Raw genomic sequence first — 56,202 nt, forward strand, 5'->3', positions numbered from 1 at the left:
CAATAATAAATGGTACAGCATCAGCGTGAGCTACATCTGTGAGGATGCGCTCAAGCTCTAGAACCATGTCTTTACCACTATCAACTGGAAGATCGATAATTTCAACATTGTTAATTACCGCAGCAACACGTCTTGCTTGATCATTTGTACCACCATAGCAATTTGGTGGAACAATAAATTTAATATCTTTACCAGCATGCTTCTTATTTGCGTAATGAACTTGGCCCATCATAATTGCATATTGTGCTGAAAGACCACAGTTACTAAAAGCGACTTTCGTCTTTGAACTTGTAATTTCTTGGATAGTTCTTGTGAGATCATTTGCATTCACAGTTTCAATTGCACGAGCACTCTTTTCTAATATCGCTTTGATCACAGTTAGACAATTTTGTGGTGTCATTGCGATCGACTCGCGACGTCTCACGTGTTGTATTTCTTTTATATACTCGGCACTATTATCATTAACACAGATAACACTTCCAAGTCCTGGATAGAGAGCGACGTTAATATCGCCCTTTTCTGTACCATCAATTACAATTGATGTGCCTTCGAAATTCTTATCAAGAGTTTCATTTTGTATAAAGTCATACTGATATACACTTTTAAACAATTCGGACAGTGGGGAAGCAGAGACAATTTGCGTTTGCTTACCATTTAACTTATTCGCTCTCAGGACAGCAAGTACTGGCATAATCTGTGACGAAAATGCAATGACACTTTCTGGATTAAGTCCTGATTCCTTCGCAATAACCCATTCAAGTACGCAAGATAGAGGATGACCTAGGCGAATATAGTCGTATGCTGTCGGAAGCTCATCGAGTTCAACTCCACTTTCTAATTTATTAAGAAACTCAACCTTGGCCAGTGACTCATTATAGATATCAAGCCTGTGAGTCGTTAAGCGCAACCAATCGGAAGGCATATTGTCGATGATTTTTGCGAGTGTTTGTTTAATGTTATTATCCATATAGAGGTCCATTATTTAGTAAATATTTCCCGTCATTTTACGCTAGAATTGGTAAAAAGTCCCAACCTAAGTGTGCCATTTCACTCAAGTGGTTTAAGAAAGGAGCTTTTTCACCGATAAGTAGTTGAATTATGCAGTGACTATTTTGGAAACTTTAATATGAAGCTTTGTAAATTCTTGTTCATTTCTATAATCGGCCTTGCTACTTTAGCCGAGAATATCGATTTAAATTCTCTTACAATACGAACTTCAGTGGATCAAAGTAAGACATATAAAATAAAGAAAATAACTATCTCTAGACCCGGTGCTAATGAATCAAAAGAAATTACCATTGAAACATATGGGAGTGAAAAGTGTGTTATTCCTATCGATCAAATTATTAAGACACCAAGACCAAGTTATCAGGGTTGTACTCACTGCTTAAAAGATGATGTTGAGGTTGAAGATTATTATGTGCAACTTTTCCTAAATAGTATAAATCCAAGTATCTCATGTGATGTTAAAGATGGCGTGACAACAGGATTTAATTTCGCGGGGGGAACGACAATTAACGGTAAATCGAGTTTTTCAATGGTTGGTCTTATCTTTAACATGGCCGTGTATACAGATGGAGAGTTCGAATCAAAACCGTATGAAAAGGATTCTGTTGATAAATTTCTCGATGATGCTGCAGATATCTTACTTCGAATGGCCTTTTAAGAAATTTTCTGCACTATAGATTCCTGTTAAACTAATTCCTGTGCTTGCTGATTTAATTTTTCCATTGTCGAGAAAAAGTACTGTTGGGGTGGCCTTGACTTCAACTTCAAAAGCGGTGTCAGGATCATTGATAAATGTGAAAGGAAAATTCTCTTTCTTAAGAAAAATTCTAGTCGTGTTCTCAGCTTCAAATGGATTTATTGCAAAAATTTGATCTTTAGAAATCTTGCCTGCCTTAACTGAATTTTTTAATCTCATCATCTCAAGCTTGCATGGGCCACAGGTTGTCGTCCAAAAAATTGCAATTGCCCGCGACTTAGGAGGGAAGCTCATCTTTTCCCTTGTCTCTATTACTTCAACAGTTTTATTTTGAATCACTTTGTCGGCTAACTTGAAGTTATTTGCGATGATAGGTGCTTTTGAAAACATAAAAAATAAAATGAGGAGAATAAAAACAATATTGCTTTTCAAGAACTAACCCTTAAAGTTTTTTCGAGTACTGAGATAGTGATCAAGTAGCTTCGATGATCTTTGATAATCAGACTCCATCAAAGTTGAATTAATGAAAAAATCAGCGCTCGTTTGATTACATGCCATTGGAATATTGTAGAGTGTTGCAATTCGAAGTAGTGCTTTAATATCTGGATCATGGGCCATCGATTCTAATGGGTCCCAGAAAAATATTAGCATGTCGATTTTACCTTCAACAACTGCTGTCCCGATCTGAAAGTCGCCACCAATAGGTCCACTTAAAAAACGTTGGACTTTAACTCCAAGCTTTTCCTCAAGCAGTCTTCCTGTTGTGCCTGTTGCACAGAGATTATGCTTAGCTAGCTTATCTTTATGGTCGATACACCATTGGATGAGGTCTGCTTTGCGATGGTCGTGGGCCACGAGGGCGATAGTTTTCTTTTTCATAAATTAATTTTAAACCTAAGATATAATGAAGTATAGGTTTTTTTAGGGGGATATTTTAATGAGTTGGAAAGTAGATCTCAATGGAAAATCAAAGCTTCTTTATTTCCTTCATTGATCACTCCTAGATTCTGTCGATTATCGTAGTACCTATTTTAAATAGTATATGAGGCTTCGGGAAGATTATGTGGCAAGGTTTGAAGAGAGGGAATAAAAAAAAGCCAGGTGTTGCCTGGCTTTATATTTACTTAATGATAAATTGATCAAAGGAATCACTCAAAACAGGAAAACACTTTTTTGAAATCATAATTAATTCATTTAAATTTCTAGCGACTTCTTCACTAATACTTTTCATCTCGCTGTGATCCGCATCACCAATCCATTGCATTTGATAATCGATTTTGTTTGTAAGTTTCATTAACTGATTTCTAAAATCTTCAAGATGCTCATTAAAACTTACTGCATATGATCCTGGGTAATTTTTCACTGGTAGTAAAAGTAATGTTGTTCTAAGCATTGCACTTCCTGTCGAAATTTTTGCAATTATCTCATCGTTATACTTCCACGTATCTCTTTCAAAGTTTAGATCAATTGAACTCTTCGCGTAGTAAAGGTTACTAATCGCATTTAGTATAATTGAGCTCATCTGAAATTCAAGTTGAGATGAAGTCATCATTGGTCTTGCATACACTTCATATGAGAAAGCATGGTATAAAGCTTCTGCTCTCTCGGCATCTTCCTCATTCATTCCTGCTAAGTGTGCTGTCTCATGAATTATCACACCCATAATATGATTTTTAAGATCGTATGGAGCTATAACGGTTAGCGCTTCAAATGAAATACAAATTCTACCTGTAATATCAAAACTAGTAACTCTTGCAACTCTTGTGGAGTGATTGTCATCTGCCCCTAGTGAAAGGCAAGGACTCTCATCGTGAAAGAGAAATCTATCATCAGCATAAAGTTTGTCTTTATTAATCGCTAGATCAACGTAATCTTTTATTACATTTGCGAGTCTAAGACTTTCTTCCATTAATTCCATCCACTCGCCTGAGTCGATATCTGTTTGATCGAGCAGAATATTGATTTCCTTAATTCTTTTGCTCGCATCTTCAGACTCTTGTGAGTAAGGCTTTAAGGCCTGAATAAAAAATTTTGAATCTTCATGGCGATTGTTTTCTTGTAATGCTATGTTGATAACTTCAAACGGGTGATTAGTACCTTTTTTTGTTCTTATGTCATTAAGAACGCTATCAAATGCAGCTCGTACTTCTTTCACTGTCGAAGTAGGTTGATCTGTTCCACCAACGTGACCAGCACCTTCGCCTGCCCAAATGTTCACATTTAATAAAATACTCGAAACTGCTAATAGTAATGTCTTTTTCATATCTCTCTCCTAACACAAAGTTATTTTGTTGCTAGAGAAAGTAGCCTTCAGTGAAAATTTTATCAATACTATATTAATTAATTATTAGGCATGTTATTAACTTTATAGTTAATAAAGGTGTGCTAAGTGAAAGTAATCTTTGAATTTGATGACTATAAACAATATGTTAGAGATCTTATACTTCTCATGCCCAAGAAGGGGAGAGGACAATATAAGCTTTTAGGAGAATATCTTAATATCGGAAGTGTAGTGACTTCTCAGGTGTTTAATGGAGATAAAGAATTAACTCCTGATCAGGCCTTTCTATGTGCTGAGTTCTTAGGTTTAAATGATCTTGAAAGAGAGTTCTTTATCCTTTTGGTTAATTATTCCAGAGCTTCTCATTACAAGTTAAAAGATTTTTATTCTGATCAAATAAAAGAACATCGAAAGAAAGCGTTATCTCTTTCTAGTCATATGAAAAAAAGCACGGTTATAAGTGATGAGGCAAAACAGATATTCTATTCAGATTGGTCTTATAGCGCTATTAGCTTGGCAACCTGTATTGATAAAATAAAGAGCGCTGATGATGTAGCCAGATATCTGAAGCTTGATCTAATTGAAGTAAAATCGAAACTCAATTTTCTCCTCCAGCATAATCTCGTCGTTGAGAAAGAGGATGGGTTAGCCCTCGGGACGGGAACAACATTTCTTGATAAGAAGTCACCTCTTCTTAATTCACATCGTAAGAACTGGAGAATAAAAGGAATGGAGGACTTGTCAAGAAAGGATAGCCTTTTCTTGGTTGCTCCACTTTGTCTATCTAAAAAATTACGAAAAAAACTACACGCTAATCTTCTCAAGGTAATTAATGAGACTTTAGAGGATATATCTAAAGAGGATGCGGAAGAGCTCGTTTGTCTAAATATCGATTTGTTTCCTGTTTAGCTTACTTTTTTACACGTTTTTAAGAAAAATTGAGATAGATGTGGTACAGATAACATCTATAAATAAAGGATAGTTTAATGATTCAAGACGTATATGATAAAATATTGGAAAATGTCGATGTTACAGCAATGGATAAGTTTAAAAACTTATTACAAAAATCGATTACCGTCGCAATCATTCCAGAAAATGATCCGAAACCATATATTGAAACTCTTTCATTTAAATTTGGGCCTATGCTTGAAGGACTTGAATCTTTAGCCGGATCGAAAGGAAAAGATAAGACTTTAATTGTCGGAACTCAAATGCTGGCCGCAATTTTTAATGGCCTAGAATTAAATGTTGATGATGCTGAATGTTTCCTTTTATTCCAACTACGCAAACTTGGACGTTTTAGAAAAAGAGAATCTGATCTATTGGCTGAACTAAAAAGGCTATGGAAGGATTATCCTGAATATGAACTAAGTGATATCGATTTTTCTAAGGCACTCAAGTCGCTAATGAGAGAAAAACTACTTCTATATCGCAAAGGAAATATTCAATTAAATACTTCCTTTGTGATTAGATACCGTATCGATTAGTAGAAGGCGAGAGTCGCAGCAAATTTGACGGCCCTTTCTTTCGTTTCAGTTCCATCGATAGCAGTGTTGTCGCCATGAATATATTCCGCCGCGAAATTAAAGCTCTTTATATCTATAGAGTATGAAGCATAGTAGTAATCAAGGTTGAATTTTCCTGACTCTGATCTTGTTTGATGATTGTATCCCAACATCAAACGCGAATCTTTATGTATATTATAACCTAAGATCGCCTCTGTTCCATCTGAGTGTACAAATTCGTTCTTTGAATTTAACTCTAAATCCTTCGCTCTCGTATAAACACCTGTTAAGAAAAAGTTCTGAATATTGATTCTTGCTCCATATGAAAGAGTGAGTTGCGATTCACTTTTTCCATTATTGTCGAACATGAGATTAATTGCTGAAATACCAAGAACTAGTGATGATGTTTCATACTGAATTGAACCAGCTTGAACTTGTTTATAAACTAAAGTTGAGTCAGCTGTTCCATCTTCATTAAAGTCATACTCAACAGTTTCTTTTCCCGTCAGCTTAGTTTGAATTCCAAATTTCCAATTTCCGTATTGGTAACGGGCCTGGGCTAACTCTGAGCCACGGTAGGTTCCATCGACTTCACCTGTTCTCGTGTAAACGGAAGATGCTCTTGCTCCGTCAGTGTAGAAAAGGTCAGTGTAAAATGGAATATCAGCAAAGACAGACCATTGCTTTCCAAATGATAATTCAAGGTTTCCTTTCTTAAACCAAAGGTAGCCAAGTCTATTTCCAAAGGGACCATTATTCGAAACAACGTCGTACCTTTTTCCTGCAAAGTTTGATGAACCAAAACCACTGTTGTTGCGATTAGAGTTGATTGACCATTCTCCTCTAAGTCCAATAGTCCATCCCTCGATAATATCATTTCGTTGATACTTAATTCCAAGGCGAGAAGAATTATCTCCAAGTCCTTGAGAGCCATTTGTGAGGTCAATAGTTGATACAAGTGCAACTTTTCCGTAAAGAGTTAGTTCTTTAGGAGTCTCTGCCATTACATTTAACGAAGTTAATAGTAATAGCAATGATAAAGAAAATTTTTTTGTCATTGAAATCTCGCCGTTTTTGTTTATGTTGTAAACAAATTTTAGCACGGCGTTTTGTCAGGTGCAAGGTATGCGCTATGAGTTAAATAGATTTTGAAATCTGCTCGTAGGCTTTTGGATCAAGTTTTTTAAAGAGATCAATCTCGGCCGGAGTATTACGAGTTGTATGCTTGAGAGATTTTTCTATAAGAATTTGTCCTTTGTTAATTGAGAATAAACTTGAATGCTTATCTAAAAATGCTAACCAGTTAACATCAAGTGTATATGGCCCTCGCTCAAGATTATTGAAAACTAAAACTTCAAGTTTTACTTTATTCTTAGCGACCTTATTTCCCACAAATAACATTCCATTGAAGATGAACTTGAACCCATCTTTTGTATCTTGTAATGTATGATAATTGTTTGTCGTAAAGAATTTTTTAATTGAGTCTTTTTCTTTTGACGTCATCGAATTAAATAAGTCAAAAAGTCCTGGTTCGTATTTTTGAAAATACTTTCCATTATAAATAAATCCTTTGTCGATATCTTCCCTAATTTTCTTGGATCTTTCACTTGGGTCAACTGACATCCATCCGCCAAAGTAGCTAATAACTTCAGCCTTAGCCGTTTCAAGTGAAAGGTCGTAAGATTTGTCTTGGACAGCTGTGGCAAGCCTCTTCTGCTCGTTTATAAGTTTTGTTATCGAAGAACAACTCGTGATAAACGATAGTAATATAAACAGTGAAAGAGTTTTCATCTTTTATTCCTCAACTTCTAGGTTGTGATAAACTTGTACTACATCGTCATCTTCCTCAAGGAGAGTGATAAGGCGGTCAAATTGTTTCATTGTATCTTCATCAGTGATTGCTTTGTAATTTAGTGGTAATCTCTCTAGCTGGGCTTCTTCTGGAGTGATACCTAGCTCTTCCAGTTTCTTTTGAATCGCGCCAAAATATTCGACTTCACTTGAAATTTCATAGAGATCATCTTCGAAACTAATATCTTCAGCACCTGCGTTGATCATTTCCATTTCAAACTCATCACCATCCGAAACACTACTTCCATTAACTAAGAAGATTGCTTTTCTTTCAAAAACAAACTCGAGTGAACCAGTTGTTCCAAGAGAGCCTTGGACTTTATTGAAGTAGCTTCTAACATTCGCTACAGTTCTGGTATTATTATCAGTCGATGTTTCAACAAAGATCGCCACTCCTCCTGGGCCATAACCTTCGTAGTTAATATCAGAGAAACCAACACCATCGCTACCTTGACCTTTTTTAATGGCCTTATCGATATTGTCTTTTGGAACGTTAAACTTCTTACAACGATCGATTGCTACTTTTAGCAAAAAGTTTGTCGAAGGATCAGGGCTCCCATTTTTTGATGCCATGAATACATCTTTAAGAGCACGAGTATAAATTTGGCCTTTCGCCTTGTCTGCGGCGCCTTTTTTAGCCGCAATTTTTGCAGATTTTCTTCCCATATATACACCATTGAATTTAATTGAATGAAGATGATTCTAAGGCAATTTCTTTTAGATGAAAATACAAGAATGATCTAATTTTACTGATCTAAATTATAGAAAGCTTGCAAATTAAATGTTATTGATGTTCTAGCAGCGAGTTAAGTGTTTATAAATATTTAGAGGTAATCGTGAAAGTACTTTTCTTTTCAACAATGGCTTTTGAGCGTGAACAGTTTAATAAATTTAATGAAAATAAATATGATATTCATTTTACTGATGCCGAGCTTAATGATCTCAATATTTCTCTCGCAGAAGGATTTGATGCTATCTGTATCTTCGTTAACGATAAGCTCACTGAATCAATCGCCAAAAAGCTTCATGACTATGGGATCAAAATCGTAGCCCTTCGTTGTGCAGGATTTAATAATGTAAATCTCCAAGCCTGCAAAGAAAATGGAATATGTGTAGTGCGAGTTCCAGAGTACTCGCCATATGCTGTAGCGGAACATACAGTTGCACTCCTTCTAGGACTTAATAGAAAGATTCATAAGGCCTATAATCGTGTGCGTGAGGGGAACTTTAGTCTTAATGGGCTCATCGGTTTTGATATCCATGGCAAAACAGTTGGTGTTATTGGTACGGGAAAAATTGGAAGAGCTTTCTGCCATATCATGAAAGGCTTTGGAGCACATGTAAATTGCTTTGACTTAAATCAAGATGAAGAGCTTAAAAAGCTTGGCGTGAACTATACGAGCTTAGAAGAGATTTGGAAGACTTCAGATATTATTTCTCTCCATGTTCCACTTAATAAATCAACGCATCACCTGATTAACGAAGATACAATTAATCAAATGAAAGAGAATGTGGTCGTTGTTAACACAAGTCGTGGTGGTCTTATTGATACAAAGGCCCTCATTACAGCACTAAAACTTAAGAAAATTAAAGGTGCAGCTCTTGATGTTTATGAAGAGGAAGACAAGCTCTTCTTCCATGATTTATCTGAATCAGTGATCCAAGATGATGATATTATGAGGTTAATGACTTTTCCAAATGTATTAATTACTGCTCACCAAGCATTCTTAACGAATGAAGCGCTAGAGGCGATTGTAAAAACAACATATTCAAACATACAAGCCTTCTTTACGGGCAGTGGAGAGTTACACAAAGTTAACTAGGGCTAAGTTTACACTTAGTCCTTCCTGAGATACGATAGAGCTAGATTTAAATCACATCATGCTATGGTCCCATGAAAATTTTTATTTCATTGGAGCCTCATGAACCTCATTTTAAAAATTCTAAGAAATCATCATTATAATCCTTCAACTTTCTCTCCAGCAGAGCTCGCAGATTTGTACACAAAGTCAGCATTGCTTGTCACTGTTATGGGATTTATCAAGGAACAACTTTGGCTGCAACAAAGAGATGATAAAGAGTGTGGTAGTGAAACTAGTTACCGTGATTTCATTACGCCACTTTTTAAAAATGAGCTGTCCTCAGTTCTTTTCTTAAAAGATTTCCTCATCGAAAGTGGGGAGGATTCTATTAAGGACATAACTAAGCACTCTCAACAAATTGAGCAGAGCATTCTTTTAGAGATTCCAAACTTATCGATTAACGATCAGAAGATTTTTTTAGTTGAATCACTCGATGAAATGAGTGCTTACTTCATTCAAGAAGAAGAAAAACAGCAAGGCCAACTGCAAAGTGATGGTCATGTTGGGCCTCGCTTATATCGTACATTTGATCGATTAGATGAAATTTTCGATTTAAATTATAATCTTGATTTCAATATGAAAATTGATCATCATGCGAAAGAAAGACTTTATCAAAACGCTGGAGTCGGTGTTCAGTCGGGTTATTCTACAATTCTCTTGGCCCTTCATAATACAAGCCCAAAAATTGGAGCTACGATGATAGATCTTGGTTCTGGCTACGGTAGGGTGGGGCTAGTTTGCTCTCTTATTCGTCCAGATGTTAACTTCATTGGATATGAGTATGTTCCACATCGAGTAGATGTCGCGACGAATGCATGTGAAGCCTTAGATTTACAAGAGAGTCTTGCCTTTGAAGTTCAAGATTTATCAGTTGAGTCATTTGATATACCTGAAGCAGATATTTACTATTTATATGATCCATTTACGGAAGATACATATCATTATGTTCTTGAGCAGATCGTTGAATTTAGTAAGCATAAGAAAATAACTGTTGTGACAAAAGGAAATGCAAATACTTGGCTTAGAAGCATTGCTGAAGAAAATAACTGGCCAGCTGCTCAAGTTATTGATGAAGGTAATCTTTGCATTTTTACTTCAGTCTAGGGAAGTAGAATTTGAGCAAGCTTTGTTTGGTTAGAGACAATATCGGCTAATGTATATTCTTGCAGAGTTTTATAAAAACTTTGTTCTGCTTGCATAAGTGCCTTTTTAAGTTTGCATGTCGGATTGATAATACAACTACCATCACTACCAAAACACTCAACAAGTTTAGAATCTCTTTCAAGTTTTCTGACTAAATCGCCAATATTAATCTTATCTGCGGGAACAAGTAGGGCGATTCCTCCACCTTTTCCTTTATATGACTTGATGATTTCCATCACAGATAAATTGTGTACAACTTTTACTAAATGATTGCGAGATATTTGATACTTATCTGCAATTTCGGCAACAGTAGACAGCTCTTCCTCTTTAATTGCAAGGTAGATAAGAACTCGTAGGCTATAATCAGTGAAACTAGCTAATCTCATAAATTTCCTCTTTACTTGAATACCATTTTCGATTAGCTTTGTAATATGTATTTAAAATATATATTAAAGGGGTGAGTATGTCGAGTTTATTCGAAAAAATTGGTGGTAGAGATGCAGTAAATGCAGCAGTAGACGTATTTTATAACAAGGTCTTAGCTGACAGTCGCATAAATAAGTTCTTTGAAGGTATTGATATGGCATCGCAGAGGAGAAAACAAATTATGTTTTTGACTTACGCTTTTGGTGGACCAAATAATTATGATGGCGAAAATATGCGTGTGGCCCATGAGAAACTTGTTTTGGAAGGTTTAAATGATGAGCACTTCAATGCAGTAGTGGAGAACCTAGGTGCAACATTAAAAGAACTTGGTGTGCCAGATGATCTTATCGCTGAAGCTGCTGCAATTGCCGAGTCAACACGTAGTGATGTATTAGGAAGATAGTTTAATGGAAAAGCTTCCTTCGAATATTAGTCGCTATAAGCAAACTGAAATTTTTGATGAGTGTAGTATCCCTAAGGGATTACTTCAAGATCATCAGACAAAGGCGGGGGTTTGGGGCGAAATTATAGTACTTGAAGGAAAGCTTTTGTATACAATACAATCGCAACCTCCAGAGGAAATTATCTTGTCCCCTGATTATTGCGGAGTTGTTGCTCCAGAGGTCTTACATAATGTAAAACCTCTCGGGCCAGTTCGCTTTTGTGTTTATTTTAATAAGTAGTTATTGCTATTTTTTTGAGAGCACTAGGGCCTTTGCCTTGACTTCATTACAGATATTAACAGATAGTGGAAAATAAAAATTCATCCTATTTGTAATTTCAACATTTCCAAGGGAATGAATATTTTCTTTTTTTACAATTTCTTCTATTGTTTCCGTCAGATTTGATACGGAATAATTTCCGACAGGAATAATTCCTAGAATCATATAGAGACATGTTTCTTCATTTATATCTCTATTGGTGTTAACGAGAATATCACCTGGCTTTACATCATTTGTTGAAATGATACCGTAGTTATTTGTTTTAGACATTATCGTACATGATGAAACAATCAAAGTAAAAAGAAGAGTGATGATTCTATTCATGGCATACTCCTGATATTGTGTGATCTTGAGTTATCCATAAAATTGGAAATGCTTTCGTTTTTAGGCTAGAACTGACGTTTGTCAGTATATCACTCTTTTCACATAAAGAATCTGGGATTCGATAGAGATCAGGATTAGAGTAGTCATTGCTTATGAATATGAGCGCCTGCCAACGATTCTTTGTAACACTTTCTATCTCGGTATTTTTAAGAGTTGGAATCGTGTGACTTTTTTCTATCGGTGAACGTTTTACATAATTTGCTTCTAATAGTTGATGTGTACTACAAGAAGAGAAGAGTAGTATTGGAATAATTAATTTTTTCATAACTAAATTTTATGATGATTTTTTTAAAAGAGTCCACATAAATATACATTTGTTTTTTGTGATGATAAACTTGATAAAAATGGAGAGATTATGAATGAAGATTTAATTGGTTCGTGGGTGACGATTGAGCTCACAAGTGGAAAAACTTGGACAGGAAGAATTGAAGAGTGGGATGAGGACGCTATCTTCATCAGTAATGGCTTTGAGTTTGGACACAAGAGCCACAAAGGTGCTGAATGTACAAATGATGAGGCATCAAAAGTAACACCAACTGATTCTCGAGAGTTTGCTGTCGAATAATTTAGTTAATAGTGAGGTGGCTTATCATCAGCAGGATTTCGATCTTGTCCTTCTTGAGAAGATTTCTTTTGCTGCTCTGACATTTGCTCGAGTATATATCTCATTTGATCGATGGTTTTCTGCTGATCAGCAATCACTAAACTAAGCTCGGCTAGCATATCATCTTGATATGAAAACTTTACTTCAAGGTCACTAAGTCTTTGTTCTAATTCATTCATATTAAAAAATCTTTCTAATTAAGAAGAACTGGTTTGCAGTCGTCTTTGATAACGGTTGAAGCTTAATCATATCGCTAAAAATTTCATTTGAAAACTGATAGGCCGAGAGTAGCTTTTCAATATCCGCATCACTAGCTTTAATGATATCTTTTTCCATAAAATCAATATTCTTAGGCTTAAGTCCACTTTTTTGTCCTGCGATTAAAAGTGATAACTTTCTTTTTTCTCGCATAAAGCGTAGAACATGACTTTCTGGAGACTGAAATTTACTCTTTTTATTAATCACAATATTTTCCTTTATTCTTTGTTATTTACTTATCTATCATCTTTTGGTGAATCCATCACTACATATGTTGAAATTGAGCTCACTTGAGGGAGAGTTCCTAGTACGTCTGTGTGAAAGAATTTATATGAAGCTAAGTCTTTGGTTTCAACCCTCAGAAGATATTCAAATGATCCTGTCACGTTATGACACTCTCGAACCTCTGGCGATTGTACGATTGCCTTTTCAAAATCACGCTGTGCTTTCTTCGTGTGAACAGAAAGACCAACGGTTATATAGGCCTTAAAACCAATACCCAATAGAGAGTAGTCAATAACTGCACGGTATCCTTTAATAACACCAATATTTTCAAGTTCTTGTACGCGGCGTAGGCAGGCAGAAGGGGAGAGACCAATTCTTGAAGATAACTCCGCATTACTGACTCGTCCATCAATTTCCAATTCTTGCAATATTCTTTCGTTAAATTCATCTAATTCGATCATATGTTGCAAATCTTAAGCTTTTTTTGCTGAGAATAGCAAGATAATAAAAATTAAAATCTGCTATCATCTCAGTATGATAAATGAAACAACATTGGCTTTAGCTACTTTCGCACTCGTCTCTTCCATTACTCCTGGACCAAATAATATTATGCTAATGAGCTCTGGTACTAATTATGGTTTTAGACGAACGATTCCACATATACTTGGGGTGTGTTTAGGATTTGTTTTAATGGTCGCAGTTGTTGGGCTTGGACTGATGCAGATTTTCACTGTGTATCCGATCATTCAAAAAGTTTTAAAAATTGTTTGTATGATTTATCTCGTTTATCTGTCTTATAAAATTGCGGTATCTTCTCCCGATTTGAAAGCCGATGAAACAAGTGAAGAAGCTAGGCCATTTACCTTCTTGCAGGCGGCTCTATTTCAGTGGGTGAATCCTAAGGCAATAGCAATGACACTTTCCGCGATTAGTATTTTTGCTCCATCAAATTCTATCCAGGAGGTTATGAGCGTGGCGATAATATTTGGCCTAGTAAATCTGCCTTCTGTAAGTCTTTGGGTGGTTATCGGCCAGCAGATTCGTAGGTTTCTTAACGAGCCGAAAAGACTACGTTTTTTTAATTATGTGATGGCATCTTTACTTTTTGCTACTCTGGGATTCATTCTAGGGTAGAATAGGGAAATGCTAATTTCTTTTCTACTTACATTATTAGCCTTTTCTCATCCTGGACGAACAATTGAGTCTGGCGAAAATGTTGGCTGTCATATGGATCGCAAGCGCAATATTATGCACTGCCATGGTTCGAGTTCAGGACCTACTAGCAAAAAGGAATCTTACTCCCGCGACCTTTTTGGCGGATGGATTGATAGCGACTCTGACTGTCAAGACACACGAGCAGAAATTCTAATTAGTCGCTCATTAGAAAAAGTATTTCTTGATAAGAAGGGTTGCAATGTGACTGAGGGGCTGTGGAATGATTTTTATTATGATGAAATTCTAACTAAAGCATCCGAAATTGATATCGATCATGTTGTTCCTTTGAAGGAAGCCCATGAGCGTGTAGATAAAAAATGGAGTCGTGAGCAAAGAGTAAAGTTTGCCAATGATCCTGAGAATCTGGTGATTACAAATCTAAGTTATAATCGGCAGAAAGGTTCGAAAAGCCCACTAGAGTGGCTACCAGTGAATAAAGCTTATGCTTGTAAGTATGTCACGCGCTGGATCTATATTAAAAATAAGTATGCTATTCCTCTGCACTACGAAGTTGCTAAACTTAAAATAGAACTTTGTAAATAAAAACTACTTGTTACTATAAAGAATTCTTGATTGATAGGCAGGAAGTATCCTCTTCTTTTCGCTGCAAACTTAATTATAATTTTAAAAATTATTGTTAAGGAAATAAAGTATTTGAGACCCGTATTCATTCCAATTTTATTCTTACTTACTTCATGTAGTATGAAGTATGGTGTTCTTGTTGGTGGGCAGCGAGAAACGCATAAGGAGACATATCGAAAAACATTGGATGGAAGCTCTGATGGAATCCGTGTTCCAGATTTTATCGGCAAAGGTGAGGGCTATCATTTTGGCATCTCTGAAGAGTCTGCTCACTTTGTAACTAAGATGTTCTACTATCACAATACTTATCCTGAGCAAGAGTACACAACGGCCGGGACGAAGTATAAAACAAATTTGAAAGAGAAGGGTTTTGCGACGACTCTTGCCCTCAAAATGTGGATCTTCCAGCCCTTTGTTGGATTTAAAACTTACAATACAATACTTACTATCGATAAAGATTCAGTAAAGGATAATTATAGTATCTTTACCTATGGTTTAAATGTTGAAATTCCTCTTTCTCGACACCTTCGAGTCTATGCTGGTTATTCACTTAATAAGAAAAAAACTAATACTTATGAAAATATGATGAAGCTTGATCTTGAAAAATCACATAAACAGCTTAGTGCTGGTCTTCGCTGGAACTTTGGGGCAGTAAAGGCAATTTCAGCTGATGCTACACCTAAAGAGTAATACTTCGACTTTTATCTAAACTATGCTAATCTTAGGAATCAGTACCACTCAAGAGGATTAGTTTATGAAAGCAAAGCTTTTAAGATATGACATGACAAAAACAAAGAACCGCAAACGTACGGACTTTGAAGTTTCAGAACAAACAGAGTCTGCCGTAATCGCGCGTCTTGAAAAAATTCACAAGGGCGAAAAATTTGTCGCATTTCATGAACTTGTTTGGAGTGAGGAAGAACCAGAAGAGAAAGTTGAACAGAAGATTGTTGAGGTGTTTACTGGAGAAGTGAAGTACTTTGATGCTACTAAAGGCTTTGGCTTTATTCGTCCAGATATTGAGGATGCGGAAGATTTATTTTTTCATGTCACAGCATTATCAACAAAAGAAATTTCTGACGGAGAAGCTGTTGAGTACGAAATTGGTTATGGCCCGAAAGGTCCTGTTGCGATCAAAATTAAACCACTAGAGTAAGTTAAGAAATCTTATCAGCCAGTTGGGCATTTAATAATATATATTATTTCATAATCTTTTATAATTAAATTTTAATTTTATAAAAGGTTAGGTTATGAAAAAAATAGTTTTGCTCTTTTTTATTATTATGTGCAGCTCTTGTAGTGTGAAGTATGGACTGTTACTTGGCGGTCAGAAAGAAGAGTACACGGAAACACTTGAAGCTAGAACTTTCTCATTTGGTTCACCACAAACAATAAACTATCCCCAATATCAAAACTCTACCAATGGCTATCATGTAGGAATCTCTGAGGAATCTGAATATCTTCTCACAAAAATAACTTATTTCAGTAATTCCTATGGTGACAAAAAATATGAAGTAGCTGGTAAGTCATATGATACGTCTTTAAAAGAGAGTGGGGTCAATGCGACGATTGCATGGAAAGTTTGGTGGTTTCAACCATTCATTGGAGTAAAAAAATTCTCTTCTAATTATGTTGTAAATGGTGAAACGACAAAGGATAGTTACAATACTTTAGATCTTGGAGTGGACTTTGAAGTTCCTCTAAAGGAAGATCTCTTTATTTATGCAGGTTATGCAACAAGTAAAAGAACTAACTTTGGATTTATTGGAGGGGCTTCTGTCACTCAAAGTATAAAGCATGATGCGCTTAAGTTTGGACTACGATGGAATTTTGTTTCTCTAAAGTAATCCACTAATTGTATCAATATCTAGTCCTTGATCTTCAAAGTGTTTAACATGATAGAGTTCGAGGACTTGAAAGTTAAATACTTTTACAAGAGCGCAAGTTTCCCCCTTTATCTTAACAAGTCGAAACTTACTCATATTCAAATTAGATAATTTTTCAACTTTCTTAGGTTTGCCAAAAGCTGAAGCGAGGATACTTGAAGCTATTTCTGGTTCGTCAGGTATATGTATAGTGAAAATCTCAAGGGCCTCTTGAAAATTTGAGTCATCAACAACTTCAAATTGAAGCCCTTCTTTTTTTACTGTGAATCCATATGGACAGTGAAGACAGCTGGTTTTACAGCAAGACCCGCGCTTACGTAAGAAGTGCGAGGTCTTAATATCACGTCCATCTTTTGAGTATGTCAGTTCCAAGTTATGCTTTCTTTACAACTGAACATTTAAGATACATTGATCCATGTCCGTCGATTTTACAAGAAATGTCGTGGTCATTAACTGGTTCATCAAGAAGTCTAATATTCTTTACTTTTGTTCCTGACTTAATTGTGCTCTTTCCTGCTTTAAGGTCTTTTATAACTGTTACTGAATCACCATTAACAAGTTGTACTCCATTTGCATCGAGAAATTTTGGTACATCAGATTCTTCTGCTACTGCTTCAAGACTCCATTCATGGAAACACTCTGGGCAAATCCATAGTGAACCGTCAGTGTATCCGTACGGTGATTGGCATTTTGGGCATGGTTTGTTGTCATCGCTCATTTTCTCTTCCTATTAGTTATTATATTATTTAAGTTCTCTTCTTAAAATTTTTCCTACATTATTCTTTGGTAATTCATTTCTAAATTCAACATACTTTGGTTTTTTGTAACCAGTTAGTTTCTCTCTTAGAAATGCTCTTATTTCTTCTTCTGTTAGAGACTGATCTTTTTTTACTACGAAAATCTTGATCGCCTCCCCTGAATGCTCGTCAGCAATACCAATCGCACCGGCCTCTGCAACTTTTGGGTGCATCATCGCTACATCTTCAAGTTCGTTTGGATAAACATTAAAACCTGAAACCACAATCATATCTTTTAGGCGATCAACGATTGAAACAAATCCTTCATCGTCAATAACTGCGATATCTCCAGTCTTAAGCCAGCCATCTTGAGTTAGAACTTTCTCAGTTTCCAAAGGATTTTTATAGTAACCTTGCATAACTTGAAATCCTTTAACACAAAGCTCTCCTCGAGTATTAAGCCCAAGATCATTTCCGTTTTCATCAACGACTTTAACTTCTGTTGAAGGTAGTGGAAGTCCAATCGTTCCAAGCTTGTCTCCGCCATCAACTGGATTACAAGAAACAACCGGAGACGCCTCAGTTAGACCATAGCCTTCGATTACTTTTGTTTTTGTTCTCTCTGTCCATTCGTTTGCAACACTTCTTTTAAGCGCCATTCCACCAGCAACTGAGAATTTTAATGTCGACCAATCAACAGTTTCAAAATCTTCGTTTGCAAGCATACCGGCGAGTAGTGTGCTTACAACTGTCATCACAGTAGGCTTTGACTCATTGATTGTTTTTAAAAATCCTTTGATGTCACGTGGGTTAGTGATGAGAACATTGTGCATACCTCTTTGGAAAAAACCAAAGCAATTCACTGTTAAGCAAAATACGTGATAGCAAGGTAGAGCGGCAATTGAAATCTCATTCCCTTTTTCAAGTGAGGGATTCATCCATGTTGACATTTGTGCTTGATTTGCAAGCATGTTTTGGTGAGTTAGTACTGCTGCCTTCATGATACCAGTTGTTCCACCAGTGTATTGAAGTAGAGCAACATCATTTCTTGTTACAGGAGCTTGTTGATATACATACTTTGAACCTTTTGAAAGAGCTTCGTTAAATGTATGAAGCGTCGCTTGATTCCTTTTTGCTGCTGATGCTAAATCAAATTCAGGAATCATCTTTTTTACGTAACGAATAACTGCGTTAGTAAGAGTTTTCTTTACGAACGGAAAGCAATCACCAACTTCAGTTCTAATGATATGTTTGATCTTTGTCTCTGGTAGAACTTCGCAAAGTTTGTCTGCTATATTCTCAAAAACAACTATTGCAGAAGCTTCAGAGTCAACGAGTGACTTCTTCATCTCTGTCAAAGTATATAGAGGGTTTAAGTTAACAGCAATTAAACCAGCTCGAAGAATACCGTATAAAGCTATTGGGTATTGAAGAAGGTTTGGCATTTGAATAACAACCTTTGAACCTTTTTGAAGCTTCAATTCATTTTGGAGGTAACTAGCAAATTTCTTTGATTCGTGATCAATGTCATTAAATGACATCTTAATTCCCATATTTGAATAGGCTGTTTTGTCACCATATATTTTGATTGTATCTTCAAGCATTTGATTGAGTGAATCGTACTGGTTAATATCTATTTCGTGATCCACACCTGTAGGGTAGCTCTTCAGCCAAGGTTTTGTACTCATAAATCCTGTCTCACTTTATTAAAGCTAAGTGTTTTTAAAAAATTATACTCAAGTGCTTCTTCATCTGAGAATGATCCATTCTCAAGAAAGAAGCTAAATCGTTTATCAAGAAGCAATAGGGTGAATCCGTGAATCAAGCTCCATGTTCGGAGTGCTGTAGCTTCGACTCTACGTTCACTATAATCTGGAAATACCTCTGCAATCATTTCTTCGAGTCGTCCAAAGCATTGCTTCAAGGCGCGATGAAATTCTGGGTTTTTACTGTCGACTTTTGAACCAAACATCAGTTGGTAAAGAGCTGGATTTCTTTTGGCGAATCCTATATATCCTTTTCCAATTAGCATCGCTTTTTTTGGGTCTGCCGGATCACAGTCTTTTGCCGAATTCTGAATTTCTTCAGAGAGTTGTTTATAACCTTCAGCTGCTACAGATGCTAGAAAGTTAGAAGCATTCTTAAAGTGATGTGAAGGTGCTGTTGCCGAAACTCCAGCACGGGCTGCACACTTTCTAAGTGTTAAGCCTTCATATCCTTGTTCATCAAGAATTTCTTGTGCAGCAATAAGGAGGGCCTGTCGTAGGTCCCCGTGGTGATAGTTCGTATTTGGCATAGGGATCAATTATACCAATCTATCTTTACAGTGTAAAGATGAGTTAATTGAATAAACTTTTTGTCACGCTTGTGGCCACCCTTTTTAATATTATATAAAGTGAATACACTTAGGAATATTGATGCAAGAGGTCTAGTCGGTAACTACGTACCTAAGTTAAGTTAACAATATGGACATTAAAAATATTTTAGAACGTAACAAGAGATGGGTGGAAGAGAAACTTGGTGAAGATGTTGATTTCTTCAAGAAGCTAGGTGAGGGACAGAACCCGAATATTTTATACATTGGTTGTTCAGATAGCCGTGTGACGGCGGAAGAGCTAATGGGTGTTGGACCAGGCGAAATCTTTGTTCACCGTAATATTGCCAATATGGTTATCAGTATTGATCTTAATGCAATGAGTGTAATCGAATATGCTGTTAACTATCTTAATGTTGATCATATCATCGTTTGTGGGCACTATGGTTGTGGTGGTATTAAGGCGGCAATGGAGAGTAAGGATCTTGGTGTTCTTAACCCATGGCTTAGAAATATTCGCGATGTTTATCGCCTTCACCGTCGTGAACTCAATGAAATCGAAAATGAAGATGCTCGCTACGAAAGGCTTGTTGAACTGAATGTTCAAGAGCAATGTATCAATGCGATTAAAACGGCAGCTGTTCAAAAAGCAAACCGTTCGCGCGGGTTAAAAGTTTACGGTTGGGTATTCGATGTTCACACTGGACAGCTGAAAGATCTTAATATCGACTTTGATCTTGTACTAAAAAACATCAGAGAGATTTATCATCTCGACTAAAAGTTTTAGTGAGTGAATTCTCTTTTCAATATCGTATATTGAAGTCACTACCATTAATTCATCGGCCTGAGTTTTTTGAAGAAATTCTTTAAGCTTAGGTGCGACTGATTCAGGTGTTCCTACAAAAGAATATTTCAACATGTGCTCGGCCATGAGTTTTTCATCATGGCTCCAGTATGATTCAATATCATCGATTGGTGCTTGAAACTTCATCTTTGCTCCTCGACGAAGATTTGCAAATGACTGTTTCTGGCTAGTCGCGAGGTACTCCGCTTCTTCCTGTGTATCAGCTAAAATAATATTCACCCCTACCATCGCATAAGGCCTGTCTTGCTGTTTTGAAGGCCTAAATTCTTCGCGATATAAACTAAGCGCATGATAAAGGGCATCAGGTGCGAAGTGAGAGGCGAAGGCATAAGGTAAACCATAGTATGCAGCAAGCTGAGCTCCAAATGTACTTGATCCTAAAATCCAGAGAGGAATTTCAAGACCTGAGCCAGGTGTCGCTTGGATTGGATTTTGCGCATACTCTTTTGAAAAGTATGCTTGTAGCTCTAATACATCTTGCGGGAAGTTATTGGCAGCATTAGCGTCAGTTCGAAGAGCACGAAGTGTTTGTTGGTCGGTACCTGGTGCTCGACCAAGTCCTAAATCAATGCGACCAGGGTATAATGATTCAAGGGTTCCAAATTGTTCTGCGATTGTGAGCGGTGAGTGATTTGGAAGCATTATTCCACCGGCGCCAACACGAATCATTTTTGTATGTGCAGCGATATGACCGATACAAACTGAAGTTGCAGCACTTGCAATGGCCTGCATGTTGTGATGTTCAGCAACCCAGATACGATGATAACCAAGTTTTTCCGCGGCCTGTGCAGCCTTCACACTATTATCAAATGCATCTTTTATTGTTTCACCTTCATTTACGAAAACGAGGTCGAGAATCGATAGTTTTATTTTCTTCATAGGGCCATTGTATGCCCATTATGACTGTCTTCCAAGGATTTTTAAAGTAAAGAAAGTTAACGTTAAGTTAACTTTGACGATGGTCAAAGAAATAAAATTTAAGACATGTTATGTTGATGAAATGAAAGCTATTGAATATATCACAATTTTTGTTGTAATCTTTTTAGTTTATGGATTTGTAACGCGATCTTTTTTTTCTGTGGCAAAACTACAGGAAGAAATGAAGGCCGGCCGAGCTGTGGTTATTGATGTTCGTGAAAAGGATGAGATTGAGCAAGGAATGCTAAAGGATGCCCTTTGGCTGCCTCTGTCAAAACTTCGTTCTGAAGATGTTAGTCAAGAACTCCAAAAGCTGAAGGAGAAATATCCGTCTAAAACATTTTATCTCTATTGTCGCTCGGGAAATCGATCGGGAATTAGTAAATCGATTTTTGAAAAGCATGGTCTGCCGACAGAGAATATTGGCGGTTTTAACTCACTCTCAAGAATTCTTCCAATCAAGTAATTAATCGTACATTGTGATACGTTGGTCACTACAAATCTTAATGGATTTTTCTTTGTAGAAAATTTACACAGTCATCAGCAGTTGTTTCAGATTCCTTGTCCAGACTTAACAATTGTAAGACACTTTGATCAGCCCAAAAAATATTAACAGGCATCTCTGCTTCGCTATCAAAGATATCAATGATCTCAAAGTATTTATTTATAGTAATATTTTTTGCTTCTAATTTTAGCATACAATTTTTTATTATCTTATGGGCCTTTCTAATTCTTCTATATTTAGCGATATCAAATTTTTGATTATCTATGTAGACAGAGCCAAGTTCAATTCCTCTGAAATGGAAAAATGTACTAGTATCCTTAATTAAACGATTAAGCTTCTGTTCTAAGTTTGCTCCTGCAAAAACCTGAAATGTGAAATTGGTAATTAAAAAAATAATTATATACTTCTGTAATTTCATATTAACTCCAATTATTTCCGATGATTCAGTTTGATTTTAAAGTAGCCTCAGAGAGTTGGCAAAATTACAGCTAAACTAGTACGAACTTTGGATTAAATATGTGCTCATTTTTTAACTCTAATTATGTGAATATCCTATTCGTGTGAGTTTTATTTGTTGGGCCTTACGTTTAAAAGGTTGTCTTTGTTGCTCGAATCTATAGTCTAGGAGGGGCTTTGAGCGTTTCGAGGAGAAGAGGAATGTATTTTATTAGAAGAGTGAGAGGGCTAGAAATGGCTAGGGTCTATCAAAAGGCTACGGCAGAATATATAGGGATCGAATTTCCTTTATCTTATTTTCGAAGAAGTAAAATTTTTGGAATTTATGACTCGCAAGGGAAGCTTTATGGTGGTTTTTTGATTGTAATGGAAGGTCCATTGAGATCTTTTGAATCACTACCATCATTAACATATTTGCCAAAAAAAGTGGACCGCTGGGATGTGGCAGAAGTAAATGCCCTGTGGCTTGCATCAGAACTCAGGGGAAGTGTTTATTCTGTAGTGTTCTGGCTTTTTGTTTTGTCCCAATTACTGCTTTCAGGGAGAAAGCATTTTACATATACATATGCGTCGAACAAATATCGTTTAAAAAATTTTTATGCCAAGGCCAGGCCTACTACTATTTATGAAGGAGAAACAAAAATTCTTGAAGGCATGTTTGAAGCTGAGATTGAATCAATCGATATTGTTTCTCGGGTAAATATATTTTTGGCACCTTTTCGCAATATGAACATTATTTTCGGTCGTCTCCTTAGTGGAGGGTTAAGGAAAAAGAAAGTTTAAGGGATAGGGGATTGTGTGCTGTGTCGTCGTTTGCGCACCTTATGGACGACACCCGCGTTTAATGCTATCTTGAAGCATAAATTTTCAGAAAAGGATGACGTATCGTGGCAAAAATTATTTGGACAAAAACGGACGAAGCTCCGGCACTTGCAACTTATTCACTTCTACCACTTGTAAAAGTATTCACGAAGCCTGCTGGTATCGAAGTTGAAACTAAGGACATCTCGCTAGCGGGAAGAATTATTTCTTCATTTCCAGAGTATTTAAAAGAAGATCAAAGAATCACAGATGATCTTGCACTTCTTGGAACAATGGTAACAGAGCCCTCTGCGAATATTATTAAACTTCCAAATATTTCAGCATCACTACCACAACTTCTTGGAGCAATTAAAGAACTTCAAGGACAAGGGTATGCTCTTCCAAATTACCCAGAAAATCCATCTAACGATGAAGAAAAAGCTATTAAGGAAAAATATTCTAAAGTTATGGGTTCTGCAGTTAATCCTGTTTTAAGAGAAGGTAACTCAGATAGAAGAAGTGCTCGTTCAGTAAAAAAATATGCACAAAAAAATCCACACAGAATGGGTGACTGGACAGCTGATAACAAGGCACACGTTGCTCACATGAGTGGTGGAGATTTCTTTGGTAATGAAAAATCAATCGTTACTAATGAACCAACAAAGCTTTCAATTGAGCTTATCGGAAGCGATGGGACGACGACTGTTTTAAAAGATGGTATCTCAACTCTCGCGGGTGAAATCGTTGATGGAACTTTCATGAGTAAGAAAGCTCTTAGAGATTTCATCGAAGCCGAAATCCAAGATGCACAGAAACAAGGAGTTCTTTTCTCGCTACATATGAAAGCGACAATGATGAAAGTTTCTGATCCTGTTATTTTTGGTCATGCAGTAGAAGTATATTACAAAGATGTTTTTGAAAAACACGCAGCAACTTTCAAAGAGCTTGGTGTTAAATCAAGTAACGGAATTGGCGATGTTTACGAAAAGATCGCATCTCTTCCAGCTGATAAGAAAGCTGAGATTGAAGCAGATATCAAAGCTGTTTACGCTGTAAGACCTGCTCTTGCAATGGTTGATTCAGATAAAGGTATTACAAACCTTCATGTTCCAAACAATGTTATTATCGATGCATCGATGCCAGTTGTTATTCGTGATGGTGGAAAGATGTGGAATGCTGAAGGAAAACTTCAAGAAGCAAAAGCTGTTATTCCAGATCGTTGCTATGCAACTTTCTACCAAGCAACAATCGATGATTGTAAGGCCAATGGAAAATATGACGTTACAACAATGGGATCTGTTTCTAACGTTGGCTTAATGGCACAAAAAGCTGAAGAGTACGGATCACACCCAACAACATTTATTCTTCCACATGGTGGAAAAGTTGTTGTTAAAGATGCAGCAGGATCTGTTCTTATTGAGCACAATGTTGAAGAAGGTGACATCTGGAGGATGTCTCGTGTTAGAGATATTGCAATCCAAGACTGGGTTAAACTTGCTGTTAATAGAGCGCGTCTATCTAATACACCAGTTGTTTTCTGGTTAGATGAGAAGAGAGCCCACGATGCTCAAGTAATTACAAAAACTAAGAAGTACCTTGCTGATCACGATACAGCAGGACTTGAAATTTCTATCCTTTCTCCATTTGATGCTCTTAAGTATTCAGTAGAGAGAATTAGAAAAGGACAAGATACAATTTCTGCAACAGGTAACGTTCTAAGAGATTACCTAACTGATTTATTCCCAATTCTTGAACTTGGAACAAGTGCGAAAATGCTTTCAATCGTTCCACTTTTAAATGGTGGGGGATTATTTGAAACTGGTGCCGGCGGTTCAGCTCCTAAGCACGTAGAGCAAGTTGTGAATGAAAACCACCTAAGATGGGATTCTCTTGGAGAGTTCTTAGCTCTTGGTGTTTCTCTTGAGCACATGGCAAATACAACAGGTAATAAGAAAGCACAGGTTCTTGCTGATACGCTTGATAAGGCAACTGAAAGATTCTTAGATGAAGATAAGTCTCCATCACGTAAAGTTAAAGAACTAGATAACAGAGGTTCACACTTCTACCTAGGACTTTACTGGGCACAAGAACTTGCTAAGCAGGACGTGGATGGTGAGCTTAAGTCATTCTTTGCTGCAACAGCTGAAGAGTTAACTGCAAACGAAGAAAAAATCGTAGCAGAACTTAATAATGCACAAGGTGTAGCGGTAGAGCTTGGTGGTTACTTCCATACTGATTCAGCTCTTGTTGAAAAAGTAATGAGACCATCTGCGACTCTTAATACAATCGTTAATAAAATTCTATAATTAAAGTTGGCCCTACTTTTGTGGGGCCATTTTAAATCCTTGCTATTACTCTTTCTCTTTGAACACTATCGAGGTATCTCACGTTACCGATACGATGGATTTTTGTAACCTTAATCCCACAAAAACCAAGAATATCTCTTTTTAAAGATATCGCTGCAGGGTCTCGTAATATATATTTTCGATACCATGCTGGCGCATCACTTAGTAAGTATAGTTCTGCTGTTTTTCCTTGAAGTAATTTCTCTTGAAATGGGGAATCCTTCTTATATCGAAAAGCAAAATTAGGCAGAAGCACTCTATCAAAAAAACCTTTCAATAAAGCAGGGTAGGTAGACCACCAGATAGGGGAGGTGATGATTATATGATCAGCATCTCTAATTTCATTTTGTACAATTTTAAGGTCTTCTTCTAGTTCTGATTGATCGCTAAATCCCTCAAAAATAGGATTGAAATTTAGCTCAGAAAGATTAATGAGCTTGGCGTTCTTCTTTATTTTGAGTTCGTTGGCAATTTTTGACGTGAAACTCTCTAGGTTAGGATGACCATTTAGTATTAGTATTTTCATTTATCCACCTCTTAGTTAATATTTTTAATTTAACAGAGAAATAGTTATTAAAATAATGAATAATTTAAATTATAATTATTAACATTATGAATATAGCAAATATCGATTTAAATCTCTTAGTTATCTTCAAGGCAATTTATGAGAAACGTAATATTTCAAAAGTGGCCATTGATCTTGGACTTTCTCAACCGACGATAAGTCATGCCTTGAATAGATTAAGAGATACCTTTGAAGATGAACTTTTTATTCGTTCCGGTCGTTCGATGATTCCAACATCTAAAGCAAGTAGCCTTGGTCCATTTGTATCAAAGCAGCTGATCGCACTTGAGCAAGGTCTATTTTCTAATCATGATTGGGATGCAAAAAAATCAAAGAAGAAATTTATTCTTTCCGGGACAGCTTATGATGTGAATGTATGCTTTCCTAAACTCATCAAAGATATTAAACATGAAGCGCCTGGGATGCGTTTTGAATTTAAAGGAATTGTTTATGAGGAATTTCTAAAGCGCATGAGCAATGGTGAGGTCGACTTGAGCTTTGCTGCAAACTTAGATCAGATTCCAAATTTTACTATCATGGAGCTAGCGAGGCGGGATCTTGTTCTTATTGCGAAAAAAGGTTCTCGAAGATATTCGAAAAAAGTTTCTATTGAGTCGTATCTAGAGTCTGATCATATTGTGTATGCGCCAACTGAAAAACCAGGAAGTCCAATTGATACAATGCTTAAAGGAATGGGAAAGAGAAGGAAAATAGCTATCAGTACTTCCTACTTAAGTTCAATCCCTTTAATTGTGTGTGAGAACGACTGTCTTGCTTATGTCCCAGATTTTTTTGCAGAACAGATGAAAAATTATTTTCCAATTAAAATCATCGATGGTCCAATTGAGGTGCCAAAGTTTAATCATCAGATGATTTGGCACAATAGTCAGGAATCTTCTGTTGAGCACCAGTGGCTGAGAGAAAGATTTTTAAAGATTTATAAAAAAATAAAATAGGAGTAAATAGTGTCACACTTCAATCATGCGGCGAATACTTGGGATTCAGAAGAAAAAATTAGTATGATGGGAGAGCTTGCGAGTAAGACTCGTGAAAAGTTAGCTCTTTCTTCAAAGGTTGATCTACTTGATGTTGGTTGTGGGACAGGACTTTTTAGTTTTGAGTTTATTGATCAAGTAAAAAGTATTACTGGAATAGATACTTCAGAAGGAATGCTTGAAGTATTTAATAATAAGGCCAAGGGGTTTGATAATATTAAATCTATTAATATTGATCTCGAAAGAGATGGCCTTGAAATGAAGTTTGATCTTATTATTAGTTCAATGGTTTTTCACCATCTCGATCAACCTCAAAAAATGCTCTCGAAATTAGCTTCGATGCTTAATGAAGGCGGACAGATTGCTATTGTTGATCTTGAAACTGAAGATGGCTCTTTTCATCCTCGTCCTAAAGAGATGGGAGTGAAGCATTTTGGTTTTTCAAATGAAGAAGTTGAGTCCTGGGCCGATAGTGCTAAATTAAAAGTCTCGATATCTACAATAAGTACTAGAGAGAAAAACGGAAAAAGTTACGCGCAATTTTTAGCAGTCTTCACTCGTTAATATCTCGCTCTTTACTTATGTGATTGAACTTACCTTTGTTCGTTGTATTGTAGTTATTAAAGATCTTCATCAGATTTAATAGTTCTTGTGAGACGTTGCCATCAGCTGCAGCTTCTACTAGCATTTTTGGTACTTTAAGTTCAATGTGCATTTCTTCTTTATCTGATTTTGGAGATTTTTTAGTGGAGTACTTCATTGCCTCAAGGGGAGTGAGAAAATTTCCTTTGCTATCATAAGTTGAGCGTACACCCATTTCATAATCAAATGTTGTCTGAACTCGAACAGTTCGACCTTCGATTTGATCAGGAATTTCAACTTCAAAAGCATAACGACGATATTCGGTTGCTCCTCGAGAAAAGAGGAATTCTGAATCATTTTGGCTTGCCTCGTTGAGAATTTTAAAAATAATATTAGTACGCTCTAAGGCATTTTTCTCATCTTTTAAAACTTTCTCTTTTAATCTCAAAAGCTTTCTGGTCATATTATCTTTATCCGCATTTGTGGCAAAGAGGAGGCTTATATCTTCAGGGGAAACATTGACACTAAGTTTTTGAACATAATTTTTCCCAAGAAGTTTTGCATAGTCTGAGGTCAATACTTCATCATGAGGACGCGTTTTAACCTCAAGCTTAAATTTCTTACTATGAGGGTAGGCGTAGAAGCTTAGGGTATTTCCAAGCTGTTTTTTAAGCTGGCGAAGATTGAGCTTTTGGATCTTGTTTTTTGTTGTGAATTCAAAAATACTCGGGCTAATTTTTGTAATGCTAATTTCACTTCCTGGAATAAAACCTCTTATTGGCTCACCAATTGGCATTTCCGCAGGAATAAGAGTTCTTACATATGAACGAAGACGTACTTGGTGTTTGGCCCCTGTTCCATCTGTAATCACTTTTGTGTAGTAGGTGAAAGTTCGATCAAAACTTCCCTTTGGAGCTGGAGGGTCACGCATACCAATAAAACCTAAGTGTTTCTTTTCTTTTAATAGGCTTACGAAGTAATCAATACGCTCTTTACCAACTCTTCCTTGGAAATTAATTTTTTCACCATTTCCAAAGTTATTGATGAGGTCAGTGAGGTATGCACTTCCTGAACCATAGTTTTCTTTTGCTTTCCATTCACTTCTAAAAACAGTGGCCAGATTACCACTAAGAGTATCGTTAAGAGCATTGTAATAAGAGAGAAATGACTTCTTATCAATTTCAAGAAAATTCTGATTAAACTCTTTAATGACAAGAGTGCAGCTCTTCCCTGTTTCAATAGAAGAGGGGCTTCTTGCTATAAATGTTGAACAAGAAGTTAATAGAAGGGAAATGAGTATAAAAAGTATGTTTAATATCTTCATCAGTATAATTTTATCGGATGTTTAATTTACTAACTTTCGAAGAAAGTGCTTGAGTAAATGTGTCGGGCTTAACATAGTCCTAATCAAAATAAGTTGCTATCCGATAGGCTAAATATCAAAAATAAAAGGATAATTCGTGGAAGTATTTAAATTAATTTACTCGGTACTTGGTGGCCTTGGTATTTTCTTTTATGGCATGAAGTCAATGTCGGAAGCGCTCCAGCAGATTGCTGGTGATGTTATTAAAGATGTTATCAATAAGTTAACAAAGAATCGCGTATTTGCTGTTATGGTTGGTATTGTTGTAACGATGCTTGTTCAGAGTTCATCTGTTACCACGGTTATGGTTGTAGGTTTTGTTAATGCGAGTTTGATGCAACTTAATCAGGCTATTGGTGTTATCTTTGGGGCCAATATTGGGACAACGGTTACTGGATGGATTATTTCTATTAAGGTTGGAAAGTATGGACTACTTCTTATTGGACTTGGAATTTTTCCACTTCTTTTTGGAAAGTCAAATAAGTGGAGACAGATAGGACGTATTATATTTGGAATAGGGATGATATTTTTTGGACTTAAAATCATGAGTGACTCATTTAAACCACTCCGTGAAATGCCCCAGTTTTTAGATTCAATTAGTTATTTCTCAGGTTTAAATTATGGATCATACTTTGCAAGTATCATTGTCGGATGTATTTTGACAATGGTTGTACAGTCTTCATCGGCGATGCTTGGTATTACAATTGCTCTTTCAACAACAGGAGTTATTCACTTTCACACGGCTGCCGCTCTCGTTCTTGGAGAAAATATCGGAACGACTATTACGGCGCTCCTCGCAGGTGTTGGCGGTAATGTTAATGCCAAGAGAGCCGCTAGAGCACACGCCATTTTTAATATGATTGGGGTTCTTACTATATTCAGTGTCTTTCCTTATTATATCGAATTCATCGATTGGATTGTTCCTGGGGACGCAAATTTTATGAATCCTGAAGGAGAGTTTTCAAATATTGCAGTTCACATTGCAACAGGACACACTATCTTTAATGTTGCTGCTACAATATTATTTCTCCCTTTTCTTCCAAAACTTGCAAATCTGGTAACAAGGATTACTCCGGAAACGGGGGGACCAACTGGTCATCATTTGATTATGCTGGGCGAGCCACGAGACATGATTCCTGCTGCGGCTATTGCACAAGCAAAGGCAGAAACAGATAAGATGAAAGACATTGTTGATAGAATGTATCGTCTAACGAAAGGTCTTCTTACAAGTAAGATCGAGAAGAAAAAAATAGAGTCAGCTCTTTTAAAAGTGAATGATTACGAAAGGATTACAGATAACATTCAAAAAGAAGTTACGGTTTTTCTTATTAAGGTTCAAGAGGTTGCTTTATCCGCTAAACAAAGTCATGAAGCTCAATCAATTATTAAAGTCGTAGATGAATTGGAGTCTGTTGCTGACTATATTGCGAATCTTGCAAATTATACGAAACGAACTAATCTTCAGGAGCTCTTCGCTGCTGGAGCAGGGGAAGACTTCTTTATGTTCTTTGATGATGTTCAAGAATATTATAAGGATGTCACTTCACACGTTATTGAAAATAGGAAAGTAAACTTTCAAACATTGAAAGAAAAGTCAGAAGCATTAAGAGTTGAGGCAAATACAATCAGAGACCGACATCTAGAGAGGGTATCAAAAGGTGACTATCCTGCCCTCACTGCTTTAACGTACTCTGATATGATTGTAGCCTTGAGAAAAATTAGAAGTCACTCTGAAAATATTGCTGAGGCACTTGAAGATAGTAAATGAATTTTGCTTGATAAAGTTGATTGGTTTTTAACCGAATAGAGTTTATGAAGTCTATTATTATTTTCACACTCTCTGTTCAACTATGCTTTGCTAATGATTTTACGCCTGAGATTTCAATGATCAGGCAAATTAATAAAAGTCTTTATGCTATCCCTAAGATAGGAGATCGTCTCAATTGTGGAGAACAAATTGAAACTAGTGGTGAGTGTTCAAAGGTTTTGTCAGACTATATTGAGAATGTAGAGAGCCAAGGATTGTTCAAACTATTTATTGAGGACAGTCCTCGTGAAATGTGCTCAGGTGTCGTTTTAAATGATGATTTTTTTACTGAACCTAGTAAGCTAGATAACTATTTTCAAAAGTATACTTCAAACTTAGTTCCAAGTTTCTTTCAAACTAACTCCGGTTGTTTATCCAATGATAAAATTGGATTGACGGGAATTCGTGATCAACGAGACTTAATCTCGTATTACTATTATGCGAATATGAGAATTTTAAATGATTCCATATTATCGTTGAATTCATTGGCCGCATTAGATAAAAGTCTTGGCCGACCAATTCTTTCGGACGTCGATTGCAAAGAGTTGGGAGAAGTTGGAGAGTATTGTAACTTCTTAAAAAAATGTCCAAATACTGGAAAAGATGACTTAGACTCATTGGTTGTTGAATCTTCTCTTGCTTTAGATGTTGTTGCGAGTTTAAAAGACAAGACCTCTGAAGAAGAGATCGAACAAATAGAAATTGGACTTGAGAGATTATATCCATGGCTCAATGGAAAAGAATTTAAAAAATCTCTCATGGAAAAGGATGATAAGTACACTGTTCAAAGTATAAAAACAGGTCTTAAAAATCAGTTTGAAGTAAGTCGTAAAAAAACACTTGAAAGACTAAGAAAGCATAAGAAGCTAAGTGGATGTGTAAATGCAAACACCTTAGATTGTGATAATTTCCAACAAGATCTTAATGAATTAGTAGAGCATACTCCGATCTCTGATTTTGAGTCAGTGCCAGGTTTAATTGCGAGATCATACGAGAATCGACAGAGTTGTATCAATAATCAAACTGTTTATAGAGATAGTGCAAACGCTTCAATAAACGACCTCTTAATTGGTTCAGGCTTAACAATTGCAACAATGGGGCTCGGGTCAATTGCTGTTGGAAGTGGCCATCTTTTTAAGTCTGCGTTACTAAGCTCTAGGGTAACCTCAACTTCTGTGCGAGCAGCTCCTTATGTAAAAAGTGGTGCTAAAGTTCTTGGTGCATCAATCGCTGGATCAATGGCAATTAAAGGGATTAATGATGCGATCTCCAATTGTGACAAGTATCTCAACCATCTAGAATATATTACAAATATTTCACCCCCAAATGAATCATTTTGTCCTATGAAGTCATCAGATCCGCACATGCAAGTGATGGCCGATTATAAAAGTTGTATAATCGAAAGTGCTCTAGTTTCAATTGATTTTATTCCTGGAGTAAGCTTGAAGGTTCCAGAGTTTATGAAAAAGATTCGTCTATCAAGAAGTGAAGAAACGTATAATCAGATATTGAGTGATGATGTGCTGATGCAGATAGATCCTGACAATATGAAACTACGTTCATTGAGAGAAGAATATGAACTAGAAGAAGTAGGGGATTCTATGATGAACCTCGGTACGAGAAAAAACGGGAAGGGAGAATTAGTTCGAAGTCGCACTTTTTATATAAAAACAGATAAGCGTCGCGAACCTTATCGTGCATTTATAAAGGATGGAAAACTTTACGCTTCAAATGGAAAACTTTTCAATAGTTCTACTACAATGTTAGATAAAGAATTCACGCTAAGAACAACTTTCGTCATCGATAAGAATGGTCGTTTATTTCTTCATCCTAAGCCTGATGTTGGTCGAATACATCACTCAACAATTGTGGGAGGAGAAGATGTTTTGTCCGCTGGTGAATTGATTGTAAAAGATGGCGTAGTTTTAGAAATATTCAATCGAAGTGGTCACTATAAACCAGAGGATGTTCACTTCTATCAAGGAATTTATCTGATGATGAAAGAGGGGCTAGACTTCTCAAAACTTAAAAAATATCCAGACCCTAATGTCAGATAATTAGAATTTAACAGTAGCTTTTAATATGAAATTTCTGCCCATTTTATGTGGTATCGTATTTATTTTTGAAGTCGAGATGTCAGGTTGGTATACACTATCTTTTTCAAAAAGATTATTTATCTGAAATAGAATATAGAAATTTGTGAAGAAACTGTTTTTCATTTCTTTGTTATAGTCAATATTTAATCTGAAATCATGATAAGCTTTACTTTCGGGGTTTAATTTATTCGTTGACTCGGACTTTATTTTTGAAAAGTATTGATCATATAGTCCAATCGATACCTCTTTGTTGAATTTATAATTACCACCGAATTTAATCATGTAGTTGGGAACTTTTTGTGTATCTTTGACATTGCTAAAATTTTTATTCTCTTGATAGGAACTATTGAAATAAAAATCAAATAGAGTATATTTCTTTTGGAATTCTAGTTCGATTCCATTGTAGCTTGATTTTCCAGAATTTTTAAAGTCGTCGTCATTTGTTAGGGTCGGATCAAAGAAAACTCTAATCGAATTCTTTTGCTTACTCGTATAGATTGTAACTGCTCCAATTGTGTCCATGTTTTGATAGTTAAGGCTAAGAGAACTTGTTTCAATTTTCTCAGACTTAAGGTTAGGATTCCCGTCGAGTCCTCCTGTTCCAATTCTTAGCGATATTGATCTTTCAAATCCACTAGGCGCTCTGTAGGCTTGACCATACAAAGCTTTAAGAGCAAAATTTTCATTCATTCGATATACAAGTCCGACACGTGGTGAAAGGTCGTTCGGTTGCTGCTCGGTTTTATGATACTGAGCACCTGCTTGTAACTTTAGAGACCTTGAAAATTCGATATCAAATTGTGTGTAATAATTGTTCGCGACATCATGAAATTTTCTCGTTTCAGCATTGTCGCTTTTGTTACTCCCTGAAACATAGGATATTGAACCACCGAGAATAAAAAAGAATTTATCAGTAAGTTGATTTTTGTATACAAATTCACCAAGTATATCTTCTGCTTTTGAATGACGTTCTTGTTCGTGGTTTGTATCAATAGTGTTTAAAGTAGAGTTGAACTCTATCGAACTAGTTTCATTTAGATCTATTTTATGTCCAAGATTTACGAATTTTCTTCTGTGGTCAATTAAATACGACTTAAATGAGTTGTCTCCTCCTAGTGTAACATCTTTTGATTCTGTTAACATTACAGTTAGTTTAGTATTTTTGTAGTCTGTATCGAGGAGAAAACTTTTGTTTTGAGTATCTTGATCATATGTACCGTATGAAAGGGAGTCATCGTATATATCGTCTTTCCAGTCTGTTCTATTGTCGAATCTTGCTGATATATTAAGGTTCCCATCATTAAAGTTTTTAGCAGTTAAGACTTCAATTAAATTTTGACCAAATTGTCCTTTTGCAACTGAAAGAATATTTTCTGAGATATTCTTTTTAAGCTTTATATTAATTACCCCTTCAAATGCATTAGAACCATAAAGTACAGATGAAGGTCCACGGACAACTTCAACTCTCTCTATTACTTCAACTGGAAATCCATTGAATAGGTCGTTATTAAGGCCTGATGAGTATGATTCTCTAATTGGTCTGTTATTTATTAGTATTAAGATGTGTTTATCTATAGACGAAGAGTGTTGTCCTCTAATTGATGCTGAACCAGAGTCTCGAAAGTCACTCGAAGTAAGACTGTATATACCGGGAATGAATGAAAGAATATCTTTTAAAGATCTTGCACCAAAATTTTTAAAATCTTTTTGTGTTAGAATCGATAGAACCGCAGGTGCTTCGATTAGTGTTTCTTCCTTCAGTGAGACAATGTCAATTTTTAGAATTTCTTCTAGTGATTTATCAAATAAGTCATTGGTCTTAGCGAATGTAGCAGTCGCGAGTACGAATAGGGGAACTAGTCTTTTTACCATGTAAATAAATATCCTTTTTATAAAAGGATAAATTTAAATTGTAGTTAGGTCATCGAGGAATTATTTTCTATGTGGGTGAGTTGTTGATCTATTTGATTTGAATAGTCTTGTATTTAAGTTTAGTAATGGCCCAGTTATGAGCCACACCCTACACATTCAATTATACTTTCTGGCGGTCTAACACCATCAATTTTCATTTTAATATTATGAATTTTACCTCTGATATCCATATCATTCATCATATTCCCAGTTAGTTGTGATTCTAGGTTTTTGATTTCAGCAAGAAGCTCGTTCTTCAATTCTTCCGTTAATGCAGTCATTAAGTCTCCATGTTTTGTTGTGTGTTTTCACATTGTGCAGGATTTTTTGGACTGATGCAAAAGCTCAATTCTAACACTTTCTTACGATGTCTTTTCAGCAGTTTACCCCTCGCTTGTCTTAATAATTTGGCACGTTTAGAATATTTACAGTTTTAACGAGTGAGCATAAATGAATGATGTTGATAACGATCCTCTAAGATATTTCCAGGGCTACCCAGAAGAGCTCAAAGAAAAGGTAGCTTTTCTGGTAAGTGATGAGGAGAACTTCAAAAAGTTTTTCTTGAATAAATATCCAACAGGTCATTCGATAAATACTGATAAGCAACTCTATGAATATGTGAATAGAATCAAGCAAGAGTATTTAAAGAATACGCCCACTATCAGTCGTGTTATCTATGAGAAGCAAAAAGATCTTTTAAAAAATACACTTGGAACGCATACTTTTGTGAGTAGAAATCACGGAGGGAAGTTAAAGAGTAAACACGAGATCAGAATTGCGAGCTGCTTAAAAGAGGCTCCAGAGCCACTCCTAAATATGCTAGTTGTTCACGAACTCGCGCATTTTAAAGAAAAGGATCATAATAGGGCTTTTTATAATTTATGTGAACACATGTTGCCTGACTATCATCAGCTAGAGTTTGATTTACGGCTATTTTTAATTTTTGTCGATCAGAAAATTACTATTTATTAAGTTGAAGTGCATGTATAATGGGCTATGCGCTTAAGCTCTATTATCCCTATATTCTTTCTCGTTGTATTACTTCAATCTCTACCTTCATGTAAAAGTGATGTGGTAATAGATATAGAAGAGTCTTCTTCTTATACTGTTAACTTCGATGGAACACAGGCCTATGGGGTACTTGATACTCTCTGGCGACCAGTTGGAGCAAATTGGGAGATTGAAATTGTTCTTATTTGGGACTCTTCTAAAGCTGCAAATACTTATCCCATCGCAACAGGCTCTTCTGCTACCTCTATCTATATTGATTCTTCTGGGCTGCCTTTGTTTAAATATGAAAATCAATATATCACAGCAAATGTGACTAGACTCACTCATGGAGTTGAGGCGGTGATAAAGTTTTCAGTGTCAGCAACTGAGGTAAAGCATTATATGAATAATGTGCTTGAGGGCACAATTGCGACGACAAAGACTTTATTGAATGACTGGGAAGTTGTGGGGGCGCATTCAAGTTTAAGTTTAAACTACAAAGGAAAAATCAGGAAAATTGTATTAAGAGATCTAGATTCACCTTCAAATACAAGAACTATCGATCTAATATTTAGTGGAAAAGAATTGAATAATCTTAGTTCTAGTTTTGTTAGAGCGAAAACCGCTGTTAATTTTAATTTAAATACAAACTCAAAATTTATTACTTACTAGGAATAGTTATGTGGGGAACAACTGAAATAAATGAATGGCAAAATAAGCAAGAGAAGAAGAGATCTTATAGAGTTGATGTTATTTCTGGTCTTGAACATTTATCGGAAAAGTTTAAAAAGAAGGAGTATGGGATAGTTTCATACGAAGATGAACAATATCCTTTATACTTATTTTCTTCGAAGAATATTGATAAGTCTAAGTCTAGTATTCTTGTGACAGGAGGAGTTCATGGTTATGAAACAAGCGGTGTTCGTGGAGCTCTTGATTTTTTAGCTGAAATCTCTGACGAATACTTAAATGAGTTTAATTTTATTGTAGCCCCTTGTGTGAGTCCATGGGCATATGAAACAATTAACCGTTGGAACTATAATGCTATTGATCCTAATAGATCGTTTTATGAAAACTCACCGGCCGAAGAGTGTCGTCTTCTTATGGATGCAGTAAAGTCATTTGATCTTAAGTTTCTTGCACACTTTGATTTACACGAAACAACGGATACAGATAATACTGTCTTTCGACCAGCTCTCGAAGCGCGTGATGGCGTGAAGCAAGAAGTCTGGGATATTCCAGATGGATTCTATGTCGTGGGCGATAGTGAGAAGCCTTGTCATGAATTTCAAAATGCCGTGATTGATTCAGTTAGAAAGGTTACGCATATTGCTCCATCTGATAAGCAAGGAAAGATTATTGGTGAAGATACAACGGGGGAAGGAATCATTAATTATCCCGTTAAGAAACTTTTCTTGTGCACGGGATTCAGTGATGCTGAGTACACAACGACGACAGAAGTTTACCCAGATAGTCCAAAAACTAATCCCGAGGAATGTGCAAAGGCTCAAGTTGCAGCAATTTTCGGTGGCCTAGATTATCTTAGAGGAATTAAATCTTGTTAAAGCTTAAAATAATACTCGTTCTTTTATTTCTTAGTACTGCTTATGGACAAATGGCAAGTAGTTCATTCTTCTCTGAGATGAAATCTATAAATCCGGCTGTTATCAATGGAAGAGCTTACGGACAGTATAGTGCTTTCTATGGGAAGGATTCGATTAAAAAAAATCAAGTCGTTGATGAATTCTATGATGAAAAAAGTACAACTGATATTGAAGTTGATTCACTATCTTTCTTTCGAGGAGGGAAAGGTGGAGGACTCTTTACCTCTGAGGCAAGTTACATAAAGAATGATGGAACAAGACTTATCATGTTAACCTCTCCAACAACTGACGATACCAGTATTTCAAATGGTGTTAAGTTCTCTCATATGGAAATAGGTTTTGGTATTGGCCGATTTTTCGGATTCGGTGTGGCAAAGCAAAATTATGAATTTGAATCTAAGTTTGAGTTTACATTTTCTGGAAATGATTTTTCTGAAGATAAGAAAAAAGTAATTGATACAACAATATTGAAAGTAGGAGGGGTTTTACCCTTTGGTAATATGCGCTTCTCGTCTTACTATGAAAGTGCATCGCTTGATATAGAAACAAAAGAATATCTTATTATGTCTGGTTATGAAGAGAAGACATCTAAAGATAGCACTGCAATCTTTGGAGTTGCCTTTGGTTATGTTTCAAAGACTCTTCACTGGGAATTTGGATATGAGAAAGGCATGAGTGGAGCGCCTGGCTCTCGTCTTTCAGCAACTGCCGAACTTAATTTTTGGAAGTTGGCCCTCGGGTATACAGGACGCTCCTATAAAGATGGCTTTCAAGATAATGATAAACTTGTTTATAATCAGCTTGTTTATTTGGAAGCTCCAACCACTGCACGTCTCGAGCATATATTTAATTTCTCATATGGGGCTTCTGGAGGGTTTTCTGTCGGTGGGTCAGCAAGCTTTTCAAATACTGAGACTAAAGAAACAAACCCACTTACAAGTGAAAAATTAGGAAAGTTGCCAACTAAGACAAAAACCATGGCCTACAGCCTGAAGGTTGGTTATGTGTACTAGTTTTCAATACTCTGTTTTTATGAGTTAATTGTTTTTAAAACGGTTTGAATAAATAACTTCTTTGATTGCTCGTAGATTTCGATTGGTCCTTTATGTGCCAATTTCATTCTTTCATATTCTTTAGCAACCTCTGGTTCAGCATTGAGATATTCTTTGAAGTCAATCATATCCAAGGCCATTTCATTCGTTCCTTCCAGGATTGTTACTTTTGTTAAAATATTTGAACTACTTGCGCCATGGCGGTAGAAGTTGATTCTTTTCTCATCATTTGAATCTTGAATTGAAAATCCTGCCTTCTTAAATTCATTTTGAAAAATTGAAATCCCATCAAGTGTATGAACAATACATAGGATATCCATGCATGGAACTGCCTTGATAGATGGTATTGCTGTCGACCCAATATGATGACACTGGATAAGATTACTCTTTAAGAGCTTCATTAAACTTTGCATTTCTTTTTCGAAAATCTTTGTCCAAATTGGATCGTAATCAACAAATTCAATCATAACTTTACCTTTGAATATTAGATATTCGCCATTCTTATCACAAATGGTCGCTGCATAAAATAGAAAATATAAACTGATCCAGTTAAATGGGGACAGAATTCTTGATTACTCAATGATTACATAACAATAGATGCAGCTATTTATGGCCGTTCGAGTATTAAACTAATAAATAGTTAATATCCTAGGAGAATTTCCAAAATTATCCCCATTTAACTGGAGCAGTTTATAGAAGTTATAATTGTAGGCAAAATAAATACTGTTCATATGGGCTTGATTGGAAGTTGAAGATACTCTAGTTCACTGTTTTTACTAAGGATCCAATTTCAAATCGTCCAATCTTATTAAATAGGTCTAAGATGAAGTACGGGAAAAAACATGAAAAAGAAAATTTGGCCATTCCAAATTCCTTTCATTATTTTGCTGTCATTTTTGATGATAGTTTACAAGTATGGTGAAAATGGACGAATTGAAAATAATTTCATCAGAGAGCATATTTATCCAACGACACAATTAATATCGAGAAACTTTACAGATTTAAAATTCAAACTAACTCCGCAGAGAAAACCAATCAATAAGATAGTCATCGTGGGAATTGATAGTAACTCCCTCGAAGCAATCGGGCGGTGGCCCTGGTCGCGAGACTATATGGCGCTTTTACTTGAAAGTATTATGCGACATGATCCTAAGGTTGTTGGGCTAGATATTGTTTTCTCTGAAAGAGATCAGCGTGTTCCTGATGAATTGGCTAATTTTTTGAGAAAGAATAAACTTGGGTCAATCATCAATAATTTTGAAACAGATTATATCTTCCAAAATACCATCAAAAAATATAGTGAGAAGCTCGTTCTTGGATGGGTGACAGAGACAAATTGTCGTCCTGCATTTGATCCTGTCTGTCGACAATATATTCTTGACCCTAGTTACGTTGAAGCTCATCCAGTCGATTACCAAAGATTTTCTATTCCATTTAAAAAAGCAGGGTTTGATAACCAATTAACACCTTTAATGTCTATCATTGATCCGATTGCAAATATTGATCTTTTTAATTCAGTCGCTTCTCATGTTGGTGTCTTAAATATCACTCCCGATGCAGACGGTATTGTTCGAAGTGCTGATTTGGTTTTCTATATGGATAATCAGGCGTACCCAGTTTTACCACTTGAAATGGCACTAACTGGAACTAATGATAAGCTTGAAATTGAGTTGTCGGATAAACTTCTGATTGAGAAATTATTATTTCAAAATGAGAAACGTGAATTGAAATTAAATAATCTTGGGAAGCTTAATATTAACTTTCTCGGAGATAAATTTTCATTTCCTTATGTTTCTGCTCTGGATCTTATGGGGGAGGGAGATGAAGTTAAATTAATGGATGGGGGAGATACTATCTATTCTAAGAAAGAGCTATTAAAAGATGCCTATGTTCTTGTGGGGTTAACTGCTGTTGCGGCATTTGATACGAGAAGCTTTCCAACGGGTGAAAATATTCCCGGAGTTGAGGGGCATGCAACAATTCTTGATAACCTTTTAAGTGATACTTATTTTTATACTTATGATCTGAGTACCGAAATTATTATTAACCTTTTAATCATGATTGCTGGTGGGATTGTCTTTAACTATATCTGTGTGCATATGAGTGCAATGAGGAGTTTTGGATTCTATCTCCTGATTATGACTTCTATTGGTTATGCAGATCTTATTTTTTTATTCGAAAAAAATATTAAATGGGAAAATGCATTTGTATTTATTGAGTTTAATATAATCTACTTCCTTGCTGTTCTGATTAAGTACATCATTGAGGAACGTGATAAAAAGTTTTTTAAAGAGGCCTTTGGGAATTATATTTCTCCAGAATTAATCGGGCAGATGTATGAATCAGGATCAATGCCTCAGCTTGGTGGAGCAACAAGACATCTAACGGCGTTTTTTACTGATATTCAAAGTTTCTCTACCTTTTCTGAAGCTTTGACTCCTGATCGCCTTGTTGAGTTATTAAATGAATATCTAACAGTAATGACAGATATCCTGATTAATAATGGGGGAACGCTAGATAAGTATGAGGGGGATGCGATTATTGCGTTCTTTGGAGCGCCTTTAGAATTTGAGGATCATGCGTTTAGGTCTTGCAAAGTTGCAGTGGAAATGCAGGAATCACTTGTAAAGCTTAGACACAAATGGAAGTTGATGGGAGATGTTTATCCTGAATATGTAAGAGAAATGAAAATGCGAATTGGAATCAATACGGGTCTAATTCTTTCTGGAAATATGGGGTCGCGTAAGAGAATGAATTACACTATGATGGGGGATGATGTTAATTTAGCCGCACGTCTCGAGTCTTCAGCTAAACAATATGGTGTTTACATTCATGTTAGCGAGAGCACGTATAACGAAGCAAATGAGAACTTTCTTTTTCGCGAGCTAGATACAATTAGAGTCGTTGGTAGAAAAAGTGCAACTAAGACATACGAATTACTTTGTCGTAAAGAGGATGCTCCAGAGGCGATGCAGAAGCTTGTTCATTTATTTGAAGGGGCACTTATACTGTACCGTGACAAGAATTGGAGAGAGGCCCTTTCTAAGTTTGCAGAATGCTTAATTCTTGAAGATCAGAGATTCCCCGATGTTAAAATTCCATTAAATCCATCACTTGTATATATTGAACGTTGTGAACATTTTATCCTAGAACCACCAGACGAAAATTGGGATGGGGTATTTGAACTTATCGATAAATAGAAATGTTAATAAATGCTTGCACAATCCTTTGAATTTTCCGTACTTCTAAGCTCTATAATTAGTTATGGGCAATATATTTCGAATACTCATTTTCATGATTGTATTTGCAGAGTTATCAGTAGCGGCAGAGGAGAGTAATATCGGTACTGTCGTTGAGTTAAATGGGAAAGTGATATTAACTCGTGACAACAAAAATGAAATTCTAACTGTTCAAAAAACAGTGAATGAAAGTGATAGTATCAGAACTTCAAAAAAGGGATATGCTCAGATCCTCATGAAAGATGATACACTCGTGAAGTTGTCTCAAAACACAAGTCTTAACCTCGTTGAGTTTAAGTCCGAAAATCAAAAAAATCGTCAAGTAACCTATGATCTTGAATTAGGGAAAATAAGAGTCCTTGTAAATCAAAAGTTAGGTAAAGGACACATCAAACTAAAAACACGTGCACTCACGCTTGGTGTGCGAGGAACTGAGTTTCTAGTTAACTCCTATCTTGGCAAAGGGAAGTATGAGACCGATGTTGCTGTACTCGAGGGAGTTGTTGAAATTTTCATACTGAATAAGAATGGTGTACCAGTTCCTGGAATGAATATTCAACTCAATCCAGGAGAATATTTAAATTCCACTAAGGCAAATGAAGTAGGAGTGAGCTTAGCCGTTCAACAAATTCCTTATGACGTTTTCACAGCATTAAAATCAAAAGCGGACACTTTTCTTGAGAATAAGAAAATGAAAGTCATTGAAACTCCAAATTTTGATAAAGCTCCAAAAACTCCAACTAGTAAGGATGAGGATACTAGTAGTGATGGTTCTACAATAAAGGAGCCGACATCGGGCAGCACAGATCTCGAAGAGACGGTCGAATCAAACTACGAAGTAGTTGAAGATGGACTTAATAATCTCAATGATGAATTCATTGAACAGACAATTATCTCAGCTGAAGATGAGCTCGAAGATATCCTTAATAAGGCCGAAGAATCAGTTGATATCTCAATTGATAGAACGGATAGTGATGTTCCAACTTCTTCTGGTGGAGGGACAGATCAGGCAACAGATCAGGCAACAAGACAAGCGGAAAGAGAAGCAGCGAAAGCTGCAAGATCTGCTGATCGTGAAGTCGCACGTGCCGAAAGAGATGCAGCTAAAGCCGAGAGAGCGGCACAACAATCAATTGACAAAGCCGAGAGAGAAGCAGAAAGAGAAGAGAGGAAAAACTCGCGAGGAAACTAGAAAAAGTAGCTTAGCCCAAATTCATAAGATTTCTTTTCAATAAGATCGTTGTTATTCGATCTCTTTCGTTTTTCGTGTTCATATGAACCCTTGATATTTATCTTCTTTGAAAATATAGATATCCTTTTACTTATTGAAACGGAGTATTTGAAAGACCTCTCCTTTTCTATTTCAGATTTTAAAGACTCATACTCTATTGTCGGAGTTATTGATGTTTTTAAAAGTGTCATTGAATTGAAAACCCCAAGAAGCAATCTGGTTTCATTATTCTCTGGCTTTTTATTAAAGTTTTCTTTTCCTAACTCGAGTTCAAAGCTTGGAGCTAGATATTGATTGATATCCCAGAGCTTGAATAGAAAGTTGAGGTCAACTGTTTTTGAATCATTTGTAGAGTCGATATCTTCCTTTGAAAGTGTAAATGGAATTGTCACCTTTAGTGTTCCATATTTTAAAGCCGTTTCTAATGTTGCTCCTGCTGTGTAGCCACTTGAAAAGCTTCTAAAGTTTTCTGATTCATTCGAAATGATATTCAAAAATAATTTAGAGTAAGAAAGGTAAAACTTAGGAAAGATTGAATAGAAGCTACCTTTGTAAAATTCCACCTTTGCTCTAAAGTATGCATTGTTAAGATTTGAATAACGCTTGAGGTCCTGCTTGCTATAGAGAGCTAAAAGTCGATAATTTGTTTTAATTTTGTAAAGAGGCTGGCCTATGAGGTTAAAGCTCGTCGTTACCTGGCTACTTTGGGCGTTATCGATATTTTCAGATTCTTTTAGTAACTCTTTTGGTAGAGCTGATACGTTGGTTCCAAGTGCCCTTGTGAGTGAGACGTGACCTGAATATCTCTTTCTATTGAGTGATTCTAAAATCTTCTGAGAACTTTTGGCATAAGGATTCTCTCCTGTTGGATCTTTTATACGTTGGAGATTTATCATCGCAAGTGTTGGTGCCCCAGATGAGATTTTATTGATAGCTATGTTGAACTCTGTTGTTTGCTTTAATTCCTCATCAGTTAATACTTCAGCATTTTTTTGTAGCTCATACAGTTCATAGAATGCGTCAAAGAACATGCCCATCTCTCCATAGAGACTACTTAGGCTCAAGCGACTTTTTGCAACTTTATACTTATTTTGAATGGCCAGTTTGTAATATTTTATAGCGCCATTAAAAGCACGTAATCTTTTTGAGAATGTTAATGTCGCAGCTTTATCTTTAAAGACAGCTTCATACTTATTTGCAGTAATTAAGATATACGATAAGTATTTTGGGCCTGTTTTTTCTGTTTTTACAAGTTGTGAATAAATATCTGCTGATTCAAGAGGAAGCTTGTTTTTTTCAAGAAGTAATGACCAATAAAATATCAATTTTGAATCAACCTCAGAAATTGCAAAAATATCTTTCATGATCAGGTAACCATCTTGAAAATGATTGGCCTGAAGAGCTAACTTTAGTTTTACATAGAGAAGTTCTAATTGTTGCTTTTTCTTATAGTCGAGCTTAGCGTTGAGATTTTCAAAATTCTCATCTGGTTCCTGCTGTAACAAAAATTTTCGCCAGAATTCTACAACTAATTTGGTTCCATCTTCGATGCTAATATTTGGTTTTTCTTTTAATTGAAGCACTGTTCCGACTTTGATTTCGTAGGGAGGTTTAATGCTATTCCACTTTGCAATCTTCTTCCACATTCCGGCATCTTTATAAAGTCGTAAAGCGATAATATGGAGAAAGTCACCATATTCAACTTTGTAAGTGTCCCCATGGGTCGTCGCTGTCTCTTTGGCAATTTTTTTGATTTCCTGAATTTCTTCTTGTTGAATACTATCTTGCCCTCTAAAAATTTCTTTTAGATTTCCATCCTCTGGTGCAGCGGCTCTGACCGAGTAATTCAGTAGGGTATAGACAATAATCATGAATTTCATTATATAAAAAGATAACATGATCAATAAAAAATAGGTACTTAAAAGCTCTTTGTTCAATCAACGAGCTTTATGTTATAAATGATTAGAAAATTATTCAAAGGTAGGAAATGGCAAAGCGATCAAATCATCGTTCAAAGGTGAAACCAAAGAGAAATGACGAAGATGATAATGAGTATCAATTAACTGATGATACTATTGCATTGAAGAAAATTCATTGGTTCCCAGGGCATATGAAGAAGGCCCTAGATAAGATTAAGACGACTCTTAAAATGGTGGATATTATCCTTGAAGTTCGCGATGCAAGATCACCTCTTGTAACTGGAAATAGAGACATTGATGAGATTGTTGGAAATAAGAATCGCCTGATTGTGATGAATAAAACAAACCTTGCAAATCCCCAAATCGTCAAACTTTGGGAACAGTGGTTTGAAAAGCAGGGGAAGCCTTTCATTTTCATCAATGGTCTTGATAAAAAATCACTCGCAAGAGTAGTCGAACTATCTAAAGCAATAGTCATGGAGAAACGTGATCAGTCTAATCCTGAGGCTAAAGCAAAGAAAAAGTTTAAGATGATGGTACTTGGTCTTCCAAATACGGGAAAGTCTACCATTATCAACAAGCTGGCAAATAGAGATGCGTCCAAAGTGGCGAATAAACCAGGTCAGACACAAAATCAACTTTGGGTTAACGTAAATGAAGATCTTGAAATCTTAGACAATCCTGGAGTTATGCCTCACAGAATTGTAAAAGAAGAACATGGTCTATGGCTTTCAGCTCTTCACGCGATACCTGATACAGTGGTTGATCTTGAAAGACCTGTTATTTACATTCTAGAATATCTTATAAAAGAAGATCCACAGATCCTCAAATCACATTATAATATAGAGTTTGATTCTAATTATTTCCTTGATGTCTTGAACCTAATAGCGAAAAGTAGAGGTTGTCTAAGGCAAAAAGGTGAGTTTGATTATGAAAGAGTGTATCGTCTAATACTTGCAGATTTTAGAGATGGAAATTTAGGTTTAATCAGTTTTGGTTTACCACCACAATAGGAGATTGAAATGAGTGAAGCAGTTTTAAAAATTGAATTTATGGATAAGAATGGTGAAGTGAAAACAATGAAAGACTTTAGTGCAAAAGCTTATTTAGTCGTTAATGTTGCATCAAAATGTGGCTTAACTCCACAATATGAAGGATTACAAAATCTTTATAAAAAGTATCATGACAAAGGTTTAGAAATCCTTGCTTTTCCTGCAAATGAATTTCTTGCTCAAGAGCCAGGAACGGATGAGGAGATACAACAATTCTGTTCGCTTGAGTATAATGTAACTTTTCCAGTTAATAAAAAAATCATCGTGAAGGGAGAAGGGCAACATCCTCTTTATAAATTTCTGACAGAAGAAGTGAAAGAATCGCAAAGATTAGAAGGTGGAACACTAGAGGCGAGACTTACTGATGCGGGTCTTATTACAGGGCGTGCTCAAGATATTAAGTGGAACTTTGAGAAGTTTTTAATCAGTGCAGATGGAAAAGTTATAAAGAGATTTTTTCCTGAATTTGCTCCTGAGCATAATGAGATTACAGAAGCTATTGAAGGTATGCTCTAAAAATATAAAGGCGCAATTTTTATTGCGCCTTATTTTCTTACCAAGCAACTAGACCTAGTTTTTCACCTTTGATCCATTTCTTCATATATTTTTTCTTCCACTTCTTAAACTTCTTTGCATCATATGACCCATTGGCCGCACTTCCAACAATATAGCGAACAGACCTCATGGTTTCTGAACTATCTTTGGAAATTTTTTCTTTTGCCCAGTCAGTAAAATCTTTATCTGTTAGTTCTTGAAATTGAGAACGATATTTTTTCTTATAGATTGAGATCAACTCACTCTCATGGTCTTTGATCCATTTTGCGATCTTTTCAGTCGACCACTCTTTAACAATCTCCTGGCCTTTATTTAGATTTCTAGTGATATTTAAATCATAGGCTGAATAATCCCAAGTATAGAGAACTTTTTCATCGAGGTTATTGAAAATCCTATCAAATGTGTTATTGAATTTGTCTGTAAGTTTTTTTGAACCTTCTATTGAAAGATTCGCTTCCATATTAATATTATTCATATTCTTTCCAGTCCAATTAGTAGAACCTGTAAAGATTTGGAACTTGCCAGTATTTTCATTTGTAATTGACATGATCTTCGCGTGGTTTTGTTCTCCGTGAGTTGCATACCATCTCAAGTTTAAGTGAAGATCTTTTAATTCGTTGACGAGGTAGTGTGCTACTTGTCTATTTGGAGTACCATCTTTAATACTATTGAAAGCATCTTTACTTGGATCAAGCAAAAGCTCAACAGGATTATTCTCGCGACCGTCTTGTCTTGCAACTTTTGCAATCGCATCAATTATCTGTGGGTCAGAAAGGTAGAACATTTGAATTCTAACATGATCTTGAGGCTTTGCCTGGTTAAGTAGTCGAAGCGCTTCTTTCTTTACTTCTATCTCTGAAACAAATTTTGCTTTAACTCCTTCCTCTAAATTTGAAACAAATTCTTTCTTATAAGGTAGAGGAGGGAGAATTTCTGTGAAGTAGCGAGCAAGGTTCTTTGGTGAGTATTTTGGAAGCTCATATTCATCTTTTGATGCATCTGATAGTTGAGCATACTTAGGCATTCCAATTGTAAGAGGTATACTTGCTTGTCGAAGCATACTATGGGCAGCGTCTTCTCTTAGAATACCATAGACAAATTTAGCAAGCTCACCTTTTACGCTGAGGGAAGTATTAGTTGAATCATCACTTCCATTGTGTGGGTTAGCTGAAGAGACCAATGTTTCAAAGTCATTACCATTATTAGTATCTGTAACGAGAATTTTTCTATGATTAGCCTTTAAAAGTGAAGCAGTGAAGGCAACTTCAAGATCGATTTGGTGCCCATCTAATTTACCGGCCGGTAGGTTTATGGCCGCAGCTGTAGTATTTATAATTGATCCAAAAAGTCCTAGGCTTATATCATCAAGTATTCTGCCAACATGACCAATCGTTTCTTGAATCCCTATTTTAGAGGCGGCCTTTGTTGGTAGAAGATCCGAGTAGAAAACGTCGATTCCATTTTTTAAGAATCTTTCGACACTTGGTGATGTTCTTCTTGAGTAAGCTCGATGAAGTGGATCAAGGATAACAGTAATTTTAATATCTGGATTACTTTGTTTCTTGTCTATTAATGTCTTTGTCAGCTCTTCAACAACGTCAAAGTCCGGCTTAGTTTTTGAATACATATTATCAAAGAGAAATACACTCGCGATGATTTGTTTTTGCGCGTTTTTAATCATATCAAGTGCTTTATAAGCAATTTCTCTATTTCGTATACGCTTATGATTTTCGAGATCCATTCCGTTATAAGTCATATAGAATGAAACATCGTCTTCTGAAACAGTAAACCAGTCTGAATTAACAGCGAGTCGATTTTCTCGATTAATCTTCATGACTTCGTCAATTGATTGAAAACTATGTACATTGGAAGCAAGTCCAAGAAGGGTAGCCGTAAGCATGATCTTATTTTTCATAATTTCTCCAATTTTTTGAGAATATAGCAAATAGTTGTTTTTTGTGGTGCGCTGCTGTAAAATTTATATATTTAGAGATGATGTAAGTTACATATTTTCAGAGGTTTATATTGATAAAAATACCTTATAACGAGTTCACATTCTCATTTTCGCGCTCTTCTGGAGCCGGGGGCCAGAATGTTAATAAGGTAAATACAAAAGCAACCTTGTCCTGGAATATGCAAAATAGCGATTCATGTAGTGAGGCAGTTAAAAAACGTTTCACAGATAAGTATAAGAGATTCATTGCTGGCGGTCTGGTGGTAATTAGCTCCCAAAAATATCGAAGCCAAAGTCGAAATGTTGATGATTGTATCGAGAAACTTCATGACTATATTAATGAGGTTCGACTTCCTCCTAAAGCAAGAAGAGAAACTAAGCCGACAAAGACTTCTGTGAAAAAACGTCTTGATAGTAAAAGTATCCGTTCAAAGATAAAAAAACTAAGGAATGAGAAGTTCTAACTTTTAATTAGGTTTTTCAGCATATATCATATTTAAATGAAAATTATCTATGTGCTTATTGTTCTCATATTCAATCTTGAACTATTCGCCCAAGAAGTTCAAGGCCAGATCGTTCTGCTTCGCGGGCAGGTGACGGTCTCTGGCTCTCATGCTTCTAAAAATCAAAAAATAAATGAAGGTGCTATTGTTGAAACAGGGATACGTAGTTTTACTAAAATAAAATTTAGTAATGGCAGTAGTGTTGTCGTTGGTGCAAATTCAAAAATAGTGCTTTCTCAATTAAGTGAAGAAAAACCAAGAGTTTTAAATTTATTGAAAGGAAAAATTCGAGCCGATGTAGAAAAGGCTCAATCTCCAAATGACTACACAATGTTTATAAAAACAAAGACAGCATCTATTGGGGTAAGGGGAACAAGGTTTTTATTAACACACAATAGTGAAAATCTTGTCTCATCGGTCTTAACTTTTGAAGGTGAAGTTCATGAGTTTAAATATTCAGATAAAGAAATACTAGAGTCAGTTCGTATTGGTGACAACGAAAATATTAATATGACTGACACACTATCTGAAGACTTCAAAAATAATGATATTCAAGTTATTAGACGAGGTCAGTACGCTGGAAGTTTTCCAGGCCGAGCTACGGCCACGAAGCCAGTTAGAATCTCATTGAAACAATTTCTTTTACTCGAACAGAATGATAAATTAAATTTTGATAAGCAGGCAAGTAAGCGCGTAGTTATAACAGAAGAGTTAATAGCCGAGGTTGAAAAAGATCTTGTACCATCAGAAGGATCAACACAAGGACGCGACGGTGGGGCATTAGATATTGATACTGGTATATATATATCACCACCAGAAAATGCAGTATTTGATAGAGAAACGAGATTGTATGAAATGCCTAGTTACTTTGGAAGTATTGATGAAGTCACTGGGGAATACCTACCTCCTGAAGGTTTGAGTCTGCATCCGACAGATGGTTTTATTGTCTCAAACCTAAAGAAAGGAGCATCTCTTCTGCTAGAGTTACAGAGTAAATTGAACTCAACACTAGACAAGGGGATATCTAAATTTAAAGATATAACACACACCGACTTTGAAGGTTTTGCTAAATATTTCTACGATACAAATGTGCATGAAACTTACTATGGAGAAAGACGTGGTATAACAAACACGAACTCGATGACTTGGGATCTATTTGGAAGTCTCGCACATCAAACTATTGCAACTGAAAAAATATCAATTCGACCGAAAGTATTTGGCCGTTTAATATATCATAATCGAAGGAAGAGGGCCGATGTTAAGAGAGAAGACCTCTCACACATCGGAGGAGGACTTGAAATTGATTACTTCATTGAAATGTTTAAAAATAAAGCGGCTCTATCTTTAGAAACGAATATTCGAACTTTTTATAAGGATCGAAGAAATAGAAATCAGTTTGATTTTTATAATGAAGATATAGTTATAATTCCTTCAGTCACGCTCAGACCTACGAGAAAAAATATCATTAAGTTTGCTTTTGAAAATACTTGGTTTCAAGGATTTGATAATACAGCAAAAGGAAGATTTCAAAACTATCAAGTCAATATCGTACAGCTAATGGGAAAACGGTATGATGCAATTTATGATTTTGCGTTTTCTAAAAGAGATGATCAAATCATTTCTAACGAAATTGAGTCTTGGACAAATCAAATTACATTGCTGAGAAAGAATTTTTTTGAACGATTTAATGTTGCGCTTGAGCTTGCTTATGAAAAATGGTCGTCGCACAAAGAACTTGAGTTTAAAAAGGCTGATTTGCATCATGCAAAAATTTCTTTGGATAGAAATTGGGGGAATTATAATAAGATTGTATTCTCCTATGAATTTAATAAGCAAAATACATTTGGTAGACTTAATCAAAGAGAGTTGAAGCAGAACCTATACGAAGTTGGTCTCGTTTCAAGTTTTTAGAGTTTTTATATTAAGGAAGTTTTTTATGGGTAAGGGAAAAAGATCAAAAAGTAGAAAGAGTAAAAATAGTGTTGCCGCGATTGGGAAAGAACAAGGTTCTACATTTAACCTCTATATTCTCTTGGCAATAGTGGTGTCTTCCGTTGTTGGTTGGCTTGTTTTTGTAAGCTAAGTAAAAACTGTTAGTTGTGCTAGCCTTGTTTAGTTTGTAATTTATTAGTGATGTTAAATATTTTATGATGTTTAACGTATAGTTTAGGTGTAAAAATATTAGTTATGTATAAAAGTATTCTTTTTCTTTTTTTCGCTATCTGTGTCGAAGCTTCTGATTTGAAGTTAGGAGTTGAAGACTCTTGGCCACCTTATGCTGATGCTAATGGAGAGGGGATAAGTAAAGAGCTTGTCCTGGCAGCATATAAAAGTGTTGGCCTCATACCTGATATTAAGGTTTATCCTTATTCAAGAGTTTTAAATCTAGTTGAAAATGGAGAGTTGATTGGAGGGTTTAATGTTACAAGGCAAGACTCGACAATGGCAAAGTTTCTCTTTGGGGAACAATATCTTTTTAAAGCACCGGCCTCAATTTATTATAATAAAGCGCAATCTTTCTCATCTTTGAAAGATATTCCAGATGGTTTTAATCTTGGTGTCATCAGAGGTTACGAGTATGGCGATGAGTTTGAAAAGGAGAAGGGAAGATTTAAGGTTGTCCATGTGAATACACAAGAGCAGCTTTTAAATATGCTAGCGCGCAAAAGACTCCAAGGCGTAATTCTTTTTGAGCTTGTAAAAGATTATACTGTTAACTTTTATAATATTAAGAGTGTTAAATTTTTTAAAGGATTTCATAATCAGACGTCATTTATATATGTTGCCTTTTCTAAGAAGAATCCAAAGGCAAGCTTCTATGCTAAGAAGCTCGATGAAGGATTGAAAAATATTCGCTCTAGCGGTGAATATGATAAAATTTTTGAGCGTCAAAAAATGATGATGTTTACTGAAATATTTCTTAAGGAAGACTTTTTGGTGGCCGCGTTCCCGTATAAAGAATCTTTCCGTTATCGATAATAACTGTTATTGGAAGAGTCGTAATATTCCATGATTTTGAAATCGATTTATCTTCATCCTTTATAATTGTATAAGGGTAACCATGACGTTTTACAAATTTTGCAATTTTCTTGTCAGTATCCCCAGAACTAATACCATAGAATTTATAAGACTTTGATTTTGGATCTAATTTTAAGCTTTCAAGAAGTGGGAGCTCTTCGATACAACTTGTACACCAACTTGCCCAGAAATTTAAAACGACTTTGCCTGATTTTGAATCTAGTAAAAGATTCTCTTTTTCTTGTTTGTAAATCGGAGCATTGATCGCGTTAAATTTTACTTCATTTGAGAATGTCGATAATGAGATAAGTATCAATATTATTTTTTTCATATCTTATTTCCTATTTATAGTGTGTACTTAGTGCTTTCTTCGTTAAAAATACTTTTCCTGAATTATCAATAATTGTCGCCCAGATATCATTTGTATCATAGAACAATTTCGCGTCGACAATGCTTTTTGTTAAGCCTATGGTGGCCATGATATCCGCATCCACAGTTGTCGAAGAAAGAATCGATATCGAAATAGCTTTCTCATCTTGTGTGAATGTTTGAATATGATTGCCTTTTATATATGTTCCACTTGTCGCAAATGCTTGGTTTGTTAAAGCAACATGTCCGACTGTGTTTTCAGAATTAAAAGGATTTGAAATACCTATACGCCATGGCCTAGGAGAATGAGGTGCGCTTGCTACCCGGAGATCGCCGCCACCATTAATATAGAAGTTTTGAACTCCCTCTTCTTTTAGAAAATGGAAAACCTTATCTACTATATAGCCTTTTCCAATTCCGCCAAGTGATATCTTCATGTCTGGATAAGGAAGGTAAGCGGTCTTTTTTTGCACGTTTATCTCAATGTCGTTGAAGCTATACTTTGGTGTCTGGAAAGCTATGTTAAACAGACCATCAGATAAATCATAATATTTTTTAGAAAGATCAAATAGCTCGATAGTCTCATCATCAATGTCGATTGATCTTTTTCCTGCATATTCGTTTAAGTTATTAAAGAATGATGGATGAAATACAGTGTACTTCTTTTCGAAGTCACTTATGAGAGAGAACGCCTTAGAAAGTAAACAATCACTAATCTTGTCATAAGACTTAATCGTGAATGTTGAATTCATGAAGCGTTCTTCTTTATGAATCATTAAAATTCAATCCCTAAGCTTGCTTGAAGAACATTGTACTTAAGCTTGTTTGAGCGGAAGTAGTGATAGGCAGCGATAGTATATTCAAACTTATCAGTCTTGAAAAGGCTAAGATCAACTTCTCCTCTGTTGAAAGAATAGAGCATACCGAAGCGATTTGCATCAAATGAAGCCTGGTCTGAATCACTTGTCACATATGTTTGAGCGGTAATAAGAGACTTCTTAAAATACTCAACCTCATCTTGTGTGTGATATCTATAGTTAAACTCGAGAAAACCATCATCATCTTGAATCATTTTTCGATACGATGTTTCGATAGTGCTTGCTTTCATTTCCCAACTATCTTTGTAGTAGCGATACTTTAGAGAAATTGAATTCTCATCATTAAAGCCATGGATAAACTGAGTAGAAGCGGCAAAACGATCTCTTAAGGCAGGTAAGTTTTCAGGGTAACGAGAACCGTTTAATGGAGTTGAGTTTCTAATACTCTCAAGTGCGCCTGTTTGTCTGATATAGTTGATATTAAAGTTAATAATGTCTGTATAAGTAAGTATTTGACTTGCTGAAATATTGTATGAATAAACCCTTTTATCTTTGAAGTCAGTCGTTTTTTCATTTGCATAGTCAAAGAGCTTCGTGCTGTCATGAAAGTAATCAACTCCAAGGCCGAGAACAAAATTATCTTTTGCGAATGACTGTTCGTATGCAAGACCACCATTAAAGCTTTTATAGTCATACTCACTACTAAATCCCAGATGTGGCGTAAGCTTAACTTTATTGATTTCTTTAGCATATGAGAAATTGCCTGAAACACGAGATTGATTTCCAATGCCCTTTCCTGATTCTCCAGTGTTGCCATCTAGTTTTGTATCAGATTCTGCACTCCAAGCATCAAGTACAACATGCCCAGAGACATTAGTTGTCGAATCTATTTGGTGAGAAATAAAGAGCATTGGTTCAATGACTGTTAGACCTTCATCTTTTGTACCATCATATACTTGATCACCATTATTTGAGTCTTGATCATAGAAATTAAAAATGAATTTTGATTTCCATTTTCCTGGTAATAGTTTTTCGGCATAACTTGAGTTTGCAATGGTACTCAAAATTGCAAGAATTACTTTCTTTTTAGTTACAGCCACAACCACCACCTACAGAACTAGAACCACCAACGGCACCTTCTCTGTAACTATTGACTTCTTCAATAAAGACGCTTTCCTCTGGAGAAGGATTCGCCTGCATAATGCGACTTGATAATCTCCCACGGTCAATTTGATCAACATTTGCACATGAGTAGAGCATTGTAATAATTAATGTAAGAAATAATAATTTCATTGAGTACATCCTTTCTTGTAATATTATTTAAACTTACTTTCTTTGTCACTATTGACGAATTTGAGGCTTTTTGTCAGGCATTACTTTTGACAAAGATAATTGGACGTATGAGAATTTAGTAAGTTCAAACTTGGAGCGATCATGAAATCTTTATTTATCATTTGTTTGTCATTCTTTGCTCTTGGTAGAGAGAAAATTATCGTCACAGGTTCAAGTACAATTGCTCCTTTATTATCTGATATAGCGAAGGTTTATGAGCGCTCTCACTTAGATACTCGAATCGATGTTCAAACAGGAGGTTCTTCTCGCGGTGTAAATGATGCACGTAAAGAATTATCACAAATCGGGATGGTTTCACGTTCTTTAAAACCTGCAGAGGAAGATTTACAGAAATTTACTATAGCTAAAGATGGAATATCTATTATTTTAAATAGTTCAAATAAAATCGATAAGATTAGCTTCGAAAATATTAGAAAGATCTATCTTGGAGAAATTAAGAATTGGAAAGAACTTGGTGGGGATGATCAACAGATTGTTGTCGTTAATAAGGCCGAAGGTCGTTCGACATTAGAATTATTTGTTCAGTTTTTTAATTTAAAGAACTCCGAAATTAAAGCGGATGTTATTATTGGAGATAATGAACAGGGGATAAAAACGGTTAGCAGAAATCGATTTGCTATTGGTTATGTATCGATTGGAACTGCTGAATATAATCAGTCAGTAGGGGTGCCTATAAAGCTTTTGCCAATGAAAGGTATCGTGGCTTCTGTTCAAAATGTTGCAAATGGAAGTTATCCTTTATCAAGAGAGCTCAATCTTGTCACAAAGATGAAACCAGTAGGGAATATTAGAGACTTTATTAAATTTGCTACTTCAGAAAATGTATCTGATCTAATACGTGAGCACTATTTTGTACCGATATCTACTAAGTAAGAGGGATCTCTACTTCAATTATCTACTTAGATCAGCAGGTGTTCTTTGCTCACTGTCTGTCTTTTTAATATTTCTTTTTCTTGTAAAAGAAAGTTCAAGTGTTTTATCGGGAAATAGTCTATCCATGTTTTATGAGAACTCATGGTTTCCTAGTGAAGGTCAGTTTAATCTTGTTCCGATTATAGTGGCCAGTGTTCTTCTTAGTTTGGGAGCAATTGTGATTGCTCTACCGCTTGGGTTATTTACGGCCTTGTTTACTCAGTTTTATCTTGGGCAGACGAGTCGTATTGCATTTAGAAAAATTATTGAACTTTATACTGGAATTCCATCTGTTATTTTTGGTTTTTGGGGACTCGTAAAGCTTGTTCCACTTATCAATGAGTACCGGCCTCCCGGTCAAAGTATGTTAGCTGGTATACTAGTTCTGTCATTGATGATTTTCCCAATAATTAGTTTGAATTTAATATCTGCCATAGAGATGTCTTCTAAAAAAGTTTTGAACGTGAGCGATGCTCTCGGTTTATCTCGTGAAACTTATATTTGGAAAATACTTTTCCCAAATATAAAAGGTCATTTCCTTTCATCATCTTTAATTGCACTAGGAAGAGCTTTGGGAGAAACGATGGCGGTATTAATGGTATGTGGGAATATTGTTCAAATCCCTGGAAGCATCTTTGATCCAATAAGAAGCTTAACAGCAAATATTGCATTGGAGATGGCCTATGCAACTGGCGCTCATCGTTCAGCTCTTTTTCTTTCCGGT

The 56,202-nt window shown here is 35.8% G+C and carries 65 protein-coding genes (2 of these 65 only partly in view); 35 read left to right on the forward strand and 30 right to left on the reverse strand.

Going from position 1 to position 56,202, the window contains the following annotated elements:
* Positions 1-967, reverse strand: partial view of a cystathionine beta-synthase gene (locus M900_RS03560; protein ID WP_034730930.1) — the 5' portion only. It extends 767 nt beyond the left edge of the window; 967 of the gene's 1,734 nt are visible here — the first part of the coding sequence; its start codon is at positions 965-967; the stop codon falls past the left edge of the window.
* Between the two features lie 159 nt (positions 968-1,126).
* Here M900_RS03560 and M900_RS03565 point away from each other — a divergent pair, with 159 nt between their 5' ends.
* Positions 1,127-1,666, forward strand: a complete 540-nt coding sequence (locus tag M900_RS03565) for a hypothetical protein (protein ID WP_021273230.1) — start codon at positions 1,127-1,129, stop codon at positions 1,664-1,666.
* Here M900_RS03565 and M900_RS16915 read toward each other — a convergent pair.
* From M900_RS16915 to M900_RS03580, 3 genes are all read right to left on the reverse strand, one after another.
* Entirely contained in the window at positions 1,646-2,137 is a 492-nt protein-coding gene (locus M900_RS16915; protein WP_021273434.1) for a TlpA disulfide reductase family protein, read from the reverse strand. The genes M900_RS03565 and M900_RS16915 overlap by 21 nt on opposite strands.
* Before the next feature lie 3 nt (positions 2,138-2,140).
* On the reverse strand, positions 2,141-2,584 hold the full coding sequence (locus tag M900_RS03575; protein ID WP_021273314.1) for a methylglyoxal synthase: 444 nt from the start codon (positions 2,582-2,584) through the stop codon (positions 2,141-2,143).
* 241 nt (positions 2,585-2,825) lie between these two features.
* Entirely contained in the window at positions 2,826-3,968 is a 1,143-nt protein-coding gene (locus M900_RS03580) for a hypothetical protein (protein ID WP_021273505.1), read from the reverse strand.
* A 126-nt stretch (positions 3,969-4,094) separates the two neighbouring features.
* Here M900_RS03580 and M900_RS03585 point away from each other — a divergent pair, with 126 nt between their 5' ends.
* On the forward strand, positions 4,095-4,895 hold the full coding sequence (locus M900_RS03585; RefSeq protein WP_021273533.1) for a TIGR02147 family protein: 801 nt from the start codon (positions 4,095-4,097) through the stop codon (positions 4,893-4,895).
* A 77-nt stretch (positions 4,896-4,972) separates the two neighbouring features.
* Positions 4,973-5,473: a hypothetical protein gene (locus tag M900_RS03590; RefSeq protein ID WP_021273229.1), complete on the forward strand. Its 501-nt coding sequence runs from the start codon at positions 4,973-4,975 to the stop codon at positions 5,471-5,473.
* On the opposite strand, the gene M900_RS03595 is transcribed toward M900_RS03590, so the two are convergent.
* From M900_RS03595 to M900_RS03605, 3 genes are all read right to left on the reverse strand, one after another.
* Positions 5,470-6,549 carry a porin gene (locus M900_RS03595; protein WP_021273047.1) on the reverse strand — a complete coding sequence of 360 codons (1,080 nt, stop codon included), beginning with the start codon at positions 6,547-6,549 and terminating at the stop codon, positions 5,470-5,472. The two genes, M900_RS03590 and M900_RS03595, sit on opposite strands and share 4 nt — an antisense overlap.
* Positions 6,550-6,628: 79 nt before the next feature.
* Complete coding sequence (locus tag M900_RS03600) at positions 6,629-7,282, reverse strand: hypothetical protein (RefSeq protein ID WP_021273184.1); 654 nt, start codon at positions 7,280-7,282, stop codon at positions 6,629-6,631.
* A gap of 3 nt (positions 7,283-7,285) precedes the next feature.
* Positions 7,286-8,008, reverse strand: coding sequence for a YebC/PmpR family DNA-binding transcriptional regulator (locus tag M900_RS03605; RefSeq protein WP_021273466.1), 723 nt, complete (start codon positions 8,006-8,008; stop codon positions 7,286-7,288).
* A gap of 170 nt (positions 8,009-8,178) precedes the next feature.
* On the opposite strand from M900_RS03605, the gene M900_RS03610 reads away from it, so the two are divergent.
* Positions 8,179-9,165 (forward strand): 2-hydroxyacid dehydrogenase, encoded by a 987-nt coding sequence (locus M900_RS03610; protein WP_021273325.1) that lies wholly within the window; start codon positions 8,179-8,181, stop codon positions 9,163-9,165.
* A gap of 99 nt (positions 9,166-9,264) precedes the next feature.
* Positions 9,265-10,308, forward strand: a complete 1,044-nt coding sequence (locus M900_RS03615) for a methyltransferase domain protein (protein ID WP_021273514.1) — start codon at positions 9,265-9,267, stop codon at positions 10,306-10,308.
* Here the strand turns inward: M900_RS03615 and M900_RS03620 are convergent.
* Positions 10,305-10,733 carry an Rrf2 family transcriptional regulator gene (locus tag M900_RS03620; RefSeq protein WP_021273061.1) on the reverse strand — a complete coding sequence of 143 codons (429 nt, stop codon included), beginning with the start codon at positions 10,731-10,733 and terminating at the stop codon, positions 10,305-10,307. The two genes, M900_RS03615 and M900_RS03620, sit on opposite strands and share 4 nt — an antisense overlap.
* 77 nt (positions 10,734-10,810) lie before the next feature.
* On the opposite strand from M900_RS03620, the gene M900_RS03625 reads away from it, so the two are divergent.
* Both M900_RS03625 and M900_RS03630 read left to right on the forward strand, forming a co-directional pair.
* On the forward strand, positions 10,811-11,176 hold the full coding sequence (locus M900_RS03625; protein ID WP_021273279.1) for a group 1 truncated hemoglobin: 366 nt from the start codon (positions 10,811-10,813) through the stop codon (positions 11,174-11,176).
* 4 nt (positions 11,177-11,180) lie between these two features.
* On the forward strand, positions 11,181-11,456 hold the full coding sequence (locus tag M900_RS03630; RefSeq protein WP_021273225.1) for a DUF1971 domain-containing protein: 276 nt from the start codon (positions 11,181-11,183) through the stop codon (positions 11,454-11,456).
* A gap of 6 nt (positions 11,457-11,462) precedes the next feature.
* On the opposite strand, the gene M900_RS03635 is transcribed toward M900_RS03630, so the two are convergent.
* Both M900_RS03635 and M900_RS03640 read right to left on the reverse strand, forming a co-directional pair.
* A complete protein-coding gene (locus M900_RS03635) occupies positions 11,463-11,819 on the reverse strand; it encodes a hypothetical protein (RefSeq protein WP_021273224.1) in 357 nt (118 codons plus the stop codon).
* Positions 11,812-12,144, reverse strand: a complete 333-nt coding sequence (locus tag M900_RS03640; protein ID WP_034730933.1) for a hypothetical protein — start codon at positions 12,142-12,144, stop codon at positions 11,812-11,814. Before M900_RS03640 ends, M900_RS03635 begins: the two co-directional genes overlap by 8 nt.
* 90 nt (positions 12,145-12,234) lie before the next feature.
* Here M900_RS03640 and M900_RS03645 point away from each other — a divergent pair, with 90 nt between their 5' ends.
* Positions 12,235-12,444: a hypothetical protein gene (locus M900_RS03645; protein WP_021273191.1), complete on the forward strand. Its 210-nt coding sequence runs from the start codon at positions 12,235-12,237 to the stop codon at positions 12,442-12,444.
* A gap of 5 nt (positions 12,445-12,449) precedes the next feature.
* Here the strand turns inward: M900_RS03645 and M900_RS03650 are convergent, their stop codons facing one another.
* From M900_RS03650 to M900_RS03660, 3 genes are read right to left on the reverse strand one after another with little or no spacing between them, the layout of a single operon-like run.
* Positions 12,450-12,662, reverse strand: coding sequence for a SlyX family protein (locus M900_RS03650; RefSeq protein WP_021273129.1), 213 nt, complete (start codon positions 12,660-12,662; stop codon positions 12,450-12,452).
* 1 nt (position 12,663) lies between these two features.
* Positions 12,664-12,948 (reverse strand): hypothetical protein, encoded by a 285-nt coding sequence (locus tag M900_RS03655; protein ID WP_021273060.1) that lies wholly within the window; start codon positions 12,946-12,948, stop codon positions 12,664-12,666.
* A gap of 29 nt (positions 12,949-12,977) precedes the next feature.
* On the reverse strand, positions 12,978-13,427 hold the full coding sequence (locus tag M900_RS03660; RefSeq protein WP_021273545.1) for an Lrp/AsnC family transcriptional regulator: 450 nt from the start codon (positions 13,425-13,427) through the stop codon (positions 12,978-12,980).
* 73 nt (positions 13,428-13,500) lie between these two features.
* Between M900_RS03660 and M900_RS03665 the strand changes: the two genes are divergently transcribed.
* The 5 genes from M900_RS03665 to M900_RS03685 all read left to right on the forward strand — a co-directional run bounded on the left by M900_RS03665 (position 13,501) and on the right by M900_RS03685 (position 16,610).
* Positions 13,501-14,100: a LysE family translocator gene (locus M900_RS03665; RefSeq protein WP_034730936.1), complete on the forward strand. Its 600-nt coding sequence runs from the start codon at positions 13,501-13,503 to the stop codon at positions 14,098-14,100.
* Positions 14,101-14,109: 9 nt separating this feature from the next.
* Entirely contained in the window at positions 14,110-14,724 is a 615-nt protein-coding gene (locus tag M900_RS03670; protein ID WP_021273499.1) for an HNH endonuclease, read from the forward strand.
* Between the two features lie 111 nt (positions 14,725-14,835).
* Positions 14,836-15,453, forward strand: a complete 618-nt coding sequence (locus tag M900_RS03675; RefSeq protein WP_021273542.1) for a hypothetical protein — start codon at positions 14,836-14,838, stop codon at positions 15,451-15,453.
* A gap of 64 nt (positions 15,454-15,517) precedes the next feature.
* Positions 15,518-15,919: a cold-shock protein gene (locus M900_RS17905; protein ID WP_021273319.1), complete on the forward strand. Its 402-nt coding sequence runs from the start codon at positions 15,518-15,520 to the stop codon at positions 15,917-15,919.
* Positions 15,920-16,013: 94 nt separating this feature from the next.
* Complete coding sequence (locus M900_RS03685) at positions 16,014-16,610, forward strand: hypothetical protein (RefSeq protein ID WP_021273577.1); 597 nt, start codon at positions 16,014-16,016, stop codon at positions 16,608-16,610.
* Here the strand turns inward: M900_RS03685 and M900_RS03690 are convergent.
* Genes M900_RS03690 through M900_RS16920 form a run of 4 tightly spaced genes read right to left on the reverse strand, consistent with a single transcriptional unit; the run spans position 16,602 to position 19,682 of the window.
* A complete protein-coding gene (locus M900_RS03690; RefSeq protein WP_021273409.1) occupies positions 16,602-17,021 on the reverse strand; it encodes a DUF5522 domain-containing protein in 420 nt (139 codons plus the stop codon). The genes M900_RS03685 and M900_RS03690 overlap by 9 nt on opposite strands.
* 1 nt (position 17,022) lies before the next feature.
* A complete protein-coding gene (locus M900_RS03695; protein ID WP_021273101.1) occupies positions 17,023-17,367 on the reverse strand; it encodes a zinc ribbon domain-containing protein YjdM in 345 nt (114 codons plus the stop codon).
* Between the two features lie 24 nt (positions 17,368-17,391).
* Complete coding sequence (locus tag M900_RS03700) at positions 17,392-19,074, reverse strand: long-chain-fatty-acid--CoA ligase (protein WP_021273206.1); 1,683 nt, start codon at positions 19,072-19,074, stop codon at positions 17,392-17,394.
* A complete protein-coding gene (locus tag M900_RS16920; RefSeq protein WP_021273135.1) occupies positions 19,071-19,682 on the reverse strand; it encodes a TetR/AcrR family transcriptional regulator in 612 nt (203 codons plus the stop codon). Before M900_RS16920 ends, M900_RS03700 begins: the two co-directional genes overlap by 4 nt.
* A 169-nt stretch (positions 19,683-19,851) precedes the next feature.
* On the opposite strand from M900_RS16920, the gene M900_RS03710 reads away from it, so the two are divergent.
* Complete coding sequence (locus M900_RS03710) at positions 19,852-20,478, forward strand: carbonic anhydrase (RefSeq protein ID WP_021273392.1); 627 nt, start codon at positions 19,852-19,854, stop codon at positions 20,476-20,478.
* Here M900_RS03710 and M900_RS03715 read toward each other — a convergent pair.
* Complete coding sequence (locus M900_RS03715; protein WP_021273379.1) at positions 20,443-21,444, reverse strand: LLM class flavin-dependent oxidoreductase; 1,002 nt, start codon at positions 21,442-21,444, stop codon at positions 20,443-20,445. The two genes, M900_RS03710 and M900_RS03715, sit on opposite strands and share 36 nt — an antisense overlap.
* A gap of 79 nt (positions 21,445-21,523) precedes the next feature.
* Here M900_RS03715 and M900_RS16925 point away from each other — a divergent pair, with 79 nt between their 5' ends.
* Entirely contained in the window at positions 21,524-21,949 is a 426-nt protein-coding gene (locus M900_RS16925) for a rhodanese-like domain-containing protein (RefSeq protein ID WP_021273476.1), read from the forward strand.
* 37 nt (positions 21,950-21,986) lie between these two features.
* On the opposite strand, the gene M900_RS03725 is transcribed toward M900_RS16925, so the two are convergent.
* Positions 21,987-22,406: a hypothetical protein gene (locus M900_RS03725; RefSeq protein WP_021273388.1), complete on the reverse strand. Its 420-nt coding sequence runs from the start codon at positions 22,404-22,406 to the stop codon at positions 21,987-21,989.
* 239 nt (positions 22,407-22,645) lie between these two features.
* Here M900_RS03725 and M900_RS03730 point away from each other — a divergent pair, with 239 nt between their 5' ends.
* Together M900_RS03730 and M900_RS03735 are read left to right on the forward strand one after the other, a co-directional pair.
* A complete protein-coding gene (locus M900_RS03730; RefSeq protein ID WP_021273069.1) occupies positions 22,646-23,227 on the forward strand; it encodes a hypothetical protein in 582 nt (193 codons plus the stop codon).
* Positions 23,228-23,328: 101 nt separating this feature from the next.
* Positions 23,329-25,551: an NADP-dependent isocitrate dehydrogenase gene (locus M900_RS03735; protein WP_034730940.1), complete on the forward strand. Its 2,223-nt coding sequence runs from the start codon at positions 23,329-23,331 to the stop codon at positions 25,549-25,551.
* A 31-nt stretch (positions 25,552-25,582) separates the two neighbouring features.
* On the opposite strand, the gene M900_RS03740 is transcribed toward M900_RS03735, so the two are convergent.
* Complete coding sequence (locus M900_RS03740; RefSeq protein WP_021273238.1) at positions 25,583-26,116, reverse strand: NAD(P)H-dependent oxidoreductase; 534 nt, start codon at positions 26,114-26,116, stop codon at positions 25,583-25,585.
* 86 nt (positions 26,117-26,202) lie between these two features.
* Between M900_RS03740 and M900_RS03745 the strand changes: the two genes are divergently transcribed.
* Both M900_RS03745 and M900_RS03750 read left to right on the forward strand, forming a co-directional pair.
* On the forward strand, positions 26,203-27,111 hold the full coding sequence (locus M900_RS03745) for a LysR family transcriptional regulator (protein ID WP_021273290.1): 909 nt from the start codon (positions 26,203-26,205) through the stop codon (positions 27,109-27,111).
* A 9-nt stretch (positions 27,112-27,120) separates the two neighbouring features.
* Positions 27,121-27,714 (forward strand): class I SAM-dependent methyltransferase, encoded by a 594-nt coding sequence (locus M900_RS03750; RefSeq protein WP_021273240.1) that lies wholly within the window; start codon positions 27,121-27,123, stop codon positions 27,712-27,714.
* On the opposite strand, the gene M900_RS03755 is transcribed toward M900_RS03750, so the two are convergent.
* Entirely contained in the window at positions 27,704-29,056 is a 1,353-nt protein-coding gene (locus tag M900_RS03755) for a hypothetical protein (protein WP_021273052.1), read from the reverse strand. The two genes, M900_RS03750 and M900_RS03755, sit on opposite strands and share 11 nt — an antisense overlap.
* Before the next feature lie 136 nt (positions 29,057-29,192).
* On the opposite strand from M900_RS03755, the gene M900_RS03760 reads away from it, so the two are divergent.
* Positions 29,193-30,863: a Na/Pi cotransporter family protein gene (locus tag M900_RS03760; protein ID WP_021273565.1), complete on the forward strand. Its 1,671-nt coding sequence runs from the start codon at positions 29,193-29,195 to the stop codon at positions 30,861-30,863.
* Positions 30,864-30,907: 44 nt separating this feature from the next.
* A complete protein-coding gene (locus tag M900_RS03765) occupies positions 30,908-32,959 on the forward strand; it encodes a hypothetical protein (RefSeq protein WP_021273120.1) in 2,052 nt (683 codons plus the stop codon).
* On the opposite strand, the gene M900_RS03770 is transcribed toward M900_RS03765, so the two are convergent.
* Together M900_RS03770 and M900_RS03775 are read right to left on the reverse strand one after the other, a co-directional pair.
* Positions 32,960-34,870 (reverse strand): TonB-dependent siderophore receptor, encoded by a 1,911-nt coding sequence (locus M900_RS03770; protein WP_021273372.1) that lies wholly within the window; start codon positions 34,868-34,870, stop codon positions 32,960-32,962.
* A gap of 134 nt (positions 34,871-35,004) precedes the next feature.
* Positions 35,005-35,190 (reverse strand): hypothetical protein, encoded by a 186-nt coding sequence (locus tag M900_RS03775; protein WP_021273576.1) that lies wholly within the window; start codon positions 35,188-35,190, stop codon positions 35,005-35,007.
* A 169-nt stretch (positions 35,191-35,359) separates the two neighbouring features.
* On the opposite strand from M900_RS03775, the gene M900_RS03780 reads away from it, so the two are divergent.
* The 4 genes from M900_RS03780 to M900_RS03795 are packed head-to-tail and all read left to right on the forward strand — an operon-like array spanning position 35,360 to position 38,516.
* On the forward strand, positions 35,360-35,881 hold the full coding sequence (locus tag M900_RS03780; RefSeq protein WP_021273288.1) for a M48 family metallopeptidase: 522 nt from the start codon (positions 35,360-35,362) through the stop codon (positions 35,879-35,881).
* Between the two features lie 24 nt (positions 35,882-35,905).
* Positions 35,906-36,571 (forward strand): hypothetical protein, encoded by a 666-nt coding sequence (locus tag M900_RS03785; RefSeq protein WP_021273233.1) that lies wholly within the window; start codon positions 35,906-35,908, stop codon positions 36,569-36,571.
* A gap of 8 nt (positions 36,572-36,579) precedes the next feature.
* The gene (locus M900_RS03790) at positions 36,580-37,464 is read left to right on the forward strand and encodes a M14 family metallocarboxypeptidase (protein WP_021273535.1); all 885 of its coding nucleotides are present in this window, start codon (positions 36,580-36,582) and stop codon (positions 37,462-37,464) included.
* On the forward strand, positions 37,458-38,516 hold the full coding sequence (locus tag M900_RS03795) for a hypothetical protein (protein WP_021273461.1): 1,059 nt from the start codon (positions 37,458-37,460) through the stop codon (positions 38,514-38,516). Before M900_RS03790 ends, M900_RS03795 begins: the two co-directional genes overlap by 7 nt.
* A gap of 17 nt (positions 38,517-38,533) precedes the next feature.
* On the opposite strand, the gene M900_RS03800 is transcribed toward M900_RS03795, so the two are convergent.
* The gene (locus tag M900_RS03800; RefSeq protein WP_021273383.1) at positions 38,534-39,022 is read right to left on the reverse strand and encodes a GrpB family protein; all 489 of its coding nucleotides are present in this window, start codon (positions 39,020-39,022) and stop codon (positions 38,534-38,536) included.
* 375 nt (positions 39,023-39,397) lie between these two features.
* Here M900_RS03800 and M900_RS03805 point away from each other — a divergent pair, with 375 nt between their 5' ends.
* A complete protein-coding gene (locus M900_RS03805; RefSeq protein ID WP_021273174.1) occupies positions 39,398-41,755 on the forward strand; it encodes an adenylate/guanylate cyclase domain-containing protein in 2,358 nt (785 codons plus the stop codon).
* 64 nt (positions 41,756-41,819) lie between these two features.
* A complete protein-coding gene (locus M900_RS03810; protein ID WP_084703433.1) occupies positions 41,820-42,986 on the forward strand; it encodes a FecR domain-containing protein in 1,167 nt (388 codons plus the stop codon).
* Here the strand turns inward: M900_RS03810 and M900_RS03815 are convergent.
* On the reverse strand, positions 42,983-44,896 hold the full coding sequence (locus tag M900_RS03815; RefSeq protein WP_021273267.1) for a LysM peptidoglycan-binding domain-containing protein: 1,914 nt from the start codon (positions 44,894-44,896) through the stop codon (positions 42,983-42,985). The genes M900_RS03810 and M900_RS03815 overlap by 4 nt on opposite strands.
* A gap of 116 nt (positions 44,897-45,012) precedes the next feature.
* Between M900_RS03815 and ylqF the strand changes: the two genes are divergently transcribed.
* On the forward strand, positions 45,013-45,957 hold the full coding sequence (gene ylqF, locus M900_RS03820; protein WP_021273162.1) for a ribosome biogenesis GTPase YlqF: 945 nt from the start codon (positions 45,013-45,015) through the stop codon (positions 45,955-45,957).
* A gap of 9 nt (positions 45,958-45,966) precedes the next feature.
* A complete protein-coding gene (locus M900_RS03825; protein ID WP_021273570.1) occupies positions 45,967-46,512 on the forward strand; it encodes a glutathione peroxidase in 546 nt (181 codons plus the stop codon).
* Positions 46,513-46,549: 37 nt separating this feature from the next.
* On the opposite strand, the gene M900_RS03830 is transcribed toward M900_RS03825, so the two are convergent.
* Positions 46,550-48,466 carry a phospholipase D-like domain-containing protein gene (locus tag M900_RS03830; protein WP_021273373.1) on the reverse strand — a complete coding sequence of 639 codons (1,917 nt, stop codon included), beginning with the start codon at positions 48,464-48,466 and terminating at the stop codon, positions 46,550-46,552.
* A gap of 110 nt (positions 48,467-48,576) precedes the next feature.
* Here M900_RS03830 and arfB point away from each other — a divergent pair, with 110 nt between their 5' ends.
* From arfB to M900_RS03845, 4 genes are all read left to right on the forward strand, one after another.
* Positions 48,577-48,969, forward strand: a complete 393-nt coding sequence (gene arfB, locus M900_RS03835) for an alternative ribosome rescue aminoacyl-tRNA hydrolase ArfB (RefSeq protein ID WP_021273422.1) — start codon at positions 48,577-48,579, stop codon at positions 48,967-48,969.
* Between the two features lie 36 nt (positions 48,970-49,005).
* Positions 49,006-50,919 (forward strand): FecR domain-containing protein, encoded by a 1,914-nt coding sequence (locus M900_RS03840; RefSeq protein WP_021273503.1) that lies wholly within the window; start codon positions 49,006-49,008, stop codon positions 50,917-50,919.
* Between the two features lie 25 nt (positions 50,920-50,944).
* Positions 50,945-51,091 (forward strand): hypothetical protein, encoded by a 147-nt coding sequence (locus M900_RS17655; RefSeq protein ID WP_021273443.1) that lies wholly within the window; start codon positions 50,945-50,947, stop codon positions 51,089-51,091.
* A 104-nt stretch (positions 51,092-51,195) separates the two neighbouring features.
* Positions 51,196-51,987, forward strand: a complete 792-nt coding sequence (locus tag M900_RS03845) for an ABC transporter substrate-binding protein (RefSeq protein WP_021273376.1) — start codon at positions 51,196-51,198, stop codon at positions 51,985-51,987.
* Here M900_RS03845 and M900_RS16930 read toward each other — a convergent pair.
* From M900_RS16930 to M900_RS03865, 4 genes are read right to left on the reverse strand one after another with little or no spacing between them, the layout of a single operon-like run.
* Entirely contained in the window at positions 51,929-52,357 is a 429-nt protein-coding gene (locus M900_RS16930) for a TlpA disulfide reductase family protein (RefSeq protein ID WP_052600759.1), read from the reverse strand. The genes M900_RS03845 and M900_RS16930 overlap by 59 nt on opposite strands.
* Positions 52,358-52,367: 10 nt before the next feature.
* Positions 52,368-53,171: an FAD:protein FMN transferase gene (locus tag M900_RS03855; RefSeq protein ID WP_021273439.1), complete on the reverse strand. Its 804-nt coding sequence runs from the start codon at positions 53,169-53,171 to the stop codon at positions 52,368-52,370.
* On the reverse strand, positions 53,171-54,313 hold the full coding sequence (locus M900_RS03860; RefSeq protein ID WP_021273198.1) for a DUF3570 domain-containing protein: 1,143 nt from the start codon (positions 54,311-54,313) through the stop codon (positions 53,171-53,173). Before M900_RS03860 ends, M900_RS03855 begins: the two co-directional genes overlap by 1 nt.
* Complete coding sequence (locus M900_RS03865) at positions 54,300-54,506, reverse strand: DUF4266 domain-containing protein (RefSeq protein WP_021273271.1); 207 nt, start codon at positions 54,504-54,506, stop codon at positions 54,300-54,302. The genes M900_RS03860 and M900_RS03865 overlap by 14 nt, the downstream gene beginning before the upstream one ends.
* Positions 54,507-54,647: 141 nt before the next feature.
* Here M900_RS03865 and M900_RS03870 point away from each other — a divergent pair, with 141 nt between their 5' ends.
* Entirely contained in the window at positions 54,648-55,439 is a 792-nt protein-coding gene (locus M900_RS03870; protein WP_021273080.1) for a phosphate ABC transporter substrate-binding protein, read from the forward strand.
* Positions 55,405-56,202 carry the 5' portion of a phosphate ABC transporter permease subunit PstC gene (pstC, locus tag M900_RS03875; RefSeq protein ID WP_034730950.1) on the forward strand. The gene runs 72 nt beyond the window's last position, so only the first 798 of its 870 coding nucleotides appear in the window; its start codon is at positions 55,405-55,407; the stop codon falls past the right edge of the window. The genes M900_RS03870 and pstC overlap by 35 nt, the downstream gene beginning before the upstream one ends.

Origin of the sequence: Bacteriovorax sp. Seq25_V (genome assembly GCF_000447795.1) — a bacterium.
GTDB lineage: Bacteria > Bdellovibrionota > Bacteriovoracia > Bacteriovoracales > Bacteriovoracaceae > Halobacteriovorax_A.

Coding starts and splice junctions, on each gene's coding strand:
- M900_RS16920 (WP_021273135.1), bottom strand. CDS start 19,682: ATGCCAAATACGAACTATCACCACGGGGACCTACGACAGGCCCTCCTT.
- M900_RS03590 (WP_021273229.1), top strand. CDS start 4,973: ATGATTCAAGACGTATATGATAAAATATTGGAAAATGTCGATGTTACA.
- M900_RS03825 (WP_021273570.1), top strand. CDS start 45,967: ATGAGTGAAGCAGTTTTAAAAATTGAATTTATGGATAAGAATGGTGAA.
- M900_RS03635 (WP_021273224.1), bottom strand. CDS start 11,819: ATGAATAGAATCATCACTCTTCTTTTTACTTTGATTGTTTCATCATGT.
- M900_RS03765 (WP_021273120.1), top strand. CDS start 30,908: ATGAAGTCTATTATTATTTTCACACTCTCTGTTCAACTATGCTTTGCT.
- M900_RS03785 (WP_021273233.1), top strand. CDS start 35,906: ATGCGCTTAAGCTCTATTATCCCTATATTCTTTCTCGTTGTATTACTT.
- M900_RS03605 (WP_021273466.1), bottom strand. CDS start 8,008: ATGGGAAGAAAATCTGCAAAAATTGCGGCTAAAAAAGGCGCCGCAGAC.
- M900_RS03725 (WP_021273388.1), bottom strand. CDS start 22,406: ATGAAATTACAGAAGTATATAATTATTTTTTTAATTACCAATTTCACA.
- M900_RS16925 (WP_021273476.1), top strand. CDS start 21,524: ATGGTCAAAGAAATAAAATTTAAGACATGTTATGTTGATGAAATGAAA.
- M900_RS03670 (WP_021273499.1), top strand. CDS start 14,110: ATGCTAATTTCTTTTCTACTTACATTATTAGCCTTTTCTCATCCTGGA.
- M900_RS03650 (WP_021273129.1), bottom strand. CDS start 12,662: ATGAATGAATTAGAACAAAGACTTAGTGACCTTGAAGTAAAGTTTTCA.
- M900_RS03830 (WP_021273373.1), bottom strand. CDS start 48,466: ATGAAAAATAAGATCATGCTTACGGCTACCCTTCTTGGACTTGCTTCC.
- M900_RS03710 (WP_021273392.1), top strand. CDS start 19,852: ATGGACATTAAAAATATTTTAGAACGTAACAAGAGATGGGTGGAAGAG.
- M900_RS03810 (WP_084703433.1), top strand. CDS start 41,820: ATGGGCAATATATTTCGAATACTCATTTTCATGATTGTATTTGCAGAG.
- M900_RS03665 (WP_034730936.1), top strand. CDS start 13,501: ATGATAAATGAAACAACATTGGCTTTAGCTACTTTCGCACTCGTCTCT.
- M900_RS03730 (WP_021273069.1), top strand. CDS start 22,646: ATGTATTTTATTAGAAGAGTGAGAGGGCTAGAAATGGCTAGGGTCTAT.
- M900_RS03870 (WP_021273080.1), top strand. CDS start 54,648: ATGAAATCTTTATTTATCATTTGTTTGTCATTCTTTGCTCTTGGTAGA.
- M900_RS03600 (WP_021273184.1), bottom strand. CDS start 7,282: ATGAAAACTCTTTCACTGTTTATATTACTATCGTTTATCACGAGTTGT.
- M900_RS03840 (WP_021273503.1), top strand. CDS start 49,006: ATGAAAATTATCTATGTGCTTATTGTTCTCATATTCAATCTTGAACTA.
- M900_RS03865 (WP_021273271.1), bottom strand. CDS start 54,506: ATGAAATTATTATTTCTTACATTAATTATTACAATGCTCTACTCATGT.
- M900_RS17655 (WP_021273443.1), top strand. CDS start 50,945: ATGGGTAAGGGAAAAAGATCAAAAAGTAGAAAGAGTAAAAATAGTGTT.
- M900_RS17905 (WP_021273319.1), top strand. CDS start 15,518: ATGAAAGCAAAGCTTTTAAGATATGACATGACAAAAACAAAGAACCGC.
- M900_RS03595 (WP_021273047.1), bottom strand. CDS start 6,549: ATGACAAAAAAATTTTCTTTATCATTGCTATTACTATTAACTTCGTTA.
- M900_RS03625 (WP_021273279.1), top strand. CDS start 10,811: ATGTCGAGTTTATTCGAAAAAATTGGTGGTAGAGATGCAGTAAATGCA.
- M900_RS03640 (WP_034730933.1), bottom strand. CDS start 12,144: ATGAAAAAATTAATTATTCCAATACTACTCTTCTCTTCTTGTAGTACA.
- M900_RS03780 (WP_021273288.1), top strand. CDS start 35,360: ATGAATGATGTTGATAACGATCCTCTAAGATATTTCCAGGGCTACCCA.
- M900_RS03565 (WP_021273230.1), top strand. CDS start 1,127: ATGAAGCTTTGTAAATTCTTGTTCATTTCTATAATCGGCCTTGCTACT.
- M900_RS03855 (WP_021273439.1), bottom strand. CDS start 53,171: ATGATTCATAAAGAAGAACGCTTCATGAATTCAACATTCACGATTAAG.
- M900_RS03615 (WP_021273514.1), top strand. CDS start 9,265: ATGAACCTCATTTTAAAAATTCTAAGAAATCATCATTATAATCCTTCA.
- M900_RS03815 (WP_021273267.1), bottom strand. CDS start 44,896: ATGATTATTGTCTATACCCTACTGAATTACTCGGTCAGAGCCGCTGCA.
- M900_RS03620 (WP_021273061.1), bottom strand. CDS start 10,733: ATGAGATTAGCTAGTTTCACTGATTATAGCCTACGAGTTCTTATCTAC.
- M900_RS03755 (WP_021273052.1), bottom strand. CDS start 29,056: ATGAAGATATTAAACATACTTTTTATACTCATTTCCCTTCTATTAACT.
- M900_RS16930 (WP_052600759.1), bottom strand. CDS start 52,357: ATGAAAAAAATAATATTGATACTTATCTCATTATCGACATTCTCAAAT.
- M900_RS03700 (WP_021273206.1), bottom strand. CDS start 19,074: ATGAGTACAAAACCTTGGCTGAAGAGCTACCCTACAGGTGTGGATCAC.
- M900_RS03805 (WP_021273174.1), top strand. CDS start 39,398: ATGAAAAAGAAAATTTGGCCATTCCAAATTCCTTTCATTATTTTGCTG.
- M900_RS03790 (WP_021273535.1), top strand. CDS start 36,580: ATGTGGGGAACAACTGAAATAAATGAATGGCAAAATAAGCAAGAGAAG.
- M900_RS03685 (WP_021273577.1), top strand. CDS start 16,014: ATGAAAAAAATAGTTTTGCTCTTTTTTATTATTATGTGCAGCTCTTGT.
- ylqF (WP_021273162.1), top strand. CDS start 45,013: ATGGCAAAGCGATCAAATCATCGTTCAAAGGTGAAACCAAAGAGAAAT.
- M900_RS03575 (WP_021273314.1), bottom strand. CDS start 2,584: ATGAAAAAGAAAACTATCGCCCTCGTGGCCCACGACCATCGCAAAGCA.
- M900_RS03715 (WP_021273379.1), bottom strand. CDS start 21,444: ATGAAGAAAATAAAACTATCGATTCTCGACCTCGTTTTCGTAAATGAA.
- M900_RS03845 (WP_021273376.1), top strand. CDS start 51,196: ATGTATAAAAGTATTCTTTTTCTTTTTTTCGCTATCTGTGTCGAAGCT.
- M900_RS03645 (WP_021273191.1), top strand. CDS start 12,235: ATGAATGAAGATTTAATTGGTTCGTGGGTGACGATTGAGCTCACAAGT.
- M900_RS03775 (WP_021273576.1), bottom strand. CDS start 35,190: ATGACTGCATTAACGGAAGAATTGAAGAACGAGCTTCTTGCTGAAATC.
- M900_RS03800 (WP_021273383.1), bottom strand. CDS start 39,022: ATGATTGAATTTGTTGATTACGATCCAATTTGGACAAAGATTTTCGAA.
- M900_RS03660 (WP_021273545.1), bottom strand. CDS start 13,427: ATGATCGAATTAGATGAATTTAACGAAAGAATATTGCAAGAATTGGAA.
- M900_RS03740 (WP_021273238.1), bottom strand. CDS start 26,116: ATGAAAATACTAATACTAAATGGTCATCCTAACCTAGAGAGTTTCACG.
- M900_RS03745 (WP_021273290.1), top strand. CDS start 26,203: ATGAATATAGCAAATATCGATTTAAATCTCTTAGTTATCTTCAAGGCA.
- M900_RS03580 (WP_021273505.1), bottom strand. CDS start 3,968: ATGAAAAAGACATTACTATTAGCAGTTTCGAGTATTTTATTAAATGTG.
- M900_RS03770 (WP_021273372.1), bottom strand. CDS start 34,870: ATGGTAAAAAGACTAGTTCCCCTATTCGTACTCGCGACTGCTACATTC.
- M900_RS03630 (WP_021273225.1), top strand. CDS start 11,181: ATGGAAAAGCTTCCTTCGAATATTAGTCGCTATAAGCAAACTGAAATT.
- M900_RS03695 (WP_021273101.1), bottom strand. CDS start 17,367: ATGAGCGATGACAACAAACCATGCCCAAAATGCCAATCACCGTACGGA.